Genomic DNA, 57,671 nt, shown 5'->3' with positions numbered 1-57,671 from the left:
GCACCACGAACAGGCCGGCGAGGCCGTCCAGGTAGCGCTTGCCCTGGTCGTCGTAGATGTACGTGCCCTCGCCCCGGACGATGGTGGGGACGGGGGCCTTCTCGTACGACGACATGCGCGTGAAGTGCATCCACAGGTGGTCGTACGCGGACTGGGAGAGGTCCTTGCTCACGGCTATCGGGTCCTCACGGTTATCGGGTTCCCCACATGTAGGTCTGCTTCTTGAGCTTGAGGTAGACGAAGCTCTCGGTGGAGCGCACTCCGGGGACGGCCCGGATGCGTCTGTTGATGACGTCCAGGAGGTGGTCGTCGTCCTCGCAGACGATCTCCACCATCAGGTCGAAGGAGCCCGCGGTCATCACCACGTACTCGCACTCGGACATGGCCGTCAGCGCGTCGGCGACCGACTCCACGTCCCCCTCGACGTTGACGCCGACCATCGCCTGTCTGCGGAAGCCCACGGTGAGCGGGTCCGTGACGGCGACGATCTGCATCACGCCCTGGTCGAGCAGCTTCTGGACGCGCTGGCGCACGGCCGCCTCGGACAGGCCGACGGCCTTGCCGATGGCGGCGTACGGCCGGCGGCCGTCCTCCTGCAGCTGCTCGATGATGGCGAGGGAGACGGCGTCCAGCTGGGGCGAGCTGCCGTTCCTGGACTCGCGGGAGGGCTCGCGGTGCTCCCGCGCGCCCTTCTGGTCTGCGCTTCGACTGGCCACGGGGTCACTGTGCACGAGGTCTCGACACTTCCGCAAGCCTCGATCGATGAAATCCGTTGTTTGGGTAGCCAACTACTGCGGATTCCGTATGAGCGACGGGAGCGGGGGTGTTGAAAACGTGGGTCGGCCGACTAGGGTGGGTGTCTCAAGTAATGGACATCCGAACTGGAGGGCCGGCAGTGAGCACCGAGCTGCGTCGTCTGCGCAACTACATCGGCGGTGAGTTCCGGGACGCCGCCGACGGACGGACCACCGAGGTGGTCAATCCCGCGACGGGCGAGGCGTACGCGACCGCTCCGCTGTCCGGGCAGGCGGACGTGGACGCCGCGATGGCGGCGGCCGCCGAGGCCTTCCCCGGCTGGCGCGACACCACGCCCGCCGAGCGCCAGAAGGCCCTGCTGAAGATCGCGGACGCCTTCGAGGAGCGCGCCGAGGAGCTGATCGCGGCCGAGGTGGAGAACACGGGCAAGCCCGTCGGGCTGACCCGCTCCGAGGAGATCCCGCCGATGGTCGACCAGATCCGCTTCTTCGCGGGTGCCGCGCGGATGCTGGAGGGCCGCTCGGCCGGCGAGTACATGGAGGGCCTGACCTCCATCGTCCGCCGCGAGCCGGTCGGCGTCTGCGCGCAGGTCGCGCCGTGGAACTACCCGATGATGATGGCCGTGTGGAAGTTCGCCCCGGCGATCGCGGCGGGCAACACGGTCGTGCTGAAGCCGTCCGACACCACCCCGGCCTCCACGGTCCTGATCGCGGAGATCCTCGGCGGGATCCTGCCCAAGGGCGTCTTCAACGTCATCTGCGGCGACCGCGAGACCGGCCGCATGATGGTCGAGCACCCGGTCCCGGCCATGGCCTCCATCACCGGCTCGGTGCGCGCCGGCATCCAGGTCGCCGAGTCCGCCTCCAAGGACGTCAAGCGCGTCCACCTGGAGCTGGGCGGCAAGGCCCCGGTCGTGGTCTTCGAGGACACCGACATCGCCAAGGCCGTCGAGGACATCTCGGTCGCGGGCTACTTCAACGCCGGCCAGGACTGCACGGCCGCCACGCGCGTGCTGGTCCACGAGTCCATCCACGACGAGTTCGTCTCCGCGCTCGCGAAGGCCGCCGCCGACACCAAGACGGGGCAGCCGGACGACGAGGACGTGCTGTACGGGCCGCTGAACAACCCCAACCAGCTCAAGCAGGTCGAGGGCTTCATCGAGCGCCTGCCCGCCCACGCGCGCGTGGAGGCCGGCGGCAAGCGGGTCGGCGACCAGGGCTACTTCTACGCGCCGACCGTCGTCTCGGGCCTGAAGCAGGACGACGAGATCATCCAGAACGAGGTCTTCGGGCCGGTCATCACCGTGCAGTCCTTCCGCGACGAGGACCAGGCCGTGGAGTGGGCCAACGGCGTGGAGTACGCGCTCGCCTCCTCGGTGTGGACCAAGGACCACGGCCGCGCCATGCGGATGAGCAAGAAGCTCGACTTCGGCTGCGTGTGGATCAACACGCACATCCCGCTGGTCGCGGAGATGCCGCACGGCGGCTTCAAGAAGTCCGGCTACGGCAAGGACCTGTCGGCGTACGGCTTCGACGACTACACGCGCATCAAGCACGTGATGACGTCGCTGGACGCGTAGTCACTCCGTTCGGTTCCGACGGCCCCGGGCTCTGCTGCCGCCCGGGGCCGTTCGTCTGCCCGCCGAAACTGTTTCTGAACATGTTCAACACGGCGCGTGAGTGCTGCCATGAGCGACGGAGCCGCCCTGCTCCGGTGCGCGAACTGCGCTGGACCGAGGACCTGCTGCACGCGCTGTCCGTGGGCGGCCACCTGCCGGCCTGACGGACTGGATCGAGCGGGTCCGGGCCGGGCTCGACGAGGCCGACGCCGAGTGCCCCTTCCTCCTCTACGGCACGGACTGGCTGGCCTTCGCGCACCAGGTGATCGCGGCCGCCTTCTACGGGCCACCGTCGTCCGGCCTTCGGCGAGACCAGGCGGCCGGGCGTGACCCGTCACGGCCCCGTCCGCGGCACCGGTCCGGACGGGGCACCGGTGCCGCGGCACCTCACGCGGGCGACTGCGGCCGATCCGGCGGCGGTGCCGCAGCGCTCGCGCGCGCGGCGCACAGCATGTCGACGCGGTTGGTCGTGATCGCGTCCACGCCCGCGTCCAGCAGGCGCCGCATGGAGCGACGCGTGTCGGGGGTCCAGGCCGACAGCAGGTAGCCGTCGGCGTGGACCCGGTCGGCGAGCGGGCGGTCCACCAGCGGGAACCGGTAGTTGAGCCAGCGCGGGCGGATCGCCTCCAGCAGCACGGGCCGCGGCGGGACCAGGCTCGTCCAGGTGAGGGCGATCTCGGCTCCCGGGTCCGCCGCGCGCACGGCGAGCATGGTGTCGGCGCCCGCGCAGTAGTAGACGCGGTCCGCCGCCCCGGCCTCCCCGACGGCGTCCATCACCCGGCGCACCGCCCGCACGCCGGGCGAGCCGGGCAGGTCGATCAGCACGCGGTGCCCTTCGGTCGCGGAGAGCGCCTCCGTCAGGGCCGGCACCTCACCGCCGGTCAGGCCGCGCACCTCGGCCCAGGACAGCGCGAGCACCGGACGCTCGTGTCCCCAGAGCCGCTTGAGCGTCGCGTCGTGCAGCAGCACCGGCACGCCGTCCCGGGTGAGCCGTACGTCGACCTCCACCGCGTCCGCGCCCCGGGCCAGCGCGGAGCTGAGCGAGGCCACGGTGTTCTCGCGGACGCGGTAGGGGTCGCCCCGGTGGGCCACGGCGGTCACCGGCCGCCCGGGGCGCTGTGCCAAGGACGTCACCGGGCGAGCCATCCGGCGGTGTACGTGTCGATCTCGCCCTTGATCCGGGCCTTGCCGGCGTCGTCCAGGAAGGACACCTCCACGGCGTTCTTCGCGAGGTCGGCCAGGCCGCGCTCGTCGAGGCCGAGGAGGCCGGCGGCGACCGCGTACTCGTTGTCCAGGTCGGTGCCGAACATCGGCGGGTCGTCGGAGTTGATCGTGATGACGACCCCGGCCCGCGCGAACTCCTTGACCGGGTGCTCGTCGAGGGTGCGGACCGCCCGTGTGGCGATGTTCGAGGTCGGGCACACCTCCAGCGCGATCCGGTGCTCGGCGAGGTGCGCGAGCAGCTTCGGGTCCCGCGCCGAGCTGGTGCCGTGGCCGATGCGCTCGGCCCGCAGGTGCGTCAGCGCGTCCCAGACGGTCTCCGGGCCGGTGGTCTCGCCGGCGTGCGGCACGGAGTGCAGCCCGGCCGCGATCGCGCGGTCGAAGTAGGGCTTGAACTGCGGCCGGGGCACACCCACCTCCGGACCGCCGAGGCCGAAGGAGACCAGGCCCTCCGGGCGCAGCCGGTCGTCGGTGGCGAGCCGGGTCGTCTCCTCGGCGGCCTCCAGGCCCGCCTCGCCGGGGATGTCGAAGCACCAGCGCAGCACGGTGCCGAACTCGGCCTCGGCGGCCTTGCGGGCGTCCTCGATCGCGTCCATGAAGGCCCGCTCGTCGATGCCGCGCCGGGTGGACGAGAACGGCGTGATGGTCAGCTCGGCGTACCGCACCTGCTGCCGGGCCAGCTCCCGGGCCACCTCGTAGGTCAGCAGCCGGACGTCCTCCGGGGTGCGGATCAGGTCGACGACCGACAGGTAGACCTCGATGAAGTGCGCGAAGTCGGTGAAGGTGAAGTAGTCGGCCAGGGCCTCGGGGTCGGTCGGCACCTTCGAGTCGGGGTGCCGGGCGGCCAGCTCGGCAACGATCCGGGGAGAGGCGGAGCCCACGTGGTGCACGTGCAGTTCGGCCTTGGGCAGTCCGGCGATGAAGGCCTGCAGGTCGCGAGGGGCCTGGGGGTCGACGAGATGCTCGGTCAAGGGTTCCTCCCCGGAACGGCGCCGGGCCGGCACGAGGGCGGCGGGCGCGGGTGATCGGCTGATCGATGACTCGGGTCTCATCCTAGGCCGGGTCCGCGAAGTCCCTCCCGCCTCGCGACGCCTGGCACGTGCTCTCGCCGCACCGGACACAGTCCCGAGTAGGCCCCGGGTACGAGGGACTGCGCCCGGCACGCCGAGGGCACCACCGGACGCCGCGGGGCCCGCCCTCCGGGAGGGAGGGACCTTGCGCGGCACGCCGAGGGCACCACCGGACGCCGCGGGGCCCGCCCTCCGGGAGGGAGGGACCTTGCGGACACGGCCCGGGCGGGGGCGCGGCGCCCCGAGGGGCACGGGGCCGGGCAGGCCTTCGGCCGCGCCACCGGGGCGCGGACGATCCCCGCCGCACCCGCCCTGTGGCCCACGCCGGACGGCCCGTAGCATGGCGACACGATCGACCCAGGGGGGATGCACAGATGACGGACCCGACGCAGCCCGGCGGCCACGACCCGTGGGCGCCCCCGGAGCACAAGCCGTCGCTCGACAAGGACCAGCCGCCCACCCAGGGGCCGCCCTCCGTGCACGATCAGGCCACGGTCACCTCGATGCCCGCCGCCGGTTTCACCCCGCCCGCCGGCACCCCCCAGTACGACACCTCCGGCACCGGCGCGGTCCCGCCCCCGCCCGTCGCTCCCGGCGGCTACGGGTACCCCGGCTACCCCCAGTCCGGCTACGGCTGGCCCGGCATGCCCGCGGCGCCGCAGAACGGCATGGGCATCGCCGCGATGGTGCTCGGCATCGTCTCCTGCACGCTCTTCTGCCTGTACGGCGTGGTCTCCCTGGTCACCGGCATCCTCGCCGTCGTCTTCGGCATCAAGGGCCGCAGGCGCGCCGAGGCCGGTGTGGCCACCAACCACGGGCAGGCCCAGGCAGGTCTGATCATGGGCATCATCGGGATCATCCTCGGCATCACCGTGATCGTCCTGATCGCGGTCGGCATCACGGCCGCCATCAACAGCGACGAGTACGACGAGGACCCGTACTACGGCGCCCTGCGCCCCGCCGTCACCGCCCCGGCCCCGCGCTGAAACTTCCGTACTCCCCGGCCGACTTGGCCACTACGATTCCCTGGTCTGACAACGGAGGGGAGCTCGTCCATGTCCAACACCAATCCCACGCCCGGTGGCTTCGGCCCACCGGCCCAGCCTCCGCAGCAGCCGGCCCCCGGCTACGGCTACCCGCAGCAGTCCGGCCCGGGCTACGGCTACCCCCAGGGCGGTCCCGGCTACCCGGCCGCTCCGCCCGTGAGCTACCCGCAGGCCGCCGGCTACGGGATGCCCGCGCAGCCGAGCAACGGCATGGGAACCACGGGCCTGGTGCTGGGCATCATCGGCGTGGTGTGCAGCGTGACCTTCCTGCTGTGGTTCTTCGGCGTGATCCTCGGCATCCTGGCGATCATCTTCGGCGCCATCGGCCGGGGCAAGGCCACCCGCGGTGAGGCCACCAACAAGGGCGCGGCGACCGCCGGCCTGGTCTGCGGCATCATCGCCACCGTGATCCTGCCGCTGCTGGGCTTCCTGCTGTTCGCCTCGATCATGGGCGGGCTCGGCGCGGCTTCCTGAGCCGAGCCGCCACAGTCACCGAGGGGGCCGGTCCCGGACCGGCCCCCTGCTCATGCCCCGGCCGCCCGCAGTCGCTCCCGCGCCGCCATCAGCGCGAAGCCCAGCAGATTCGGCCCCCGCCACCGCTCCGGATCCATCGCCGCCTCGTCGTCCGCGGCCAGCCCGATGCCCCACACCCGGTCCACGGGACTCGCCTCGACCAGCACACGATCGCCCGTGCCCAGCAGGAATCCCTGGAGTGCCGGATGCGCCCCGAACTTGTGGACGCTGCCCTCCACGACGATCCGGAACCGCTCCCGGGCCCAGGTCGCCTCGTCGAACCCGCGCACCAGCCGCCCGGCCTTCTTCGCCCCGGCGGGATGCCCGGCGGCCAGCACGGCACGCTCGGCCGCCGCGTCCTCGAAGAGGCGGGCCTTGGCGGCCATCATCCAGTGCTCCGCCGTCGCGTACTCCACGCCGTCCACCGTGAACGGCGACGGCCACCACTGGCTCAGGCAGCTCGGACCGATCCGGCCGTCCGGCCGCGGACGGTGCCCCCAGAAATGCAGATACCCGACCCTGGCCCCTGCGTGAACGGCCCTGATCAGGGCGTCCCGCGAGTCGACCGCCCCCGTGATCTTCTCCATGCACGGGAGTCTTGCACGCACCACTGACACAGCGTCCCGCCTTTTCCCGGCGGACTCGACACCTGGTCGACAGATTCCGTCGCGTAACCAAAAATCAACAACGGAATCACTTGTTGGAGTCCCATCCCTCTGTCAGGATCGGCACTCAAATCGAGCCTGAGCCACGCCGGCCCCCTCATGGGGACACGGAGGAGAGCGACATGCACAACCCGGGCAACGCCACCCCGGACCGATTCCCGGCCGAGGAGCGCTTCCGCGAGGGCGCGCAGCACATCGCGGGCCGCCCGACCAGGGGCACCTCCGGCCGTACCCACGCGGTCGTGGACCCGGCGTCGGGCGAGGAGGTCCTGCGCTACGAGCTGGCGGGCACGGCCGACGTCGACCGGGCCGTCGCCGCGGCCCGCGAGGCCTTCCCCGGCTGGGCGGGCACCACTCCCGGCGAGCGGTCCGACGCCCTGCACCGCTTCGCCGCGGTCCTGGCCGACCGGGCCGAGGACTTCGCCCGCGCGGAGTCGCTGCAGTGCGGCAAGCCGCTGAAGCTGACCCGCGAGTTCGACGTCCCCGGGACCATCGACAACACCGCCTTCTTCGCCGGCGCCGCACGGCATCTGCAGGGGCAGTCCGCCGGTGAGTACTCCGGCGACCACACCTCCTACGTCCGGCGCGAGCCCATCGGGGTCGTCGGGTCGATCGCGCCCTGGAACTACCCGCTGCAGATGGCCGCCTGGAAGATCCTCCCGGCGATCGCCGCGGGCAACACCATCGTCCTGAAGCCCGCCGAGCTCACCCCGCTGACCTCGCTGCTCTTCGCGCAGGCCGCCACGGACGCCGGGATCCCGGACGGCGTCGTCAACATCGTCACCGGCACCGGCAGGGAGGCCGGAGAGCACCTCGTCGGCCACCCCGACGTGGCCATGACCTCCTTCACCGGCTCCACCGCCGTCGGCAAGCGCGTCGCCGAGGTCGCCACCGCCACGGTCAAGCGCCTCCACCTGGAGCTCGGCGGCAAGGCGCCCTTCGTGGTCTTCGACGACGCCGACCCGGAGGCCGCCGCGCACGGCGCCGTCGCGGGCGCGCTCATCAACACCGGGCAGGACTGCACGGCCGCCACGCGCGCGTACGTGCAGCGGCCGCTGTACGAGGCCTTCGTGGAGCGGACGGCGGCGCTGATGGAGACGGTCCGGCTCGGCGACCCGTTCGCCGCCGGGACCGACCTTGGACCGCTGGTCTCGCACGCCCAGCGCGACCGGGTCGCCGGCTTCGTCGAGCGGGCGCGGGCCTACGCGCGCGTGGTGACCGGCGGGGAGGCGCCCGGGGGCGAGCTCGCCGAGGGCGCCTACTACCGTCCCACCCTGATCGCCGACGCGGCCCGGGACAGCGAGGTCGTCCAGTCGGAGATCTTCGGTCCGGTCCTGGTCGTGCTGCCGTTCGACACCGACGACGAGGGGATCGCCCTCGCCAACGACACCCCGTACGGGCTGGCCGCCTCCGCATGGAGCCGGGACGTGTACCGGGCCAACCGGGCCACGCGCGAGATCAAGGCGGGCTGTGTGTGGGTCAACGACCACATCCCGATCATCAGCGAGATGCCGCACGGCGGCTACAAGTCCTCCGGCTACGGCAAGGACATGTCCGCATACTCGTTCGAGGAGTACACCCAGATCAAGCACGTCATGTTCGACAACACCGCGGTGGCCGCGAAGGACTGGCACCGCACCGTGTTCGGGGACCGATAGCCGTTTGCAGGCCGCCTGACCAACGGCCGTCCACCCTCCGAAAGGGCACCACGCGCATGGAGCAGTACGAGCCCGACCGCCTGTCCCCGGCCCAAGTGGCCGCCCTGCGGCGCAGCCTCACCAACGGCAGGGCCGCCCTCACCCGGCGGTCCCTGCTGCGCGCCTCCACGGGCGGCGCACTCGCCCTCGGCGGTCTCGGGACGCTGAGCGGCTGCGGCATCCCGGCGGCCGGTCAGTCGCAGGGCGGCGTCCCGGCCGAGGACCGCTCGGCCAAGGAGAAGACGGTGAACTTCTCCAACTGGACCGAGTACATGGACGTCGACGACAGCGGCAAGCACCACCCGACGCTGGAGCAGTTCACCCGGCGCACCGGCGTCAAGGTCAAGTACACCGAGGACATCAACGACAACAACGAGTTCTTCGGCAAGGTCAAGCCGCAGCTCGCCGCGGGCCAGGACACCGGCCGCGACCTGATCGTCCTCACCGACTGGCTGGCCGCCCGCCTCATCCGCCTCGGCTGGGTGCAGAAACTCGACCCGTCCAACCTGCCGCACGCCTACGCCAACCTGTCGGCCCAGTTCCGCAACCCCGACTGGGACCCCGGCCGCGCCTACTCGTACGTCTGGCAGGGCATATCGACGGTCATCGCGTACAACAAGAAGGCCCTCGACGGCGTCGAGGTGACGTCGATCTCCGACCTGCTCGACAACCCCAAGCTCAAGGGGCGCGTCGGATTCCTGTCGGAGATGCGCGACAGCGTCGGCATGACGCTGCTCGACATGGGCAAGGACCCGGCGGACTTCACCGCCGATGACTACGACGCCGCCATCGCCCGCCTGCAGAAGGCCGTCGACAAGGGCCAGATCCGCCGCTTCACCGGCAACGACTACACCTCGGACCTGACCAGCGGCGACTTCGCGGCCTGCGTCGCCTGGGCCGGCGACGTCGTCCAGCTCAAGGCGGACAGCCCCGACATCGACTTCCTCATCCCGGACAGCGGCTACATGACGTCCACGGACAACCTGCTCATCCCCAACAAGGCCCGGCACAAGACGAACGCCGAGCGGCTCATCGACTTCTACTACGAGCCGAAGCCCGCCGCCGAACTGGCCGCGTACATCAACTACGTGTGTCCCGTCGACGGTGTGAAGGCCGAACTGGCGAAGATCGACGAGGACGCGGCGAACAACCCGCTGATCATCCCCGACAAGGCCATGGCGGCCAAGTCGCACGCCTTCCGCTCGCTGAGCTCGAAGGAAGAGACCGAGTTCGAAGAGAAGTTCGCGAAGCTGACGGGGGCGTGACCACCATGACGAACACCACGGACCCGGGCGGCGACGTCCGCCTCACGGGCATCAGCAAGTCCTACGGCGCCTTCACCGCCGTCCACCCGCTCGACCTGACCGTCCCGCAGGGCTCCTTCTTCGCCCTCCTCGGCGCCTCCGGCTGCGGCAAGACCACCACCCTGCGCATGATCGCCGGCCTGGAGGAACCGTCCGCCGGCACCGTCTTCCTGGGCGACCAGGACGTGACGGCCCTCCCGCCGTACAAGCGGCCGGTGAACACGGTCTTCCAGTCCTACGCTCTCTTCCCACACCTCGACATCTTCGAGAACGTCGCCTTCGGCCTGCGCCGCCGCGGCCTGAAGTCCGTGACGAAGCAGGTCGAGGAGATGCTGGAGCTGGTCCAGCTCGGCGAGCAGGCGCGCAAGAAGCCGCACCAGCTCTCCGGCGGCCAGCAGCAGCGCGTCGCCGTGGCCCGCGCCCTGATCAACCACCCCAAGGTGCTGCTGCTCGACGAGCCGCTCGGCGCCCTGGACCTCAAGCTGCGCCGCCAGATGCAGCTGGAGCTCAAGCGCATCCAGACCGAGATCGGCATCACCTTCGTCCACGTCACGCACGACCAGGAGGAGGCCATGACCATGGCCGACACGGTCGCCGTGATGAACGCGGGCCGCGTCGAGCAGCTCGGCTCCCCGGCCGACCTGTACGAGAACCCGCGCACCACGTTCGTCGCCAACTTCCTCGGCACCTCGAACTTCATCGAGGCCGAGGTCGACTCCAGAAGCGGCGAGGAGATCGTGCTCAAGGCGGGCGCTGGCAAGCTGGTGCTGCCCGGGGCGCGATGTTCGGCGCCCACGTCCACCGGCGGCAAGGTGCTGGTCGGGGTCCGCCCGGAGAAGATCTCCCTCACCCACGCGGACGACGCCGGCGAGATCCCGGCGGGCCGCAACCGCATCACCGGCCGGATCGCGGACTCCAGCTTCATCGGCGTCTCGACGCAGTACGTCGTCGACAGCCCGGTCTGCCCGGACTTCGAGGTCTACGCCCAGAACATCGACCGCGACCCCCGGCTCGTGCCCGGCGCCGAGGTCGTCCTGCACTGGAACCCGGCCCACACCTTCGGCCTGGACGCCGCCCAGGACGCCGAGGCCGGAGTGGAAGAGGCGGCCTGATGTCGACACTCACCGAGGCGCCACCGCCCCTCGCGCCGGACGCACCCGGGCCGAAGCCCGCCAGGCGCCGGGGCCGCCTGACCCCGTACTGGCTGCTGCTGCCGGGCATCCTCTGGCTGCTGCTCTTCTTCGCGCTGCCGATGATCTACCAGGCCTCCACGTCCGTGCAGACGGGCTCCCTGGAGACGGGCTACAAGGTCACCTGGCACTTCGCCACCTACTGGGACGCCCTGTCCGCGTACTGGCCGCAGTTCGTCCGCTCGGTCCTGTACGCGGGCACGGCGACGGTCCTGTGCCTGCTGCTGGGCTACCCGCTGGCGTATCTGATCGCCTTCCGGGCGGGCCGCTGGCGGAACCTCATCATGATCCTGGTGATCGCGCCCTTCTTCACCAGCTTCCTGATCCGCACCCTGGCCTGGAAGACGATCCTCGCGGACGGCGGCCCGCTCGTCGGCGCGCTGAACTCGCTGCACGTCCTGGACGTGACCAGCTGGCTGGGCCTGACCGCCGGTGACCGGGTGCTGGCCACCCCGCTGGCGGTCATCTGCGGCCTGACGTACAACTTCCTGCCGTTCATGATCCTGCCGCTCTACACCTCGCTGGAGCGCATCGACGGCCGGCTCCACGAGGCCGCCGGCGACCTGTACGCCCGGCCCTGGACGACCTTCCGCAAGGTGACCTTCCCGCTGTCGATGCCGGGCGTCGTCTCCGGCACGCTGCTGACCTTCATCCCGGCGGCCGGTGACTACGTCAACGCCGACCTGCTCGGCTCGACCGACACCCGCATGGTCGGCAACGTCATCCAGACGCAGTTCCTCAGAGTGCTCGACTACCCGACGGCAGCGGCACTGTCCTTCATCCTCATGGCGGCCATCCTCCTCATGGTCACCCTCTACATCCGCAGGTCCGGGACGGAGGATCTGGTCTGAATGCCCATCGTCAACCGGCTCAAGAGACATCTCGTCGTCATCGCGGGACTTCTGACCCTCGCCTATCTGCTGCTGCCGAACATCGTCGTGACGGTGTTCTCCTTCAACAAACCGAAGGGGCGCTTCAACTACGAGTGGCAGCAGTTCTCCCTGGACGCCTGGAAGGACCCGTGCGGGGTCTCCGACCTGTGCGGCTCGCTGTCGGTGAGCCTGCAGATCGCGTTCTGGGCGACCCTCGGCGCCACGCTCCTCGGCACGCTCATCGCCTTCGCCCTGGTCCGCTACCGGTTCCGCGCCCGCGGCGCCGTGAACTCGCTGATCTTCCTGCCGATGGCGATGCCCGAGGTCGTCATGGCCGCCTCGCTGCTCACCCTGTTCCTCAACATGGGCGCCCAGCTCGGCTTCTGGACGATCCTCATCGCGCACATCATGTTCTGCCTGAGTTTCGTGGTCACGGCCGTGAAAGCGCGCGTGATGTCGATGGACCCGAAACTGGAGGAGGCGGCGCGGGACCTGTACGCGGGCCCGTTCCAGACGTTCGTCCGGGTCACCCTGCCGATCGCCGCCCCCGGAATCGCCGCGGGCGCGCTGCTCGCCTTCGCGCTCTCCTTCGACGACTTCATCATCACCAACTTCAACGCCGGCTCGACCGTCACCTTCCCCATGTTCGTCTGGGGCTCGGCGCAGCGCGGAACGCCCGTCCAGATCAATGTCATCGGCACGGCCATGTTCGTCGTCGCCGTCCTGCTCGTCCTGGTTTCCATGGCCGTCGGGAATCGCCGCAACAGACAAAAGGCATAACCGTAGGGAGTTGAAATCATGGCCCCTGGCGCCATGAATCAGTGGACTCGTTCGCTCTCCGACGCCCAGCCGGTCCCGTACTGGCTGGACGACCCCGGCCGGCCCCGCCCCGAACCCGCCCTCACCAGCTCCGAGACCTGCGACCTGCTCGTCGTCGGCGGCGGCTACAGCGGACTGTGGACGGCGCTGATCGCCAAGGAACGCGACCCGCGGCGGGACGTGGTGCTGGTGGAGGGCCGCGAGGTGGGCTGGGCCGCCTCCGGCCGCAACGGCGGTTTCTGCGCCGCCTCCCTCACGCACGGCCTGCCCAACGGCCTCACCCGCTGGCCGGACGAGATCCACACGCTCCAGCAGCTGGGCGCCCGCAACCTCGACGCGATCGAGGCGGCGGTCGCCCGGCACTCCATCGACTGCGACTTCGAACGCACCGGCGAGATCGACGTCGCCACCGAGCCCTACCAGGCGCGGGAACTGCGTGAGTGGCACGAGGAGACGTCCCGCCTGGGCCTCGCCGAGGGCGTCGAGTACCTGGACGCCGACGCGGTACGGGAGCAGGTGGACTCACCCACCTTCCGGGCGGGCCTGTGGGACCGCAGGGGCGTCGCCATGCTGAACCCGGCGAAGCTCGCCTGGGGCCTGAAGCGGGCGTGCGTGGACCTGGGCGTCCGCGTCCACGAGCACACGCCCGCGCTGGACCTGAGGCCTTACGGCGCGGGCATGGCCGTGCGCACCCCCTACGGCCGGGTCCGCGCCCGCCGGGTCGCCCTCGGCACCAACATCTTCCCGAACCTGGTCCGGCGCGTGCGCGCCTACACCGTCCCGGTCTACGACTACGCCCTCATGACCGAGCCGCTCACCGACGAGCAGCTGGCGTCGATCGGCTGGAAGAACCGCCAGGGCCTCGGCGACAGCGCCAACCAGTTCCACTACTTCCGCCTGTCCGCCGACAACCGGATCCTCTGGGGCGGTTACGACGCGATCTACCCCTACGGCGGCCGCGTCCGCGCCGAGTACGACGACCGCCCCGAGACCTACGCCAAGCTCGCCGGGCACTTCTTCACCTGCTTCCCGCAGCTGGAGGGGGTCCGCTTCTCCCACGCCTGGGGCGGCGCCATCGACACCTGCTCCCGCTTCTCGGCGTTCTTCGGCACCGCCCACCAGGGCAAGGTGGCCTACGCGGCCGGCTACACGGGGCTCGGCGTCGGGGCCACCCGGTTCGGTGCCGAGGTGATGCTGGACCTGCTGGCGGGGGAGCGCACCGAGCGGACCGAGCTGGAGATGGTCCGCAGGAAGCCGCTGCCGTTCCCGCCGGAGCCGTTCGCCTGGACGGGCATCGCCCTCACCAAGTGGTCGCTGGCCCGCGCGGACGCGCGGGGCGGCCGCCGCAACCTGTGGCTGCGGACGATGGACCGGCTGGGTCTGGGCTTCGACAGCTGAGCGGGCCGTTCGGTCCGAACGTGCGGGTGTGAGCCGGTTCACTCCAACGAGAGGCCGGAACCCGCGTAATGATCCCGGGGGACCCCCTTCTCCCTAGTGGCGCCCTCGTGGACGCAGCGCGTCCGTGAGAACCACGAGCTTCACGAGAGAGAAGGGGGTCTTCCTCATGACAGGGGCCAAGACGGCGGTCGAGTGGCTCGCATCCGTCGCACCCGATCCCGAGGCCTGTCGCTGGGAGTGGGAGCGCAACCCGCTCGGGGTCGCACTGCTGCCGGCCGGCAGCGCCTGGGACGTGCTGATCCTGCCCGGCGAACTCGGCTACGCCACGCTCGACGTGCTCAGCCGCGTCCTCGACCAGCCGGGCCCCGTCCTCGTCGACTTCGGCGACGCGCGCATGGGGTTCTTCGTGCCGCCCGGCACCGCGGCCCGCTGGCTCGGCACGGGCATCCGCACCGCGGGCCCCGGCACCTGGATCGTCGTGCCGTACCCGGGCCGTTCCTCCCCTGGTGGCGTCCGCTGGCTGGTCCCGCCGGACGGCTCGGGCCTGCTGACGGACCCCGCCCTGCTGGAACTGGCGATGCACGAGGCGGCGGCGGGTCTGGCCACCCGGAACGGTGACTAGGGCCTACCGGCGCCGCCCGGGCGGCGCCGTCCGCGCCAGGAACAGCCACAGCGACGTCAGCAGCACCGCGCTCAGACACCAACTGGCCACCACGTCCAGCGGCCAGTGGTAGCCGCGGCGGACCAGGCCGTAGCTCACGCCGAGCACGAGGACGGCGCAGACGGCGACCAGGACGCGGCGGGCGAGGGCGGTGCGGAGTCCGGGGAGCAGGAGCAGGGTCGCGCCGCCGTAGGCGACGGCGGCCGTGGCGGTGTGACCGGAGGGGTAGTAGCCGGTGCCCGGGGGGACGACCGGCGGGCCCGGGCGGTCGGTGAGTTCCTTCAGCGGGACGACCAGGGCCGGGACCAGCGCCATGAGCAGGGCGGCGGCGACCACCGGCAGCCACCAGCGGCCGGTGCCGCCGCGGTGGCCGCGCACGGCGACGTACCCGAGGGCGACGGCGAGGACCGGGACCGCCACTCCGACGTTGCCCAGGTCCGACAGCAGTTCCGAGAAGCGGTCGGGGTTGACCAGCACCCGGCTGAGCCGCTCGTCGAGCCGCGGCAGCGGGCCGTCGGCGACCACCTGCCAGGTGATCAGGGCGAAGAGCAGGGCGGGGAGGCCGAGCAGCACGACCAGGGGGCCAGGGTGCTCGCGGGACGGGGCGCGTTCCTGGCGCGCGGGGACCGGCATGGGGCCCAGCTTGGCACGAGCGCGGACGTCCCCGAGCGCGGGAGGCCTCGGGCGGCTGAGCGGCAGGAAGAGGAAAGGCGGAAAGAAGGAGGTCGGCCGCCCCGGGAACAGGGGGGGTGGTTTCCGGGGCGGCCGCTGGACCGGAACGTCGCGCGCCCCGGGGGGTTTGGGGCGGGCGACCGTCCGATCGGTGAGGAGATTTAGAGCCTCAGGCTCCGGTTGTGTGCGCGAGGGCACGACCAGGTCGAAGCTGGGGAGGCCCCGGCCTGATGTCACCCACAGTCCCCTGTGGGCGGGGTGTATCTCTCATCTGGGAAGAACCTACGACAGGGGCAGGGCTCAGGACAGGCCGCGGGGCGCCCTGTCATCCACCTCGCACACCTTCTTCACACGCTCTGCCGCTCACCGCCCCGGTCGCGGAACCGGGGCGGCTCACCTGCCCCGACGGGGGCTCAGATGCGCGCGGCGGAGGGTCAGATGCGGGCGAAGCCCTGCTCGATGATGTCGAGGCCCTCGTTCAGCAGGTCCTCGCCGATCACCAGCGGCGGCAGGAAGCGGAGGACGTTGCCGTAGGTGCCACAGGTCAGGACCAGCAGGCCCTCCTGGTGGCAGGCCTTGGCGAGCGCGGCGGTCGCCTCCGGGTTCGGCTCCTTGGTGGCGCGGTCCTTGACCAGTTCGATGGCGATCATCGCGCCGCGGCCGCGGACGTCGCCGATGATGTCGAACTTCTCCTGCATGGCCGAAAGGCGCGCCTTCATCACCGCCTCGATGTTCTTGGCCCTGGCGTTCAGGTCGAGTTCGCGCATGGTCTCGATCGCGCCGAGCGCGCCCGCGCAGGCGACCGGGTTGCCGCCGTACGTACCGCCCAGACCGCCCGCGTGTGCGGCGTCCATGATCTCGGCACGCCCGGTCACGGCCGCGAGCGGCAGACCGCCGGCGATGCCCTTGGCGGTCGTGATCAGGTCCGGGACGATCCCCTCGTCCTCGCACGCGAACCACTGGCCCGTGCGGCAGAAGCCGGACTGGATCTCGTCGGCGACGAAGACGATGCCGTGCGCGGAGGCGAACTCCCGGATCGCCGGCAGGAAGCCCTTGGCCGGCTCGATGAAGCCGCCCTCGCCGAGCACCGGCTCGATGATGATCGCGGCGACGTTCTCGGCGCCGACCTGCTTGCTGATCTGGTCGATCGCCTGGGCGGCGGCCTCGGGACCGGCGTTCTCCGGGCCCGTCGGCCAGCGGTAGCCGTACGCCACGGGCACCCGGTACACCTCGGGCGCGAACGGCCCGAAGCCGTGCTTGTACGGCATGTTCTTCGCCGTGAGCGCCATCGTCAGGTTGGTGCGCCCGTGGTACCCGTGGTCGAACACCACCACGGCCTGCCGCTTGGTGTACGCCCGGGCGATCTTCACGGCGTTCTCGACGGCCTCGGCGCCGGAGTTGAACAGCGCGCTCTTCTTGGCGTGGTCACCCGGGGTGAGCTCGGCGAGCGCCTCGGCGACCTCGACGTAGCCCTCGTACGGCGTGACCATGAAACAGGTGTGGGTGAAATCGGCGAGCTGCGCCGACGCCCGCCGTACGACGGCCTCGGCGGAGGCGCCGACGGACGTCACGGCGATGCCCGAGCCGAAGTCGATCAGGCGGTTGCCGTCGACGTCCTCGATGATCCCGCCGCCCGCGCGCGCGGTGAACACGGGCAGCACGGAGCCCACGCCCTGCGCGACCGCGGCGGTGCGGCGGGCCTGCAGCTCCTGCGACTTCGGGCCGGGAATGGCGGTGACGACACGACGCTCCTGCGGCACTGCGCTCATGCGGGGCTCCTGGGGGTGGTGCGGACGGGCCTGTACAGACACTGTGACTTCTTTTCCCGCAGGCTAGGGCGGGGAAAGGGGGGTGGGCATGCTCCATGTGGGCGTTGTCGGCGCGACGGCTTGTCCGGGGTGGACATGGCGGTCTCGGCCACCCGTGCCCACGACGCGGCCGTGTAAGCGGTGAACTCCCCAGGGGAGGGCGTTAGATTGGCTCGCTGATGGTGGACGGAGCGGCTGGTCAGGGGGCAAGGGCGATGGACAGCGACGGGACGCAGGAGGCCCGGGGCACGCATGCGAACCCCGTGCCGCGTCCGGCGGGGCCGCCGGAGGTGCCAGTGGTGCCCCCCCGGCCGCCCCAGGCACCGGCGCCGCCGCCGCTGCCGGACGGGTCGGCCTTCCTCGCCTGGCTGCGCGCACCCCGGCCGGAGGCCGCGCCGGGCGTGTGGCGCTTCGGGCACCGGCCGCGGCCCGCCGAGGAACTCGACGTCACCCCCACCCGGCAGTTGCTCAGCGGGGCGGTGGTCGCGTTCCTGGTGGGGTGGCTGATCTGGTCGCTGCTGCAGAACGGGTACCTCGGCAACTGGTGGTGGGTGCCGTTCGACCTGATCGTCCCCGATGCCTGGCGCGGCGCCGACAGCGATCTCGGCGAGACCGGCACGTTCATGGTGTACCGGGGGTACGAGCTGCTCGTCGCCCTGGCGATCATGGTCGGGGTGGCGCGCCTCGGCCGCTGGGGCGAGGTCTGGCGCCGCTTCGTCGCCGCGCGCTTCCGCCGGCCCGAGGCCCAGGCCGGCCCCACGGTGCCCCAGGACGACCCGGCCCAGTGGAACGAGCTGCGCGCCGCCGGTGCCGTGGACGCCGCCGAGCGGCTCGCCGCCGACGCCCGCTCCGGCCTCATGCGGGACGTCGACCACGCCCGGATCCAGCGGGCCTGGCAGGGCGTGCGCACCGGACGGCACAGCCTCGCCACCTTCAGCGGCGCGGTGCTGAAGGACGGCGCCGCCGCCTGCCTCCATCCCTCAGGGGAACGCGACCTGCCGGCCAGGCTCGCCCGGCACGACCTGCTCACCGGACAGGTACGGCTGGGCACCGCCGTGGACGACGTCCGCAACCCGTACACCTACCGCGGCGCCGGGCTCGCCCTCGGGCCCGACCTGCTGGGCACCTCGCTCGTCGCCGTCGGCCCCGCCGGTTCCGGGAAGACCGGGGCCGTCGTGCGGCCCGTCGCCGAGTCGCTGTGTCTGCATGCCCTGGCCGGACGGGCCGCCGTCGTGGTGGTCGGGGGGGCCGGGGCCGGGCTCGGGCCCGCCGACGCGTATGACGTCGTCGTGCGGATCGGGAACCAGGACTCCGAGTACGACCTCGACCTGTACGGCGGCACCAGCGACCCGGACGAGGCCGCGGCCGTGCTCGCCGAGGGGCTGGTCGGGGATCTCGCCGATCCGCACCCGGGCAGCGACACCCGCCGCTCCACCACCGTGCTCGCGCAGCTGCTCGGGCCGTTCCGCGCCGTCCACGGGCGTTTCCCCTCCGTACCGGAGCTGCGGCAGCTGCTGGACGGGGCGCCGGGGCCGTTCGCCGCGCTGCGGCAGGGGCTGCAGGAGTCCGGTCGGGAGTCGCTGCTGCGCGAGCTCGACGCCCGGGAGCGGCAGATGGGGCAGCCCGGAGACGTCGGCGGGGTGCTGGCCGACCGGGTCGCGCTGCTCGACCGGCCCGCCTTCGCCGGTTTCTTCGACACCTCGGGCCAGTCGCGGCCCTTCACGCTGAAGGCCCTCGACCATCCCGTGCGCGTCCGCATCGACCTGCCCGAGCGCGGGCACGCCGACGCCTCCCGGATGCTCGCGCGGCTGGTGCTCGCCCAGTTCACGGCCAGTGTCGCCGTACGCGAGGACCGGTCGCTGTTCGCCTGCCTGGTGCTCGACGACGCGACCGGGGTCGTGACGCCCGAGGCCGTGCGCGGCATCCAGCGGCTGCGATCCGGGAACGCCGGTGTCGTGCTGACCCTGCGGACTCTGGACGACGTGGCCCGGCCGCTGCGGGGGCCGCTGCTCGGCGCCACCGGGTGCCGGATGGCGCTGGCGGGCCTCACGCCCTGGGACGGTCAGGACTTCGCCGAGGTGTGGGGCAAGGAGTGGACCGAGGCCCGTGACGTCACCGACCGGCAGATCATCGCCGAGACCCCGGCGGGCAAGGCGCTGCACGCGGTCCGGCGGGTGATCACCGGCAAGGCGCCGACGGCCCGGGCGGTGACCGTCCGGCAGGTCGAGCGCGAGCGCTGGTCCGCCTCGGAACTGGCCCACGGGGTGCCGGCCGGGCACGCGGTGCTGTCGCTGACCACCGTGCAGGGCGAGCACGCGCCACCCCTGCTGGTGAACCTGCGGGGCTGAGACCTCGACGGGCTGTGCACCCGCGCGGTACGCGCGGACCATACGGTGAGGCAGAATCGTCACAGGTCGTTCATACGCGGCGGCCAAAAGGACACCATGCTCACACCGCCCTGACGCAGACCTGAAGGCCTCATGCCCCCGACGCTCGCCTCGCTCGTCCACCACTCCGCGCTGAAGCTGACCGTGCGGGCGGGGGAGGACCGCCTCGACGTACCGGTCCGCTGGGCGCACGTCAGCGAGCTCGCCGACCCCGTGCCCTACATGGAGGGCGGGGAGCTGCTGCTGATCACCGCGCTCAAGCTGGACGCCGAGGACCCGGAAGCCATGCGGCGCTACGTGCGGCGGCTGGCCGGCGCCGGCGTGGTCGGGCTCGGCTTCGCCGTGGGCGTCAACTACGAGGAGATTCCCCAGGCGCTCGTCGACGCGGCCGAGGAGGAGGGCCTGCCGCTGCTGGAGGTGCCCCGCCGGACCCCGTTCCTCGCCATCAGCAAGGCCGTGTCCGCCGCGATCGCCGCCGACCAGTACAAGGCCGTCACCGCGGGGTTCGCCGCCCAGCGCGAGCTGACCCGGCAGGCGCAGACCGGCGGTCCGGAAGGGCTGCTGGCCGCGCTGGCCGCCCAGGTCGACGGCTGGGCGGCGCTGTACGACGCGTCGGGCGCCGTCGTCGCCGCGGCTCCCGAGTGGGCCGGACGGCGGGCCGCGCGGCTCACCGGCGACGTGCAGCGGCTGCGGGACCGCCCCGTGCCGGCCTCGTCGGTGGTCGGCGGGCCGGAGAACGAGGACCGGGTCGAACTGCACACCGTGGGGACCGGCCGGCGGCCCCGCGCCGCGCTCGCCGTCGGCACCGCCGCCACCCTGGGCACCGCCGAGCGGTACGCCGTCCACTCGGCCATCGCCCTGCTGACCCTCACCACGGAGCGCTCCCGCTCCCTCCAGGCGGCCGAGCAGCGGGTCGGCACCGCGGTGCTGCGCATGCTGCTGGCCGGGGAGCCGGACCACGCGCGGGCGGTCGCCGGGGACCTGTACGGGGGCCTGCTGGACGCGCCGTTCCGGATGCTGGTCGCCGAACGGGTGCCGGTGTCCGCCTCGGCGGCGCTGGCCCGTGCCGAGGCCCGCGCCGCCGCCCCGGCCCCCGACCGGCCCTCCGCCGCAGCGCTCGCCGCGGCCGACACGGACGGCGACCGGCTGGCGGCGCTCGCCGACGTCCTGGAGTCCGCGGCGGCCCGGGCCGGCGAGGCCGTGCTCGTCGTGCCGGAGGGGGAGCGGCTGGTGGTGCTGGCCGCGGACGGCGGCGCCGCTGCGGCGGCCTGCGCCGAGTACGCGGCGGCCCTGGAGACGGCCCGGACCACCGTGCGCGAGAAGGTGCCGGGGGGCGAGGAGGACGAGCTGGTCGTGGGCCTGTCGGCACCGGCCGGACCGATCGCCGCGTCGGCCGCGTACAAGCAGGCCGAGCAGGCCCTGTCGGTGGCCAGGCGGCGCGGACGCGTCCTGGTGGAGCACGAGCAGATGGCGGCCGGATCCGTGCTGCCGCTGCTCGCGGACGACGCCGTACGGGCGTTCGCCGACGGCATGCTGCGTCCGCTGTACGAGCACGACGCCACGGGCCGCGGCGACCTGGTCGCCTCCCTGCGCGCCTGGCTGTCCAAGCACGGCCAGTGGGACGCGGCGGCGGCCGACCTCGGCGTCCACCGCCACACCCTGCGCTACCGCATGCGCCGCGTCGAGGAGATCCTCGGCCGCTCCCTGGACGACCCGGACGCCCGGATGGAGCTCTGGCTGGCCCTGAAGGCGACCGGCACCGACTAGCCAAACCGTAGTGTCCCCGGTCGCCACTGCTACGACCCGGACAAGCGCCCTTCGGCCACTGCGCCCCTACGGTTGGTCCCGTACCACTGGATCACCCCCAACGCCGAAGGGCCGGAACGAACATGACCTCCACCCACGCCTTCTGGCTCGCCGGCCGCCAGGCCACCGGCGAGGACACCTTCGACGTCACCTCCCCGTGGGACGGACGGCTCGTGGGCAAGGTGAGCGTGCCGACGGACGCGCAGGTCGAGGAGGCCGTGGCCGCCGCCTACGCCGTGCGCGACGAGTTCGCCGCCACGCCGGCCCACGTGCGCGCCGCCGCCCTCGACCACGTCAGCAGGCGCCTCGCCGAGCGCACCGAGGAGATCGCGCGACTGATCTCCGCCGAGAACGGCAAGCCCATGAAGTGGGCGCGCGGCGAGGTCGGCCGTGCCGTCTCCGTGTTCCGCTTCGCGGCCGAGGAAGCCCGGCGGTTCAACGGCGGCGAGGCCCAGCGCCTCGACACCGACCTCGGCGGCCAGGGCCGGCTCGCCCTCACGCGCCGGTTCCCCAAAGGCGTCGTGCTGGGCATCGCGCCCTTCAACTTCCCGCTGAACCTCTGCGCCCACAAGGTCGCCCCGGCCATCGCCGCCGGCGCCCCGATCATCCTCAAGCCGGCCCCCGCGACCCCGCTGTCCGGCCTGATCATCGGTGACCTGCTGGCCGAGACCGAGCTGCCCGCCGGCTCCTGGAGCATCCTGCCGGTCGCCAACGACAAGATGCCCGCGCTGGTGCAGGACGAGCGCCTGCCCGTGATCTCGTTCACCGGCTCCGAGAAGGTCGGCTACGCGATCATGGACTCGGTGCCGCGCAAGCACTGCACGCTGGAACTGGGCGGCAACGGCGCGGCCGTCGTCCTCGCCGACTGGGCGAGCGACGAGGACCTGGACTGGGCGGCGAACCGCATCGCCACCTTCTCCAACTACCAGGGCGGCCAGTCCTGCATCTCCGTCCAGCGGGTCATCGCCGACGCCTCGGTGTACGACCGGCTGCTGCCGCGCATCGTCGCCGCCGTCGAGGCCCAGGTCACCGGCGACCCGAGCGACGACGCCACCGATGTCGGCCCGCTGGTCAGCGAGGACGCCGCGAAGCGCGTCGAGACGTGGGTGCGGGAGGCCGTGGACGCCGGTGCGCGGCTGCTGACCGGCGGCAAGCGCGACGGCGCCTCCTACGCGCCGACCGTCCTGGCCGAGGTCCCGGCCGACGTGACGATCTCCTGCGAGGAGGTCTTCGGACCGGTCCTCACCGTGCAGAAGGCCGACGGTGAGGCCGAGGCCTTCGCCGCCGTCAACGACTCCAAGTACGGCCTCCAGGCGGGCGTGTTCACGCACGACCTGCAGACCGCCTTCCGCGCCCACCGGGCCCTGGAGGTCGGCGGCGTGGTCGTCGGCGACGTCCCGTCCTACCGCGCCGACCAGATGCCGTACGGCGGCGTCAAGCAGTCCGGGGTGGGCCGTGAGGGTGTGCGGTTCGCGATGGAGGACTACACCTACGAGCGTGTGATGGTCCTGACCGGAATCACTCTCTAGCTTATGGGAACCATTTTCATATAAGCTTTGCGAAGGGGTCCGGCACCGATGCCTTCCGGTGCCGGGCCCCTTCTCTGCGCCGGCCTGCTCCGGACCCTCAGCCGGAGAAGCCGACGTGCGCGAGCCGCAGCGGTCCGCGCAGTCTCAGGTGCAGGTCGTGCACGCCCGCGGCGGCGACAGCGGCGACGAGCGGCACGTAGTCGTACGGGCCCCGGGTGGGCGCGGCGGTCGACAGCTCCGCCAGCACCGGGCCGCCGTCCAGGGACAGCTCGACCGTGCCCTCGCCGGCCACCTCCACCGTCACTTCACAGACGCCGGGCCCGAAGTCGCAGGCACGGTAGACGAGTTCGCCGCCGGAGACGTCCGCCGGCGTCACCGCGTCGCCCGCCACCTTCGTCCGGTCGACGATCTCGACGCCGCGCTGCTCGTCGAAGGAGGCCGCGGCCAGGCCGTCCGTGACGACCGCACGCGGCAGGGCGGGCTCGCCGGCCGGCCTGACCTCCGTCCGCAGCCGGATGTCCTCGCTGGACGCCCCGGCCAGCAACTCGCAGGCGCCCGGCTCCACCCGCCACCGCTCCTGGGCCACGTCCCAGAACGCGAAGGCGGACAGCGGGACGTCGAAGGTCAGCTGTGCCGTCGCGCCCGGGGCGAGCGTGATCCGGCGGTGGTCCAGCAGCTCGCGGCGCGGACGCGGACGGGACGGGCCGACGGCCCGCACATAGAGCTGGGCCACCTCGTCGGCCGTGAGCCGGCCGGTGTTGGTGACCGAGAAGGAGACCCGCACCCCCTCCTCCCCGGCCGCCGCTGTCAGCCCGTCGTAGGAGAACGACGCGTAGGACAGGCCGTGCCCGAAGGGGAACAGGGGCGTGCCCTCGAAGTACAGGTACGTCTGGCGGCTGCCGATGACGTCGTAGTCGAGCAGGTCCGGCAGGTCGGAGTCGCAGGCGTACCAGGTCTGCGGGAGGCGGCCGGCGGGGGAGACGTCGCCGGCCAGGACGCGGGCCAGGGCGGTGCCGGCCGCCTGGCCGCCGTGCGCGGTCCACAGCACGGCCGGCAGCTCCGCCGGGTCGACGGCGTACGGATAGGCGCTGACCAGGGCCAGCACGGTGGCCGGGTTCGCCGCGCGGGCCGCCCGCAGCAGCCGCTCCTGGTGGTCCGGCAGCCGCAGCGTCGTACGGTCCTCGGTCTCCCGGCCGCCCAGGTGCGGGTCGTTGCCCGCGACCACCACGACCACGTCCGCCCGTGCCGCGGCACGCGCCACCGCCTCCTCGCCGCGCTCTGCGACGACCAGCTCGAAGACCTCGGGATCCTCGTCGGCAACCTTCACGCCGTCGGCGGAGACACAGACGTGGCGACCCGTTCCCAGGTGCTTGAGGAGGTGCCCGTCCCCGTGCGGTTCCAGGCTGAACGTCTCCTGCACGACCCAGCCGCCCGGCTGGTCGGCGGCGGCGCGGACGTACCCGTCCTCGGCGACCGAGAGGTAGCGGCCGTCGGGCGCCCGCAGGGTCAGCACGCCCCCGCCCCAGTCGACCAGGGCCAGTTCGGTGCCGGCCGCGTCGGTGGTGAGCGCGGGCAGGTCGGTGCGGCCGGCGAGCAGCGCCGGGTCGAGCGCGCCCTCGGCGCCGCGCACCTCGTCAGCGGCGTCCCCGGCCACCGGCACGTGCAGGAACGCGCCCGACGCGGTCCGCAGCAGGACCCGGTCCACGCCCTCGGCGAACTCCACCCGCTCCGCACCGAACCGCTCGTACAGGCCCTCCAGCGGGGTCGAGCGGTGGATGAGGGTGCCGCTGTACCAGTCGAGCTTGCACTCGTCGGCGAGCAGCCCCACCACGGCGACGCGGGTGCCGGCGGCCAGCGGCAGCAGCCCGTCGTTCTTCAGCAGCACGATCGCCTGCTCGGCGGCCTCCTGCGCCAGCGTGCGGTGCTCCGGGGTGTCGAACGCGGCCGTCGCCTCGTGCGGGTCGTCCCGCGGGTCGAACTCGCCGAGCCGGAAGCGCACCGAGAGCTGCCGGCGCACGGCCGTGTCGAGGTCCGCCTCCGTCAGCAGGCCGCGCTCCAGGGCCCGCCGCAGCCGCCCGGTGATCTGCGAGGAGTCCGTTCCGTGGTCGGTGAAGCTGTCGACGCCCGCGACGAGCGAGGCGGCGGTCGCCTCCTCGTGCGTGTCGAAGTAGTGCTCGGCGTCGACCAGGTTGCTCGGCGCGCCCGCGTCCGAGCAGACCAGCAGCTCCTGGTCGGTCCAGGTGCGCAGGTGCGCGCGCAGGTACGGGGAGACGTGGTTGGGGCGGCCGTTGACCAGGTTGTACGCCGGCATCACCCCGGCCACCGCGCCCGCCTCCACCGTGGCGCGGAAGGCCCGCAGGTCGTACTCGTGCAGCACGCGCGGGCGCACCGAGCTGGACGAGGTGGCGCGGTCCGTCTCGTTGTTGTGGGCGAGCCAGTGCTTCAGCACGGGCGCGGTGCGCCAGTAGACCGGGTGGTCGCCGCGCAGGCCGCGGGTGTAGGCGGTGGCGATGGCCGAGGTCAGCCTCGGGTCCTCCGAGTAGCCCTCCTCGTTGCGGCCCCACAGGGGGTGGCGCAGCAGGTTGACCGTCGGGGCCCACACGTTGAGGCCGACCCGGTCGTCCTTGGCGCGCATCGCGCGGACCTCCCGGGACACGGCGTCGCCGACCCGCCGTACCAGGTCGGGGTTCCAGGTCGCGCCGAGCCCGACGGCCTGCGGGAACACCGTCGCGGGACCCATCCAGGCGACGCCGTGCAGGGCCTCCTGGCCGGTGCGGAACGCGGCGATGCCGAGCCGTTCGACGGCGGGCGCGAACTGGTGCAGGAAGGAGATCTTCTCGTCGAGGGTGAGCCGCCCCAGCAGGTCGTCGACGCGTTCCGCGAAGGGCAGCCGCGGATCACGGAACGGTTCGGTGGGTGGCGTGTGTGCGGTCACGTGGGGATCCCTTGCACTGGATCGGCGGCGCTTTCGAAGCGCTTCGATGCTGATTCGACGACGGGCCGGGTGTCAAGGGAGCGGAGTCATCACTTCAAGCGGTGCACAGGAAAGGTCCCTTATTGAGCCCGGGAGGAAGTTTGGGAACGACCCTTGTGCACCCTGGGGCGTTCACTTAACCTCGCAGCAACATCGAAGCGCTTCGACTGGTGAGACCCGGTGCATCGGTCGAAGTCCCGCTTCAGCTCAGCCAGTTCCACTCGAGACACCGCAGCCGACGGCCTCCGCCGGGTGTCCTGGTGTGCCATGAAGGGTTGACGCAATGACGCCGAACGCCGCCTCCGCCTCCTCGGGACCGAGCCGGAGAAGTTTCCTCGCCTCCACGGCGGTCGCCACCGCAGCGGTGGCGGGTGGGACGCCGCTGCTCGCCGCGTGCGGCGGATCGGACAGCGGATCGCGGGACGGCACCACCTCGGGCAAGGACGCCAGGAAGATCCTGCCCGCCTACGTGGCCAGCAACGTGGTGAAGCCGGACATCCCGTCCAGGAACGGCTCGGCCATCGGCTTCACCGGCAAGCTGGACCTCGCCACCCTCAAGACCTCGGTCGCGAAGAAGCTCGGCAAGGGCGGCAAGGTCACCGTCATGGCGCCGTTCTGGGGTTCGCCGCCGAAGCAGGACAACGCCTACTACACCGCGATGAACGACCTGATCGGCGTCGACGTCGTCTGGCAGAACCAGGACGGCAACACCTACGACCAGAAGCTCGGCGCGGTCCTCGCCTCCAGCGACGTCCCGGACGTGGTGGTCGTCCCCGGGTGGAACATGGGCGGCAAAATACCCAGCGCCATCATCAGCAAGTTCGCCGACCTCGGCCCCTACCTGTCCGGGGACGAGGTCAAGGAGTACCCGAACCTCGCCGCGATCCCGACCGACGCCTGGCGGCGTTCCATCTTCGGCGGCAAGCTGCGCGGCCTGCCCATGCCGGCGCCGTCCGCCCCCTCCATGGTGCCTCTGTACCGGCAGGACGTCTTCGAGAAGGAGGGCTACGAAGTCCCGCGGTCCTGCGACGAGTTCATGGCCCTGGCCAAGGAGATCACCAACGCCAGGGCCAAGCGGTGGGCCTGCCTGGACATGAAGTGGACCGCCTTCCAGGCCTTCGGTGTGCTCTCCGGCAGCGAGAAGCCGCTGGGCTGGAACCTCGTCGACGGCAAGCTCGTCAACCGCATCGAGACCGAGGAGTTCCTCGAGGCCCTGGAGTGGTCCCGCAAGCTCTTCGCCGCCGGGGTCGTCCACCCCGACTCCAAGATGGGCAAGAACGCCCCCGACCCGGGTCCCAAGTTCGCGGCGGGCGAGTTCCTGATCTACCCCAACAACATCTCCCAGTGGTGGGGCCGCACCGCCGAACAGGCCACGCAGAACCCGGAGTTCAAGATCTGGGGCATGGACGTCTGGGGCCACGACGGAGGCGACCCCACCCTGTGGGCCGATCAGCCCGCCGGCATCTTCGCCTTCGTCAACAAGAAGGCCTCCGAGTCGGTCGTCCGCGACGTGCTGGCCGTCGCCAACGTCACCGCGGCGCCGTACGGCACCAAGGAGTACATGATGACCAACTACGGCGTCGAAGGCACCCACTACACCGTCAAGGACGGCGTCCCCGTCAAGACCGACAAGGGCAACATCGAGGTGATGAACGCCTACGTCATGGTCGCGTCTCCCGCCGCGACCCTCGCGCACCCCGACTTCCCCGAGGTCGCCAGGGGCCAGGTCGAGTGGCAGCAGCGGATGGGCGCGTTCGCCAGGAAGTCCTCCTTCTGGGGCATGCAGATCACCGAGCCCGCCCGGTACACCAACCTCACCAACGACGTCGAGCAGCTCGAGGACGACATCGTCCGCGGCCGGAAGAAGATCAGCGACATGCAGCAGTTCGTCTCCGACTGGAAGAGCAAGGGCGGCGACGAACTGCGCGACTGGTACCGGAAGCTCCTCGACGAGAACGGCTCGGCGGCGAGCTGACCCGGCCCTGAGGCAAGGAGAACAGCCGTGTCGCACAGCACGGTGCCTCGGAGCGGTACCGAGGCCGGAACGCTCAAGAAGACCCCGGTGGCGCCCGGTGACGTCACCGGATCCCGGCAGAGGCCGCCCGAGGCCAGGCTGAGCCTCCGGCACAGGTTCCGACGCGATCGCGTCCTGGTCCTCATGACCCTGCCGGCCGTCCTGCTGGTGCTGGTCTTCAACTACCTGCCCATCCTCGGCAACGTCGTCGCCTTCCAGGACTACGACCCCTACATCAGCGACAACGGCGTCATCTCCATCCTGAACAGCCCCTTCGTGGGCCTGGAGAACTTCCAGCGGATCTTCGAGGACTCGGCCTTCTGGAACGCCGTCGAGAACACGCTGGTGCTGTTCTTCGTCCAGCTCGTGCTGTTCTTCCCGATCCCGATCCTGCTCGCGCTGCTCATCAACAGCGTGGTCCGGCCCCGCGTGCGGGCCGTCGCGCAGGCGGTGCTCTACCTGCCGCACTTCTTCTCGTGGGTGCTGGTCATCGCCGTCTTCCAGCAGATGTTCGGCGGCGCGGGGATGCTCTCCCAGCTTCTGCGGCAGAACGGGTACGACGGCATCGACATCATGACCAACCCGGACACCTTCGCCTTCCTGCTCACCGCGCAGAGTGTGTGGAAGGACGCCGGGTGGGGGATCATCGTCTTCCTCGCGGCCCTGGCCTCGGTGTCCCAGGACCACTACGAGGCGGCCGCGATGGACGGCGCCGGACGCTGGCGCCGCATGTGGCACGTCACGCTGCCCGCCCTGCGACCGGTGATCGCGCTCCTGCTGGTGCTGCGCGTCGGCGACGCCCTGACCGTCGGGTTCGAGCAGATCCTGCTGCAACGCGACGCCGTCGGACCGGGAGCGGGGGAGGTCCTCGACACCTTCGTGTGGTGGAACGGCGTGCGCAACCAGGACTTCAGCTACGCGGCCGCCGCCGGTCTCATCAAGGGCGTGGTCAGCATCGGCCTGGTCCTCGCCGCGAACAAGGTGGCCCATCTCATGGGCGAGCAGGGGGTGTACAAGAAGTGACCGCCGTCGTCGAGAAGCCGGCGAACAAGCCGCGCCCGTGGGCCGCCCCGCCCCGCCCCGCGTGGGAGGAGGAGCCCTCCAGGGCCGGCCTCGCGGGCAAGGGCATCGCCCTGTCCTTCGCCTGCCTGGCGATCCTCTTCCCACTGTGGATCGTGGTCGTCACCAGCCTCTCCTCGCGGAAGACCATCGACGAGGCGGGCGGCCTGGTGCTGGTGCCCAAGGGCATCACCTTCATCGCGTACCGGGAACTGCTCGGCGGCGGCCAGGTCACCCGCGCCGCGGTCATCAGCATTCTCGTCACCCTGGTCGGCACGCTGTTCTCCATGGCGGTGTCCGTCCTGTGCGCATACGGCCTGTCCCGCAGCGGTTCCCTCGGCCACCGCTGGATCCTGATGACGTTGCTGGCGACCATGTTCTTCAGCGCCGGCCTCATCCCCACGTATCTGCTCGTGCAGTCCCTCGGCCTGACGGACAGCTACCTCGCGCTGATCCTGCCGAGCGCGGTGAGCGTCTTCAACATCCTGGTGCTGCGCGGCTTCTTCATGGGGATCTCGCAGGAACTCGTCGACAGCGCGCGCATCGACGGTGCCGGGGACTTCCGCATCCTCCGGCAGATCGTCATGCCGCTGTCACGGGCCGTCCTCGCGGTGATCACGCTGTTCTACGCCGTGGGCTACTGGAGTGCCTGGTTCAACGCGTCGCTCTACCTGAACGACCAGGACATGATGCCGTTGCAGAACGTGATGATCCAGCTCGTGCAGAAGCAGGAAGCGCCGGTCGGTCTCGGACAGGCCATCAAGACGGGTCAGTTGTCGGGGCTGGCGGTGCAGATGGCGGTCATGGTGATGGCCCTGTTGCCGGTCGCCGTGCTGTCACCCTTCGTCCAGAGGCACTTCAAGAAGGGGATGCTGACGGGCGCGGTGAAGGGCTGACGGATCGCGCCGTCGGGCTGTCCCTCGTCTTCCGTGTGCGGCCCCTCCAAGGCTGATCGCGCAGTTCCCCGCGCCCCCAGGTCCCCCTGTCCTCCCCCCTTCGTGAAGACGAGGTATGTCATGCATGCGTCCAGCCCGAGCAGAAGAACCGTCCTGGCCGGGACCGCCGCCGTCGCCGCGCTCACCGCCGTTCCCCTCCTGTCCGGCCGCGCGCACGCCGCGGAGGCGGCCGTCCCGGCCGGCCGGGCCTACCGCTGGCGCAACGTCGTCCAGGGTGGCACCGGATTCATCACCGGCGTGCTGTTCCACCCCGCCGTGCGCGGCCTCGCCTACGCCCGTACCGACATCGGCGGCGCCTACCGCTGGGAGGACCGGACCGGCCGGTGGGTGCCGCTGACCGACCACATCGGCTGGGACGACTGGAACCTGCTGGGCGTGGAGGCCATGGCCGTCGACCCGTCCCATCCGGACCGGGTCTACCTCGCCCTCGGCACCTATGCCCAGCCCTGGGCCGGCAACGGGGCCGTGCTGCGCTCCGAGGACCGCGGAGCCACGTGGCGGCGCACCGACCTCACCGTGAAGCTCGGGGCCAACGAGGACGGGCGCGGATGCGGTGAGCGGCTGCTCGTCGACCCGCGCGACAGCGACACCCTCTGGCTCGGCACCCGGCACGACGGACTGCTCAGGTCGACGGACCGGGGCGCCAGTTGGCAGGCCGTGAGCTTCCCGGCCACACCCGGCCCCACCGGCCGGGGCATCACGCTCCTGGTGGCGGCGGGCCGTACCGTCTACGCCGGCTGGGGCGACTCCGACGGCACCTCCGCGAACCTCTACCGCACCGCCGACGGCACCACCTGGGAGGCCGTCCCCGGGCAGCCCACGGGCATCGCCGCCAGGGTGCCGATCCGCGCCGCGTACGACCGGCACACCCGCGAGCTGTACGTGACGTACGCCGACGCGCCCGGACCCAACGGCCAGTCCGACGGCAGTGTGCACAAGCTGCGCACCAGCAGCGGGACATGGACCGAGGTCACACCCGTCAAGCCCGGCGGCACCACGGGCGACGGCGGGACCGACTCCTTCGGCTACGGCGGGGTCGCCGTCGACGCCCGCCGGCCCGGCACGCTCGTCGTCTCCACCAATAACCGCTGGGCCGAGATCGACACCGTGTTCCGCTCCACCGACGGCGGCCGCAGCTGGACCTCCTTGAAGGACACGGCCGTCTTCGACGTCTCCGAGACGCCGTTCCTCAACTGGGGCGGCGACAAGCCCAAGTTCGGCTGGTGGATCCAGGCCCTCGCCCTCGACCCGTACGACTCGCGGCACGTCGTGTACGGCACGGGCGCCACCCTGTACGGGACCCGCGACCTCAAGCACTGGGCGCCGCAGATCCGCGGCCTGGAGGAGGCCTCCGTCCGCCAGCTGCTCTCGCCCCCGGCCGGCGAGGCACACCTGCTCAGCGGGTCCGGCGACATCGGCGTGATGTACCACGAGCGGCTCACGGCGTCGCCCTCACGCGGCATGGCGTCGAACCCGGTGTTCGGCACGTCGACCGGCCTGTCGCTGGCCGCGGCCGAGCCGTCGTACGTGGTCCGGGCGGGCTGGGGCGACCACGGCAACGGGGCCTGGTCGAACGACGGCGGCAGGACCTGGGCCCCCTTCGAGGCGCAGCCCGCCGTCGCCAAGGACGCCCCGGGACCGATCGCCACCAACGCCGACGGCAGCGTGCTGCTGTGGTCCTTCGGCACGGGCAACCCCGGCTACCGCTCGGCCGACAACGGCACCACCTGGTCCGAGGTCGCCTCCTTCCCGAAGGGCGCCGTCCCGGTCGCCGACCCCGTCGACCCGGCCCGCTTCTACGCCTTCGACACCACCACCGGCACGGTGTTCGCCAGCACCGACGGCGGACTGACCTTCACCGCGGGGGCGACCGGCCTGGCCACCGGCGACGCCGAGTTCCAGTTGACGGCCGCCCCGGGCCGTACCGGCGACCTGTGGCTCAGCCTCAAGGGGAACGGGCTGTACCGCTCCACCGACGGCGGCACGACCTTCACCAAGGTCGCCGGCTGCCGGGCCTCGTACACCCTCGGCTTCGGCAAGGCCGCCGAGGGTGCCTCCTACCCGGCGCTCTACATGGTCGGCTCCACCGAGGCGGTCACCGCCGTGTACCGCTCGGACGACGAGGCGAAGACCTGGACACGGATCAACGACGACCGGCACCAGTGGGGCTGGATCGGCGCCGCCGTCACGGGCGACCCGCGCGTGTACGGCCGGGTCTACATCGCCACCAACGGGCGCGGCGTCCAGTACGGGGAGCCCGCCTGATGCCCGGCCTGACCGACGCGACCCGGGGCCGCCTCCTCTACGGCGGCGACTACAACCCGGAGCAGTGGCCCGAGGAGACCTGGCACGAGGACGTCCGGCTGATGAAGGCCGCCGGCGTCAACTCGGTCACCCTCGGCGTCTTCTCCTGGTCGATGCTGGAACCCGAGCCCGGCGCACGGGAGTTCGGCCGGCTGGACACGCTGATGGACCTGATGCACGAGCACGGCATCGGCGTCGTCCTCGCCACCCCGACCTCCTCGCCCCCGCCCTGGATGGGCCGGCTGCACCCCGACACCCTGCCCGTCACCGAGGACGGCCGCACCGAGTGGTGGGGCGGACGGCAGCACTTCTCGCACTCCAGCGCCACCTACCGGCGCTACGCCGCCGCCATCACCGAGGACCTGGCCGCCCGCTACGGCGGCCACCCGGCCCTGACGATGTGGCACATCAACAACGAGTACTGCACCTACGACCACGGCGACGAGGCCGCGGCCGCCTTCCGCCGCTGGCTGCGCGCGAAGTACCGCACGCTCGACGCCCTCAACGAGGCCTGGGGCACCGCCTTCTGGAGCCAGGGCTACGACACCTGGGACGGCATCCTGCCGCCCCGCCTGCCGCACTACCTGCGCAACCCCGGTCAGGTCCTGGGCTTCCGGCGGTTCACCTCCGACATGCTCCTGGAGTGCTACACCGCCGAGCGGGACATCGTCCGCCGCCACACCCCGCACATCCCGGTCACCACCAACTTCATGCCGCTGTGGTCCGGCCAGGACGCGTGGCGCTGGGCCGGGGAGGAGGACGTCGTCTCCGTCGACCTGTACCCCGACCCGCGCGACCCGCTGGGCGCCCAGAGCGGCGCCCTGGTGCAGGACATGACCCGCTCCCAGGCCCGCGGGCCGTGGATGCTCATGGAGCAGGCGGCCGGGCCGGTCAACTGGCGGGGGGTGAACCACCCCAAGCCCCGGGGGATGAACCGGCTGTGGTCGCTCCAGGCCGTGGCCCGGGGCGCCGACGCCGTCTGCTACTTCCAGTGGCGGCAGTCCCGGCAGGGCGCCGAGAAGTTCCACTCCGGCATGGTCAGCCACGCGGGGGAGGAGGGCCGGACGTACCAGGAGGTCAAGGGGCTCGGCGCCGACCTGGCGCGGATCGCCCCCGAGGTGAGCGGCCGGCACCTCACCGCGGACATCGCCGTCCTGCACGACTGGCACTCCTGGTGGGCCGGCGCCCAGGACGGCCGCCCGTCCAGCCGGGTGGAGTACCCCGACGTCCTGCGCGCCTGGCACCGGGCCCTGTGGCAGGCGCACCTCACCACCGACTTCGCCCACCCCGAGCATGATCTGACGCGGTACCCGCTGGTCGTCGTGCCCCAGCTGTACGCGCTCACCGACACCGCGACCGGCAACCTCCTGGCGTACGTGCGGCAGGGCGGCACCCTCGTCTGCGGGTTCCACACCGGCGTCGCCGACGAGGACGACCGGGTCCGCCCCGGCGGCATGGACGCCCGGCTGCGGGAACTGTTCGGCATCCGCACGCTGCACGAGTGGTGGCCGCTGGACGAGGGGGAGACCGTCACCTGCGAGGGCTTCCGGGGCACCCTGTGGTCCGAGGAGCTGGAGGGCGACGGCACCGCCGAGGAGACCCTGCTCTACCAGGGCGGCGAACTCGACGGGCTGCCCGCCGTGCTGCGCAAGGGCCGGGCCTGGTACGTCTCCACGCTCCCGGAGCCCGCCGCGCTGCGCGACCTGCTGGCCCGCATCGCCAGGGGCGCGGGCGTCCGGCCGGTGCTCGACGGACTGCCCGAGCAGGTGGAGGCCGTACGCCGGGGCGAGGTGCTGTTCGTGCTCAACCACGGCCGCGAGCCGGTCACCGTCGAGGTGCCCGGCACCCACCACGACCTGCTGACCGGCACGGACATCACCGACCGGATCACCCTCGGGCGCCACGGGGCGGCGGTGCTGCGGCCATGACCGACTCCGCCCCCGTCCACGGCACCTGGGAGCCGCACCCGGCCGGCCGCTGGGAGGACGCCTTCCTCAGCGGCAACGGCCACCACGGCGCCCTCGTGTTCGGCGACCCGAACGCCGAGCGGGTCGTCGTCACGCACCACTCACTGGTGCGGCCCAACGGCCGGGACGACCGGCCCCCGCAGCTCGCGGCCGGTCTCGCCGCCCTCCAGGACCGCCTCCTGGCCGGTGACACGAGTGCCGCCGAGAGCTTCACGGACGGCCGCCCGCTCCAGTGGGTGCAGCCCTTCCACCCCGCCTTCCAGGTCCGGGTGGTCCGGCCGGCCGGCAACTGCCCCGGCTACCGCCGGGACGTCGACTTCACCACCGGCGTGGTGAGCGCGGCCTGCGACGGCTGGGCCGGGCGGGTCTTCGTCTCCCGCGCCGACGACGTGATCGTCCAGCACGTCACGGGCCCCGCCCTGACCCTCGACATCGACCTGGACCACCGGCTCCCCGGCGCCCCCGTCGGACTGGGCGTCGGCCACGGAGCCGTCCTCACCCCCGACGGCGCCCTGCTCAGCCTGCGCGTCCGCTACCCGGACAGCGACCGGGCCTGCACCGGCGTCACCCGGATCACCGTCACCGGTGGCACCACCACCCTCGTGCCCCCGGGCGTGCACATCGAGGGCGCCCGGTCCGTCCTGATCCTCACCCGGGTGTTCCGGCACACCGGCGAGCTCGACGTGGTCGCCGAGGGCCGTGCCCTGCGCGACCTGCCCGCCGACCCCGCCGAACTCCTGGACCGCCATGCCGCCCTGCACCGCACCGCCTACGCCCGCGTCACCCTCGACCTGCGCGCCGACCCCGCCGAACGCGCCCTGCCGGGCTCCGAACTGCTCAAGCGGCCGCGCGGCGCCGCCCTGCTGGAACGCCTCTTCGCCGCCGGCCGCTACCACCTGCTCAGCGCGAGCGGCCTCTTCCCGCCCCGCCTGACCGGACTGTGGACCGGGGACTGGAACACCGCCTGGTCGGGCGCCTTCACCAACGACGCCAACCTCAACCTCCAGACCGCCTCGGCCGCGGCCGCCGCCCTGCCCGAGGTCACCGAGGCCCACGCGCACCTGATCCACCGTCTGCTGCCCGACTGGCGCGACAACGCCCGGGCCGTCTTCGGCACCCGGGGCGCCGTCGCCCCCGCCCACACCGACGGCGAGTCCGGCCACTCCTGCCACTTCAGCCGCGAGTACCCGCTGCACCTGTGGACGGCCGGGGCCGACTGGCTGCTCAAGCCGCTCGTCGACCACGACGACACCCGGGGCGCCCGCGACCCGCGCACCGCCGCCGCCCTCGCCGACGTCGCCCTCTTCTTCGAGGACTTCCTCACTCGCACCGATGACGACGGCCACCTCGTCGTCGTCCCCTCCTACTCACCCGAGAACCGCCCCGCCAACGCGAGCTGGGGCACGATCAACGCCGCCATGGACCTCTCCGCGGCCCGCCACGCCCTGCGCACGGCCGCCGCCTACCACCCGGGCACCCCGGAAGCCGACCGCTGGAACGCCCTCGCCGACCGGCTCCCGCCGCACCGCGTCAACGCCGACGGAGCCCTGGCCGAATGGGCCTGGCCGGGCCTGGAGGACTCCTACGACCACCGCCACCTCAGCCACCTCTACGGCGTCTGGCCGCTCGACGAGATCACCCCCTACGACACCCCCGGGCTCGCGGCCGCCGCCCACCGCGCCCTGGAACTGCGCGGCGCCGAGAACGACTCCGCGCACGGCCATCTGCACCACGCCCTCGTCGCGGCCCGGCTCCGGGACGGCGACCGCGTCGCCCACGCCCTCGGCCGGGTCCTGGACGGCGACTTCTTCCATTCCTCGCTGATGAGCGCGCACTACCCCGGCCGCGACGTCTACAACGCCGACGCCGCGCACACCCTGCCCGGCGTACTGATCGAGATGCTCGTGCAGTCCACCCCCGACCGGCTGGTGCTGCTCCCCGCGCTCCCGGCGGACCTCCCCGACGGCGCGCTGCGCGGCGTGCGCACCCGGTTCGGCGCCGGGCTGGACCTCACCTGGAGCCGGGACGGCACCGCCACCGCCGTGCTCCGGCCGAGCCGCGACGCCCGCGTCGAACTCATGACTTCCTCCGGCGGCGAGCCCCTCGACCTCGTCGCCGGAGAAGACCGCGTCCTCACGGTGAGAGCGCGGTGATCCCCCCGCAGTTCCCCCCACCCATGGAAGGGACACCATGGCAACACGCACCCTGAGCAGGCTCACCAAGGCCCTGCTGGCCCCGGCCCTCGCGCTCGGCGCCACCGTGGGCCTCGCCTCCGCCCCCGCCTCCGCCGCCGTCTGGAACTCCTGCGACCAGTGGGGCAACACGAGCCTGAACGGCTACACGCTCTACAACAACATCTGGGGATCCGGCGCCGGCAGCCAGTGCGTCTGGGCCAACTCCGGCACCAACTGGGGCGTCTGGGCCGACCACCCCAACACCGGCGGCATCAAGTCCTACCCCAACTCCAAGAAGGTGATCAACAAGACGATCACCTCCCTGTCCTCGCTCAGCAGCACCTACAACGTCACGGTCCCGTCGTCCGGCGCCTACAACACGTCGTACGACATCTGGGACACCGACTACGACTACGAGATCATGCTCTGGGTCAATGACAACGGCGCGGTCGGACCGCTCGGCACCTCCCAGGGCAGCGTCACCCTCGGCGGCCACACCTGGAACGTCTACAAGGGGAACAACGGGGCCAACGAGGTCTTCTCGTTCCTGCGCACGTCCGACTCCAGCTCCGGCAGCGTCAACATCCTGCCGATCCTGAAGTGGATCAAGGACACCAAGAAGTGGATGGGCAACGAGACCATCGGTGACGTGCAGTTCGGCTACGAGATCACCTCGTCGGCCGGCGGCCTGAACTTCACCACCAACAACCTGACCGTCAGCGGCGGCTGACCCCGGCCAGGGGTGGCCGGACGACTCGATCGGCCCGGCCACCCCCCGGCACGGCTACTCCGCCACGGGCAGCCGCGCCCCGTCCCGCAGGAACAGCGGGATCCGGTCCAGCGGGGCGTCGACCGTCACGGCCCGGCCGCCCTCGTACGTCTCACCCGTCCAGGCGTCCGTCCAGACGGCCCCGGCCGGCAGATACGCCGTCCGGGCGGTGGCACCGGCCGTCAGGACCGGGGCGACCAGCAGGTCCGGGCCGAAGAGGTAGCAGTCGTCGACCGACCAGGTGGCCTGGTCCTCCGGGAACTCCAGGAACAGCGGCCGCATCACCGGCAGCCCCTCCTCGTGGGCCGCGCGCATCACCTCCAGCACGTACGGCTTGAGCCGCTCGCGCAGCCGCAGGTACTTCTCCAGGACGGCCCCGGCCTCCTCGCCGTAGGACCACACCTCGTTGGGACCCCCGGTCATCTCCGGGCCCAGCGGCATGCCCGGGTCGCGGAAGCCGTGCAGCCGCATCAGCGGGGACAGCGCGCCGAACTGGAACCAGCGCACCATCACCTCCCGGTACGCCGGGTCGTCCGGGTCGCCGCCGTGGAAGCCGCCGATGTCGGTGTTCCACCACGGGATGCCCGACAGGGCCGTGTTGAGGCCGGCCGCGATCTGCCGGCGCAGGGTCGGGAAGTCGGTGCCGATGTCCCCGGACCACAGGGCGGCGCCGTAGCGCTGACTGCCCGCCCAGGCCGAGCGGTTGAGGGTGACGACCTCGGTCTCGCCGGCCGCCGTCAGGCCCTCGTGGAAGGTGCGGGCGTTCTCGGCCGGGTACATGTTGCCGACCTCCAGGCCCGGTCCCGCCCAGTAGCGCAGGTTCTCCTGGAACCCCGGCTTCAGCTCCGGCTCGCAGGCGTCCAGCCAGAACGCCGTGATGCCGTACGGGTCGAGGTAGTTCTCCTTCACCCTCGACCACACGAACTCCCGTGCCTCGGGGTTGGTCGCGTCGTAGAAGGCCACCTGGACGGTCGAGGCGACCTCCTTGTCCGGCCAGTCGGCGTGCGCCATCGGGCCGTACTGGGTGCCGATGAAGTACCCGCGCTGCTCCATGACCGGGTGGTTCTCGGAGAGGGGCGAGACCGAGGGCCAGACGCTGACCACCAGCGTGATGCCCAGCTCCGCCAGCTCCCGCACCATCGCCGCCGGGTCCGGCCACTCCTCGGGGTCGAACTTCCACTCGCCGAGGTGCGTCCAGTGGAAGAAGTCGCAGACGATCGCCGAGACGGGCAGGCCCCGCCGCCTGTACTCGCGGGCCACCGCCATGAGTTCGTCCTGCGTGCGGTAGCGCAGCTTGCACTGCCAGAAGCCGGCCGCCCACTCCGGCAGCATCGGCGTCCGGCCGGTCACCGCGCTGTAGCGGCGCTGCCCGTCGGCCGGTGCCCCCGCGGTGATCCAGTAGTCGATCTGGCGGGCCGAGTCCGCAACCCACCGGGTGCCGTTGTGGGCGAGTTCGACACGGCCGATCGCCGGGTTGTTCCACAGCAGCGTGTAACCGCGGCTGGAGGTGAGCACCGGGATGCCGACCTCGGCGTTGCGCTGGACCAGGTCCAGCACCAGGCCCTTCTGGTCCAGGCGCCCGTGCTGGTGCTGTCCGAGCCCGTAGAGCCTCTCGCCGTCGTACGCGGCGAAGCGCTGCTCCAGACGGTGGTGGCCGTTGCCGACGGCCGTGTAGAGCCGGGGGCCGGGCCACCAGAAGTGGGCGCGCTCCTCGGCGAGGATCTCGCCGCCGTCCTCGGTGCGCAGGAAGCGGACCAGGCCCTCGGCGTCCACCTCGACGGTGAGCGCGCCCACGGTCAGCCGGCCGCCGGCGTCCTTGATCTTCACCGTGGACGGTGCCGCGGGGGCCTCGTCGAGCAGGGCGCCCGGGAGCCCGTCGAGGATCGGGCCCCCGAGCCGGGCCCGGACCCGGACCGCGTCCGGACCCCACGGCTCGATCCGCACGGTCTCCTGGCGGCCGCTCCACTCCAGCGCGCCGTCCCGCTCACGGAACGTGCCGACGGTGGGGGAGGACTGCGCCAGGCTCACCTGGGGCCGGGTTTCAGCAGGCAGATTCACGCGTGCTCCTGTGCTCCTGGAGGAGTGCGGACAGGGGGTGCCCCGAAAGGAGGCGAGGTGCGCAGACGGCCGGGCGGGAGACGCCCGGGCCGGGGGTGCCTACGGGTGGCTCGGCGCCGGTCCCGTGCTCGCCCGGACCGTCAGCTCGGGCGCGAGCAGCACGACCTCGTCGCTGCCGCGTCCCTCCAGCTTGGCGACCAGGAGTTCCACGGCGTGCCGGCCCATCTCCTGCGCGGGGAGGGCGACCGACGTGAGCCGCACCGAGGCCTGCGTCGCCACCTGGTCGGGGCAGATCGCGACCACCGACACGTCCTCCGGCACGGCCCGGCCCTGCTGCCGCAGCAGGGCGAGCAGCGGCTCGACCGCCGACTCGTTCTGCACGATGAGCCCCGAGGTGCCCGGGCGTTCGTCGAGGATCCGGGCGAGGGTGACCGCCACGGCGTCGTACCCGCCCTCGCAGGGCCGGTGCAGCAGCCGCACGTCCAGCTCCCGCGCGCGGGACCGCAGGCCGTCGAGGGTGCGCTCGGCGAAGCCAGTGTGCCGCTCGTAGACAGCGGGTGCCTCGCCGATGACAGCGATGTCGTGGTGCCCCTGCTTCGCCAGGTGCTCCACGCACAGCGCGCCCGTCGCCCGGAAGTCCAGATCGACACAGGTCAGTCCGGCGGTGTCGGCGGGCAGCCCGATGAGCACTGACGGCTGGTCCGTCGCGCGCAGCAACGGCAGCCGCTCGTCGTCGAGTTCGACGTCCATCAGGATCATCCCGTCGGCGAGGCCGCTGCCCGCGACGCGGCGCACCGCGTCGGGCCCCTCCTCGCCGGTGAGCAGCAGCACGTCGTAGCCGTGCGTGCGCGCGGTGGTGGCCACCGCGATGGCGATCTCCATCATCACGGGCACGTACATGTCCGTGCGCAGGGGGACCATCAGCGCGATGATGTTCGACCTGCTGCTCGCCAGGGCGCGGGCCCCGGCGTTCGGGTGGTACCCGAGTTCGCGGATGCTCCGCTCGACCCGCTGCCGGGTGGTCGAGGAGATCGACCGCTTGCCGCTGAGGACATAGCTCACCGTGCTCGCCGAGACTCCGGCGTGCTGGGCGACCTCGGCGAGGGTGACCATCCGGCTCTCCAACTTTTGTGAAGCGCTTCGACAGCGCGCCGTGCTGATATGAACGGGTGAGGGTGGGTCGACAGTAGCTTCAGCGGACGGCGGGTGTCCATACGCTGTCGAAGCGCTTCGATACCGAATTCCCGGGAGGGGGCCGGCCTCGGGGACACACCCCGATGCAACACCCTCACCGGGCGCCCTTCAAGTGTCCCGCGCGCCCCCCGCCCTTCGGCCGAACGGACGCGCGAGGGCTGGTGGGAGCGTCCGGTTTCGGGTACCAACGATCCAGTAGCACTGGTCGGTAACGAAACGGTCCTCCATCTACCTAGATGCGGCGAGGTGCCCCTCATGTCCGCTTCAACCACCCCCTCTTCCCGTCCCGCCGTCACCGAGCGGGAGGCCCGTGAGGTGGCGGAGGCCGCCCGGGAACAGCACTGGCGCAAGCCCAGCTTCGCCAAGGAGCTGTTCCTCGGCCGCTTCCGGCTCGACCTCATCCACCCCCACCCCGTCCCCGAGGACGAGGCGGCCCAGCGCGGCGAGGAGTTCCTCGCCAAGCTCCGCGACTTCGTCGAGACGAAGGTCGATCCGGCCCTCATCGAGCGTGAGGCCCGCATCCCCGACGAGGTGATCGACGGACTGAAGGAGCTCGGCGCCTTCGGCATGAAGATCGGCACCAAGTACGGCGGTCTCGGCCTCACCCAGGTGTACTACAACAAGGCTCTCGCCCTGGCCGGCTCCGCCAGCCCGGCGATCGGCGTGCTGCTCTCCGCCCACCAGTCGATCGGCGTGCCCCAGCCGCTGAAGCTGTTCGGCACCGAGGAACAGCGCGAGCGCTTCCTGCCGCGCTGCGCCCGCACCGACATCAGCGCCTTCCTGCTCACCGAGCCCGACGTCGGCTCCGACCCGGCCCGCCTGGCCACCACGGCCGTGCCGGAGGGCGACGACTACGTCCTGGACGGCGTGAAGCTGTGGACCACCAACGGCGTGGTCGCCGACCTGCTCGTCGTCATGGCCCGGGTGCCGAAGTCGGAGGGCCACCGCGGCGGCATCACCGCCTTCGTGGTGGAGACGAACTCACCGGGCGTCACCGTCGAGAACCGCAACGCCTTCATGGGCCTGCGCGGCATCGAGAACGGCGTCACCCGCTTCCACCGGGTCCGCGTCCCCGCCGCCAACCGCGTCGGCGAGGAGGGCCAGGGCCTGAAGATCGCCCTGACCACCCTCAACACCGGGCGGCTGTCCCTGCCCGCCTCCTGTGTCGCGGCCGGCAAGTGGTGCCTGAAGATCGCCCGTGAGTGGTCCGCGGCCCGCGAGCAGTGGGGCAAGCCCGTCGCGCACCACGAGGCGGTCGGCTCGAAGATCTCCTTCATCGCGGCCACCACCTTCGCCCTGGAGGCCGTGACCGACCTCGCCTCGCAGATGGCCGACGAAGACCGCAACGACATCCGCATCGAGGGCGCCCTGGCCAAGCTGTACGCCTCCGAGATGGCCTGGACGATGGCCGACGAACTCGTCCAGATCCGCGGCGGCCGGGGCTTCGAGACGGCCGAGTCGCTCAGGGCCCGCGGCGAGCGCGGCGTCCCGGCCGAGCAGCTGCTGCGCGACCTGCGCATCAACCGCATCTTCGAGGGCTCGACCGAGATCATGCACCTGCTGATCGCGCGCGAGGCCGTCGACGCCCACCTCTCCGTCGCCGGCGACCTCATCGACCCGGAGAAGTCCCTCGGCGACAAGGCGAAGGCCGGCGCGAACGCGGGCGTCTTCTACGCCAAGTGGCTCCCCAAACTGGTCGCAGGCCCGGGCCAACTGCCCACCTCTTACACCGAGTTCAAGCGCGAGGTGGACCTCTCCGGGCACCTGCGCTACGTCGAGCGCACCTCCCGCAAGCTGGCCCGCTCCACGTTCTACGCGATGTCCCGCTGGCAGGGCCGCATGGAGTCCAAGCAGGGCTTCCTCGGCCGGATCGTCGACATCGGCGCCGAGTTGTTCGCGATGAGCGCGGCCTGCGTCCGAGCCGAGCACCTGCGCGCCCGGGGCGAGAACGGCCGCGAGGCCTACCAGCTCGCCGACGTCTTCTGCCGCCAGGCCCGCATCCGCGTCGAGGAACTCTTCGCCCGGCTGTGGACCAACACCGACGACCTCGACCGCAAGGTCGTCAAGGGCGTCCTGTCCGGCACCTACGCGTGGCTGGAGCAGGGCATCGTCGACCCGTCCGGCGACGGCCCCTGGATCGCCGACGCGACCCCGGGTCCGTCGCAGACGGCGAACGTCCACCGCCCGATCCGGTGACCCGGGCCCCTGGGGGCGCGAACCACTGCGGCGCGCGCCCTCAGGATGGGGACGCGCTGTCCTCACACACGAGCCTTACGGCAACAATGGAGGGATGAGCGACAGTCCAGCCCCCCTCGCCGACCCGCACCTCGTCTACGACCCCGTGGCGGGCGACGGCCCGAAGGACGTGGTGATCCTCGGGTCCACCGGGTCCGTCGGCACCCAGGCCATCGACCTCGTGCTGCGCAACCCCGACCGGTTCCGGGTCACCGGCCTCTCCGCCAACGGCGGCCGGGTCGCCCTCCTGGCCGAGCAGGCGCACCGGCTCCGCGTGCGCACGGTCGCCGTGGCCCGGGAGGACGTCGTACCGGCCCTGCGCGAGGCGCTCACCGCGCGGTACGGCACCGGGGAGCCGCTCCCCGAGGTCCTCACCGGCCCGGACGCGGCCACCCAGCTCGCGGCCTCCGACTGCCACACCGTCCTGAACGGCATCACCGGCTCCATCGGACTCGCCCCGACCCTCGCCGCCCTGGAGGCGGGCCGCACCCTCGCGCTCGCCAACAAGGAGTCGCTCATCGTCGGCGGCCCGCTGGTCAAGGGCCTCGCCAAGCCCGGGCAGATCATCCCGGTCGACTCCGAGCACGCCGCCCTCTTCCAGGCCCTGGCCTCCGGCACCCGAGCCGACGTGCGCAAACTCGTCGTCACCGCCTCGGGCGGCCCCTTCCGCGGCCGTACGAAGGCCGAGCTGGCGGACGTCACCGTCGAGGACGCCCTCGCCCACCCCACCTGGGCCATGGGCCCGGTCATCACGATCAACTCCGCGACCCTCGTCAACAAGGGCCTGGAGGTCATCGAGGCCCACCTCCTCTACGACATTCCCTTCGACCGCATTGAGGTCGTCGTGCATCCCCAGTCGTATGTCCACTCGATGGTTGAGTTCACGGATGGATCGACACTGGCCCAGGCGACCCCGCCCGACATGCGCGGGCCCATCGCCATCGGCCTGGGCTGGCCCGAGCGCATCCCCGACGCCGCCCCCGCCTTCGACTGGAGCAAGGCCTCGACCTGGGAGTTCTTCCCGCTGGACAACGAGGCCTTCCCCTCGGTGAACCTCGCCCGGCACGTCGGCGAACTCGCGGGCACCGCCCCGGCGGTGTTCAATGCGGCCAACGAGGAGTGCGTGGAGGCGTTCCGCCGGGGCGCACTGCCGTTCAACGGGATCATGGACACCGTCACCCGGGTCGTCGAGGAGCACGGCACCCCGCGGGCGGGAACCTCGCTCACCGTGTCGGACGTCCTCGAAGCGGAGACCTGGGCGCGCACCCGGGCCCGGGAACTGGCGGCACAGACGGCGGAGGCCCGTGCATGACGACCCTGATGTTCATCCTCGGCATAGTCCTCTTCGCGGTCGGCCTGCTGTTCTCGATCGCGTGGCACGAGCTGGGGCACCTGTCCACCGCCAAGCTCTTCGGCATCCGCGTGCCGCAGTACATGGTCGGCTTCGGCCCGACGATCTTCTCGCGCAAGAGGGGCGAGACCGAGTACGGCATCAAGGCCATTCCGTTCGGCGGGTACATCCGCATGATCGGGATGTTCCCGCCCGGCCCGGACGGCCGCCTGGAGTCCCGCTCCACCTCCCCGTGGCGCGGCATGATCGAGGACGCCCGCTCCGCCGCCTACGAGGAGCTCCGGCCGGGCGACGAGAACCGCATGTTCTACACGCGCGCCCCCTGGAAGCGCGTGATCGTGATGTTCGCCGGCCCCTTCATGAATTTGATCCTCGCGGTGGTGCTCTTCCTCACCGTCCTCATGGGCTTCGGCATCACCCAGCAGACCACCTCGGTCAGCTCGGTCTCCCAGTGCGTCATCGCGCAGAGCGAGAACCGCGACAAGTGCGTGGAGGGCGACCCGGCCTCCCCGGCCGCGGCGGCCGGCCTCAAGGCGGGCGACAAGATCGTCTCCTTCGACGGCACCCGCACCGACGACTGGAACGAGCTGTCCGACCTGATCCGCGCCAACCCCGGCAAGGAGGTGCCGATCGTCGTCGAGCGGGACGGCCGGGCCGTCACCCTGCACGCGAAGATCGCCACGAACCAGGTCGCCAAGAAGGACGCCGGCGGTCAGATCGTCGAGGGGCAGTACGTCCAGGCCGGCTTCCTCGGCTTCAGCGCCGCCACCGGCGTGGTCAAACAGGACTTCGGCGACTCCGTGACGTGGATGGGCGACCGGATCGGCGAGGCCGTCGACTCCCTCGCCGCCCTCCCGGGCAAGATCCCGGCCCTGTGGAACGCGGCCTTCGACGGCGCCGAGCGCGAGGCCGACTCACCCATGGGCGTGGTCGGCGCGGCCCGCGTCGGCGGTGAGATCTTCACCCTCGACATCCCGCCCACCCAGCAGCTGGCCATGGCCCTGATGCTGGTCGCCGGCTTCAACCTCTCCCTGTTCCTGTTCAACATGCTGCCGCTGCTGCCGCTCGACGGCGGCCACATCGCGGGCGCCCTGTGGGAGTCGCTGCGCCGCAACCTCGCCCGGCTGCTGCGCCGCCCCGACCCGGGCCCCTTCGACGTGGCGAAGCTCATGCCGGTCGCCTACGTGGTCGCGGGCATCTTCATCTGCTTCACGATCCTCGTCCTGATCGCGGACGTGGTGAACCCGGTGAGAATCTCCTAGTCATACGGAGTTCACGGCGGTCCGGCAGGGTTTCGGCCGGGCCGCCTCCCATCGGGTGGCACCGCGGGTGGGATGTGCCCGCGCCCGTGCCGGTGCCGTAATCTCGAAGCTCGGAGCCCGCTGCTCACGGGACCGGACCTTGATCCACGACTTGGGGTTGCACAGCAGATGACTGCGATTTCTCTCGGCATGCCGTCCGTTCCGACCAAGCTCGCCGAGCGCCGGAAGAGCCGCCAGATCCAGGTCGGGTCCGTGGCGGTCGGCGGAGACGCCCCCGTCTCGGTCCAGTCGATGACCACCACGCGCACGTCCGACATCGGCGCGACCCTCCAGCAGATCGCCGAACTGACCGCCTCCGGCTGCCAGATCGTCCGGGTCGCCTGCCCCACCCAGGACGACGCCGACGCCCTGGCCACCATCGCCCGCAAGTCGCAGATCCCGGTCATCGCCGACATCCACTTCCAGCCGAAGTACGTCTTCGCCGCGATCGAGGCCGGCTGCGCGGCGGTCCGCGTCAACCCCGGCAACATCAAGCAGTTCGACGACAAGGTCAAGGAGATCGCCAAGGCGGCCCGCGACCACGGCACCCCGATCCGCATCGGCGTCAACGCCGGCTCCCTCGACCGGCGCCTGCTGCAGAAGTACGGCAAGGCGACCCCCGAGGCCCTGGTCGAGTCGGCCCTGTGGGAGGCGTCCCTCTTCGAGGAGCACGACTTCCGCGACATCAAGATCTCCGTCAAGCACAACGACCCGGTCATCATGATCGAGGCGTACAAGCAGCTCGCCGAGCAGTGCGACTACCCGCTGCACCTCGGCGTCACGGAGGCCGGCCCCGCCTTCCAGGGCACCATCAAGTCGGCGGTCGCCTTCGGCGCCCTGCTCTCCCAGGGCATCGGCGACACGATCCGGGTGTCGCTGAGCGCGCCCCCCGCCGAGGAGGTCAAGGTCGGCATCCAGATCCTGGAGTCGCTGAACCTGCGCCAGCGCGGCCTGGAGATCGTCTCCTGCCCCTCCTGCGGCCGTGCCCAGGTCGACGTCTACAAGCTGGCCGAAGAGGTCACCGCCGGCCTCACCGGCATGGATGTCCCGCTCCGCGTCGCCGTCATGGGCTGCGTCGTCAACGGCCCCGGTGAGGCCCGCGAGGCCGACCTCGGCGTCGCCTCCGGCAACGGCAAGGGCCAGATCTTCGTCAAGGGCGAGGTCATCAAGACCGTCCCCGAGTCCAAGATCGTGGAGACCCTCATCGAGGAGGCCATGAAGCTGGCCGAGCAGATGGAGAAGGACGGCGTGGCCTCCGGCGAACCGTCGGTGGCGGTCGCGGGCTGAGCCTCTTCATGCCGTCGGCGGGGCTGAGCCTCTTCATGCCGTCGGCGGGGCTGAGCCTCTTCATGCCGTCGGCGGGGCGGGGCCGTGATCGGTACGCGGCTGTGCCGCGTGGGCGCGACAAGCCGCCACGCACCCGATCCGCCGGCAGACCGTCACTCCCGAGCTCCACGGCGCCCCGCCCCAGCACCGCAGCTATAGTGCGGAGACCAGCCGACCCCAGTGTGTGAGGCCCCGCACGTGTTGACGCAGACCACCTCACGGGTCCTCGAACCGAGCGACCTGGACGCCGCGCTCGCCGTCCTCGACCGCGAGCCGGTCACGAACGCCTTCGTGACGTCCCGGGTGCAGATCGCCGGTCTCGACCCGTGGCGGCTCGGCGGGGAGATGTGGGGCTGGTACGAGGACGGCATCCTCACCTCCCTGTGCTACGCGGGTGCCAACCTCGTCCCGATCTGCGCCGGTCCGCGTGCCGTCCGCGCCTTCGCCGACCGCGCCCGCCGCTCCGGCCGCCGCTGCTCCTCCATCGTCGGCCCGTCCGGGCCCACCGGCGACCTGTGGCGCCTCCTGGAGCCCCACTGGGGTCCGGCCCGCGAGGTCCGCCGCCACCAGCCGCTCATGGTCACCGACCGGCTGCCGGACGACGTCACCCCCGACCCGTACGTGCGCCGCGTCCGCAAGGACGAGATGGAAACGATCCTGCCGGCGTGCGTGGCGATGTTCACCGAGGAGGTCGGGGTCTCGCCGCTGGCCGGCGACGGCGGCCTGCTCTACCAGGCCCGGGTCGCCGAACTCGTCGGCTCCGGACGCTCCTTCGCCCGCTTCGACGCGGACGGCAAGGTCGCCTTCAAGGCCGAGATCGGCGCCGCGACGGACCGCGCGTGCCAGATCCAGGGCGTGTGGGTGGCCCCCGAGTACCGGGGGACCGGCCTGGCGGCCCCGGGCATGGCGGCCGTGCTGCGCTACGCCCTGGCGGACGTGGCCCCGGTCGCCAGCCTCTACGTGAACGACTTCAACACGGCGGCCAGGAGGACCTACCAGCGCGTGGGCTTCCAGGAGGTCGGCGCCTTCATGAGCGTTCTGTTCTGAAGCGCCCGGACGACGACCGGAACCCCCCTGTAGGCTCCCCGCCATGGACCTGGTGATCGGCCCCCTCGACCTCTCCGCCCACGTAGACGAGGCCCTGGCAGTCCAAGCCGTCGCCTTCGGCCTCGGCCCGGACGAAGTCGCCGTCCGCCGCCAGATCGTCCTGCGCCACATGACCTATCCCGGCGCCCGCGCCCTCGGCGCTACCACCGGCGGACGCCTCGTCGGCTTCGTCTACGGCATGCCCAACGACCGCACCCACTGGTGGTCCACCGTCGTGGAGCCCTACCTGCGCGCCCAGCACCACGACCACTGGCTCGACGACTCCTTCGTGATCACCGAGCTGCACGTGCACCCCGGCCACCAGAACCGCGGCATCGGCCGCTCCCTGATCACCACGATCACCGACGGAGCCGACGAACCCCGCTCGATCCTCTCCGCGATCGACACCGACAGCCCCGCCCGCGCCCTGTACCGCTCCCTGGGCTACCGGGACCTGGCCCGCCAGGTGCTCTTCCCGAGCGCCCCCAAGCCCTACGCCGTGATGGGCGCCCCCCTCCCGCTGCTGCGCCGTTAACCGATTTCCGCCGCCCAGCACCGCCCGGATAACCTCCTGCCAACACCTTCCCCCACTCTCGGCCCCGCTCGAGCGGGGGACCCCCAGCAGCAGGAGCAGAGAAACCATGGCGAACGCACCGGTCCAGCGCATGTCCCAGTTGTTGGCGAAGACGTTGCGCGACGACCCGGCCGACGCCGAGGTCCTCAGCCACAAGCTCCTCGTCCGCGCCGGCTACGTACGCCGCACCGCCGCCGGCATCTGGAGCTGGCTGCCCCTCGGCAAGAAGGTCCTCTCCAACGTGGAGCGCATCGTGCGCGAGGAGATGGACGCCATCGGCGCCCAGGAGGTATCGCTCCCCGCCCTGCTGCCGCGCGAGCCCTACGAGGCGACCGGCCGCTGGAACGAGTACGGCGCCGAGCTGTTCCGCCTCCAGGACCGCAAGGGCGGCGACTACCTCCTCGGTCCCACCCACGAGGAGATCTTCACCCTGCTGGTGAAGGACCAGGCGTCCTCCTACAAGGACCTGCCCGTGATCCTCTACCAGATCCAGAACAAGTTCCGTGACGAGGCCCGGCCGCGCGCCGGCATCCTGCGCGGCCGCGAGTTCCTGATGAAGGACTCCTACTCCTTCGACACCGAGGACGAGGGCCTCGCCCGGTCCTACGCCCTGCACCGCGAGGCCTACCAGCGCGTCTTCGCCCGCCTCGGCCTGGACTACCGCATCTGCGCCGCGACCGCGGGCGCCATGGGCGGCTCCAAGTCCGAGGAGTTCCTGGCTCCGGCCGAGGCCGGCGAGGACACCTTCGCCGACTGCCCCAACTGCGACTTCGCCGCCAACACCGAGGCGATCACGTACGAGCTGAAGCCCGTCGACGCAGCGGACGTCCCGGCCGCCGAGGACATCCCCACGCCGGACACCCCGACCATCGAGACCCTCGCCGCCTCCCTCGGCGTCCCGGCCTCGGCCACGCTGAAGAACCTCCTCGTGAAGGTCGACGGCGAGATCGTCGCCGTCGGCGTCCCCGGCGACCGCGAGGTCGACATGGACAAGGTCGAGGCGCACTTCGCCCCGGCCACCGTCGAGCTGGTCACCGAGACGGACTTCGCGGCCCGCCCCGACCTGGTCCGCGGCTACGTCGGACCCCAGGGCCTGGACAAGGTCACCTACATCGCCGACCCGCGCGTCGCCCCGGGCACGTCCTGGATCACCGGCGCCAACCAGGCCGGCACGCACACCAAGAACGTCGTCGCGGGCCGCGACTTCGAGGTCGACGCCTACGTGGACGTCGTCGTCGTGCAGGACGGCGACCCCTGCCCCAAGTGCGGCACGGGCCTCGTCCTGGACCGCGCCATCGAGATCGGCCACATCTTCCAGCTGGGCCGCAAGTACGCCGACGCCCTCAAGCTCGACGTCCTCGGCCAGAACGGCAAGCCGGTCCGCGTCACCATGGGCTCCTACGGCATCGGCGTCTCCCGCGCGGTCGCCGCCCTCGCCGAGCAGAGCGCCGACGACAAGGGCCTGTGCTGGCCCAAGGAGGTCGCCCCGGCCGACGTGCACGTGGTCGCCGCCGGCAAGGCCCTGCAGACCGAACTCGCGCTCGACATCTCCCAGAAGCTGGCCGCGGCCGGTGTCCGCGTCCTGGTCGACGACCGCGCGGGCGTCTCCCCGGGCGTGAAGTTCACCGACTCCGAGCTGATCGGGGTCCCGCAGATCCTGGTCGCGGGCCGCCGCGCCGCCGAGGGCGTGGTCGAGCTGAAGGACCGCCGCACCGGCGAGCGCGAGGAACTGACGGTCGAGGAGGCCATCGCCCGCCTCACGGCGTAAAGCCCGCGGCGGTGGCCGGGTGAGCGCTCCGGGAGACCGGGGCGCTCACAGCCAGCCCGCGAACTCCAGCAGCAGCTCCGCGTCCCGGGGCCGCCCCACCCGCGCCGCCCGCACACCCGACTCCACGGCCCGGAACAGCGTCCAGCCGCGCAGCCGCTCCTGGTCCACGTCCAGCGACTCGGCCAGCCGCTTCACCCGGCGCCGGGTCGTCGCCGCGCCGGACGGCTGAGCGATCAGATCCTCCACCCGGTCGCGGACCAGCCGGGCCAGGTCGAACGCGCACTCGCCGACCACCGGGTCGGGCCCCACGGCAAGCCACGGCATCCGCTCCCCGGCGAGCACCTTGCTCTGCCGGAACGTGCCGTGCAGCAACCGGCGTTCGGGCGGGGCGGCCAGCAGTTCCTCGCGCGCCGCGAGCGCCAGGTCCACCAGCGGGGCCACCTCGGGATCCGCCTGCGCCCGCGCCCGCATCGCCTCGGCCTGACGCCCCGTCCGCTCGGCCACCGTCTCGAAGGGGAAACCGGCGGGCGGCTCCACCCACAGCCGCCGCAGCGTCCCCGCCGCCTCCAGCAGCGCCTTCGCCTCCGGCAGGGACCGCACCGACACATCCGGATGCAGCCGCTCCAGCAGCAGCACCCCCTCGGCCGACGAGGACACCTCGCCGTCCGCGGCCGGCCGGGAGCCCAGCGGCGGTTCGAGCAGCTGCACGGCACCCCGCCCGGCCCAGTGCGCCAGCGCGGCCCGCTCCGCCTCCGGCCGGGACCGCCCCGGTACCAGCTTGAGCACGGCCGGCGACCCGTCGGCCCTGCGCACCAGCACGACCAGGCTGCTGCGCCCCCCGGGCACCTGCACCCGCTCCACGGTCAACTCGCGCCGCGCGACGGCCCGCTGTGCCGCCTCGGGCAGCTTCTCCAGCCAGTCGTCACCGTCCGGGGCCGTCTCACCGAGCGCCCTGACCAGGCGCTGCGGCGGTTCGAGAACCATGCGCGAGTCGTTCCCTTCGTGCTCTTGGCGGTGCGTGCCCCGCGCGGGTCACGCCGTCGGCGCCGCCGAGGGCGGGGCCGTGCCCGCCCGCTCGGCGAGCCCAGGGAAGGCTACGCTCTCCCCGCGCCAGCGCACCGCCCGCACCGCCGCCTCCCGCAGCGCCTCGGCGGCCAGGTCCCGCCGCTCGCCGCCCGCGGCCCGCACCAGGTCGGAGTAGACCCCGGCCACCCGGTCCTCCAGCTCGGCGGCGAGCCGCGCGGCAGCCGCCGCGTCCGGCACCGCGAAGGGCAGCGCGTACCCGGCGGCCGCCGCCACCGGCCGGCCGCCCAGGTCCTTCACCTCACGCACCAGCGCGTCCCGGCGGGCCCGGTGCGCGTCGTGCGCCGTCCGCGCCTCGGCGCGCTGCCCGTCGCCGATCCTGCCGCCGACGACCCCGTATCCGTAGACCGCCGCGTGCTCGGCCGCCAGGGCCGCCTGGAGGGCCCGCAGCTCCCGGTCCTTCGCCTCGTTCACTCCTCGCCCTTCGTCAGCAGGTACACGTGCGCCGCCCCGGCCGCCGCCACCGACGCCAGCAGCCGCGCCAGCTCGCCCGGCACCCCGAGCAACTCCTCGGACCGCCGGTCGGCGAGCTCACGCTCCGCGGCGGCGAGCCCGGCCAGGGCCTCCTTGTCGTCGCCCGGCACGGCGGCCGACGGCGAGGCCGCAGCGGACGGGGAGGACGAACCGGACGCCGGGACCGGCGCCGAGGGCGATGCTTTTCGGCCACCCCCGAACGCCTGGACGTGCCGTACCACGTCCTCCCGCAGCGGTCCCAGACGCCCCGCCAGCGCAGGCCGGGCGGCGATCACCGCGTCGTACCGCTCCAGGAGCCCCTCGCTGTCCCGGGCCGCACGCGCGCGTGCCCGGCGCTCGGCGGCGGAGGGGCCGTCGCCCGAGTCCGCGGACCCCTCCGTACCGGCGGTGCAGCCCGCCAGGGCGAGGGCCGCGGGGCCGACCGCGAGCAGACTCCTTCTGCGCGGCCCCGAGCGGGCGCGCGGCGATGAGGGGAACGGCACGTCAGACGTCCTCGGGGCTCGTGGTGGAAAAACCTGCGAGAGGGTGCGGGAGGGAAGCGACCGCAAGGGCTGCACGCCCGTGATCACGGTACCCGGGCCCTCGCCCGGGACCACTCAGCGGCACCGTTCGTGACCCGGTGGACGGCAACACTCCCTGCGACCGGATACCCTTTGACCAGACACGCGACCCATCCCACAACAGCACACGCGGCCGAGGAGTCACCCGGATGAGCACCACCCAGAGCGAGAGGCTGCGGGAACTGCTGGAACCGCTCGTCGCCTCCCAGGGCCTGGATCTCGAAGAGATCGAAGTGGACTCCGTCGGCCGCAAGCGTGTGCTGCGCGTCACCGTCGACTCGGACACCGGTGCGGACCTGGACCAGATCGCCGATGTGAGCCGCGCGCTCTCGGCGAAGCTCGACGAGACGGACGCGATGGGCGAGGGGGAGTACACCCTCGAGGTCGGCACCCCGGGCGCGGAGCGCCTCCTCACGGAACACCGGCACTACGTCCGGGCGACGGACCGGCTGGTGAAGTTCCAGCTGGCCGAGGGCGGCGAGCTGGTCGCCAGGATCCTGAAGGTCGACGACGACGGCGTCGACACCGAGGTGCCCGGGGTCAAGGGCCGCAAGGCCACCGCGCGCAGACTCGCCTTCGACGACATCGTCCGGGCACGCGTCCAGGTCGAGTTCAGCCGCAAGGACAACAAGAAGGAAGAGGAGGCGTAGCCATGGACATCGACATGAGTGCCCTGCGGGGCTTGGTGCGGGAGAAGGAGATCTCCTTCGACCTGCTGGTCGAGGCGATCGAGTCGGCCCTCCTCATCGCCTACCACCGCACCGAGGGAAGCCGCCGCCACGCGCGCGTGGAGCTGAACCGGGAGACCGGCCATGTGACCGTGTGGGCGAAGGAGGACCCCGACGACCTCGAGGAGGGCCAGGAGCCCCGCGAGTTCGACGACACCCCGTCCGGTTTCGGCCGTATCGCCGCCAGCACGGCCAAGCAGGTCATCCTGCAGCGCCTGCGCGACGCCGAGGACGACGCGACGCTCGGCGAGTACGCCGGCCGCGAGGGCGACATCGTCACCGGTGTGGTCCAGCAGGGCCGCGACCCGAAGAACGTGCTGGTGGACATCGGCAAGCTGGAGGCCATCCTGCCCGTGCAGGAGCAGGTGCCGGGCGAGACCTACCCGCACGGCATGCGGCTGCGGTCGTACGTCGTCCGGGTGGCCAAGGGCGTCCGCGGCCCGTCCGTGACGCTGTCGCGCACGCACCCCAATCTGGTGAAGAAGCTGTTCGCCCTGGAGGTGCCGGAGATCGCCGACGGATCCGTGGAGATCGCCGCGATCGCCCGTGAGGCCGGTCACCGCACCAAGATCGCCGTACGGTCCACCCGGTCCGGTCTGAACGCCAAGGGCGCCTGCATCGGCCCCATGGGCGGCCGGGTGCGCAACGTGATGGGCGAACTGAACGGTGAGAAGATCGACATCGTCGACTGGTCGGACGACCCGGCCGAGATGGTGGGGAACGCGCTCTCCCCGGCCCGGGTCTCCAAGGTGGAGATCGTCGACATGTCGACCCGGTCTGCCCGGGTGACCGTGCCCGACTACCAGCTGTCCCTGGCCATCGGCAAGGAGGGCCAGAACGCCCGCCTCGCGGCCCGGCTGACCGGCTGGCGGATCGACATCCGCCCGGACACGGAACCGGCCGCGGAGTAGGCGCGGGCAGATCGGCCGAAGATCGACGCTGGATCCAGGCCACATCCGGGGAATGGATCCAAGCCGTGAGTCGTTCAGATCACGACAGGTTCACGCGCTGCATTCGTTCGAATGCTGCCCCGCAGGGGTGAGGCGCGTAAGGGGAGGTAGACTTAACTGTGTCTGGCCGGACACGCGACCGAGTATGCCCCGAGCGCACCTGCGTGGGGTGCCGGGAGCGAGCGGCCAAGACTGAACTGCTGCGGATCGTGGCGATCGAGGACGCGTGCGTCCCTGATCCACGCGGTACGCTGCCCGGCCGGGGTGCGTACGTACACCCCGCCCAGGTCTGTCTGGACCAGGCGGTACGCCGCCGGGCGTTTCCGAGGGCACTGCGCGTCCCCGGAGCGCTCGACACAAAGGCGTTGCGCCGATACGTCGAGCAGACAACAGTTGCCGATCGGGCAACACCGTAAGAACGTGCCGCACGGAACCCCGTGTGGTCTAGGTACCTCGCGAGTCGAAAGCAGGTCGAGATTGCGATGAGCACTCGATGAGTACGCGATGAGTACGCCCATGAACTAGCGACGGTCCGGACGCAACCCGGACCTCAAAGGAGCGAAGTGGCTAAGGTCCGGGTCTACGAACTCGCCAAGGAGTTCGGTGTCGAGAGCAAGGTCGTCATGGCCAAGCTCCAGGAACTCGGTGAATTCGTCCGTTCGGCGTCTTCGACCATCGAAGCGCCTGTTGTACGCAAGCTGACGGACGCCCTCCAGCAGGGCAACGGAGGCGGCAAGTCCGCCCCCGCACGCAAGGCTGCCCCGGCGAAGCCGGCAGCCCCCTCCCCGGCGCAGGCCGCCCGTCCGGCCGCCCCGCGCCCGCCGGCCCCCAAGCCGGCCGCCGCCGAGAAGCCCGCGGCTCCCGCCGCGCCGGCCACTCCCGGCCCCCGTCCCACCCCGGGCCCGAAGCCCGCGCCGCGGCCCGCCCCGGCGTCCCCGGCTCCGACCACGCCCGAGTTCACGGCCCCGCCGTCGGCTCCCGCCGAGCCCTCCCAGGGTTCCGGCCCGCGCCCGGGCGCCTCGCGTCCGGCCGGCCAGGCGCCGCGTCCGGGTGCTCCCCGTCCGGGTGGCCCCGGCCAGGGCGGCCAGGGCCGTGGTGACCGCGGCGACCGTCCCGGCGCCCCGCGTCCGGGTGGCGGCGCCCCGCGTCCCGGCGCCCGTCCGGCGGGTCCCCGTCCGGGCAACAACCCGTTCACCTCTGGTGGCTCCACCGGCATGGCGCGCCCGCAGGCGCCCCGTCCGGGCGGCGCCCCGCGTCCGGGCGGCCCCGGTGCCCCCGGCGGTGCCCCGCGCCCGCAGGGCCAGGGCCAGGGCGGTCCCCGTCCCCAGGGTGCGGCGGGCGGTCCCCGTCCGCAGGCTCCGGGCGGCGCGCGTCCCACGCCGGGCGGTATGCCCCGTCCGCAGGGCGGCGGTCCGCGTCCCGGCGGCGGTCCCGGCGGCCCGCGTCCGAACCCCGGCATGATGCCGCAGCGTCCGGCTGCCGGCCCGCGTCCCGGTGGCGGTGGCCCCGGCGGCCGCGGTCCCGGTGGCGGCGGTCGTCCGGGTGGCGGCGGCGGTCGTCCCGGTGGCGGCGGCTTCGCCGGTCGTCCGGGTGGCGGCGGTGGCGGTTTCGCCGGTCGTCCCGGCGGTCCCGGTGGCGGCGGTGGCGGTTTCGCCGGTCGTCCCGGTGGTCCCGGTGGCGGCGGTGGCCGTCCCGGATTCGGTGGTCGTCCCGGTGGTCCGGGTGGCCGCGGTGGCACGCAGGGCGCCTTCGGCCGTCCCGGCGGTCCCGCGCGTCGTGGCCGCAAGTCGAAGCGGCAGAGGCGCCAGGAGTACGAGGCCATGCAGGCCCCGTCGGTCGGCGGCGTGATGCTGCCTCGCGGCAACGGCGAGACCGTTCGCCTGTCGCGCGGTGCGTCCCTCACCGACTTCGCGGAGAAGATCAACGCCAACCCGGCGTCGCTCGTCGCGGTCATGATGAACCTCGGCGAGATGGTCACGGCCACGCAGTCCGTCTCCGACGAGACGCTCCAGCTCCTCGCCGACGAGATGAACTACACGGTTCAGATCGTCAGCCCGGAGGAGGAGGACCGCGAGCTGCTCGAGTCCTTCGACATCGAGTTCGGCGAGGACGAGGGCGACGAGGAGGACCTGGTGGTCCGCCCGCCGGTCGTCACCGTCATGGGTCACGTCGACCACGGTAAGACCCGGCTCCTCGACGCCATCCGCAAGACGAACGTCATCGCGGGCGAGGCCGGCGGCATCACCCAGCACATCGGTGCCTACCAGGTCGCGACCGAGGTCAACGACGAAGAGCGCAAGATCACCTTCATCGACACCCCGGGTCACGAGGCGTTCACCGCCATGCGTGCCCGCGGTGCCCGGTCGACCGACATCGCGATCCTGGTCGTCGCGGCCAACGACGGCGTCATGCCGCAGACGGTCGAGGCGCTCAACCACGCCAAGGCGGCCGAGGTCCCGATCGTCGTCGCGGTCAACAAGATCGACGTCGAGGGCGCCGACCCGACCAAGGTGCGCGGTCAGCTCACCGAGTACGGGCTGGTGGCCGAGGAGTACGGCGGCGACACGATGTTCGTCGACATCTCCGCCAAGCAGGGTCTGCACATCGACTCCCTGCTGGAGGCCGTGATCCTCACGGCCGACGCCTCGCTCGACCTGCGGGCCAACCCGCACCAGGACGCGCAGGGCATCGCGATCGAGTCCCGTCTCGACCGCGGCCGCGGTGCCGTGTCGACGGTCCTCGTCCAGCGCGGCACGCTGCGGGTCGGCGACACCATGGTGGTCGGCGACGCGTACGGCCGAGTCCGGGCGATGCACGACGACAACGGCAACCTCGTCACCGAGGCGGGCCCGTCGACGCCGGTCCAGGTCCTGGGCCTGACCAACGTCCCCGGCGCGGGCGACAACTTCCTCGTGGTCGACGAGGACCGTACGGCCCGCCAGATCGCGGAGAAGCGAGCCGCCCGCGAGCGGAACGCCGCGTTCGCCAAGCGCACGCGCCGCGTGTCGCTGGAGGACCTGGACAAGGTGCTGAAGGCCGGCGAGATCCAGCAGCTGAACCTGATCATCAAGGGCGACGCGTCCGGATCGGTCGAGGCTCTGGAGTCCTCCCTGCTCCAGCTGGACGTCGGCGAAGAGGTCGACATCCGCGTCCTGCACCGCGGCGTCGGTGCGGTCACGGAGTCCGACATCGACCTGGCCATGGGCTCCGACGCCATCGTCATCGGCTTCAACGTGCGCGCCGCCGGGCGTGCGCAGCAGATGGCCGAGCGCGAAGGCGTGGACGTCCGGTACTACTCGGTCATCTACCAGGCGATCGAGGAGATCGAGGCGGCCCTCAAGGGCATGCTCAAGCCGGAGTACGAAGAGGTCGAGCTCGGCACGGCGGAGATCCGCGAGGTCTTCAAGTCGTCCAAGCTGGGCAACATCGCGGGTGTTCTCATCCGCTCCGGCGAGGTCAAGCGGAACACCAAGGCCCGCCTCATCCGCGACGGCAAGGTGGTCGCGGAGAACCTCAACATCGAGGGCCTGCGTCGCTTCAAGGACGACGTCACCGAGATCCGCGAAGGGTTCGAGGGCGGTATCAACCTCGGCAACTTCAACGACATCAAGGTCGACGACGTCATCGCGACGTACGAGATGCGCGAGAAGCCGCGGGTGTGACACCCACGGTTCCCCGGGTGGTGCACTGACGGGGCTGCCGGACCGGGGCCCAACCAACTACCGCGGGACGAC

44 protein-coding genes and 1 pseudogene (1 of these 45 running past the window's edge) are annotated in these 57,671 nt (G+C 72.0%); 32 read left to right on the top strand and 13 right to left on the bottom strand.

Translation table 11 applies throughout. The features are described 5' to 3' along the window. Both ABTZ58_RS30450 and ABTZ58_RS30445 read right to left on the bottom strand, forming a co-directional pair. Positions 1-172, bottom strand: the 5' end (the start) of a protein-coding gene (locus ABTZ58_RS30450) for an aspartate aminotransferase family protein (protein ID WP_351363542.1). It extends 1,190 nt beyond the left edge of the window; 172 of the gene's 1,362 nt are visible here — the first part of the coding sequence; its start codon is at positions 170-172; the stop codon falls past the left edge of the window. A 19-nt stretch (positions 173-191) separates the two neighbouring features. Next, the gene (locus tag ABTZ58_RS30445; RefSeq protein ID WP_351363539.1) at positions 192-731 is read right to left on the bottom strand and encodes an Lrp/AsnC family transcriptional regulator; all 540 of its coding nucleotides are present in this window, start codon (positions 729-731) and stop codon (positions 192-194) included. Positions 732-895: 164 nt separating this feature from the next. Here ABTZ58_RS30445 and ABTZ58_RS30440 point away from each other — a divergent pair, with 164 nt between their 5' ends. Further along, the gene (locus tag ABTZ58_RS30440; RefSeq protein WP_309096145.1) at positions 896-2,335 is read left to right on the top strand and encodes a gamma-aminobutyraldehyde dehydrogenase; all 1,440 of its coding nucleotides are present in this window, start codon (positions 896-898) and stop codon (positions 2,333-2,335) included. 80 nt (positions 2,336-2,415) lie between these two features. Continuing rightward, a pseudogene (locus ABTZ58_RS30435) lies at positions 2,416-2,663 on the top strand (hypothetical protein); the annotation flags it as partial. Positions 2,664-2,761: 98 nt separating this feature from the next. Here the strand turns inward: ABTZ58_RS30435 and ABTZ58_RS30430 are convergent. Both ABTZ58_RS30430 and ABTZ58_RS30425 read right to left on the bottom strand, forming a co-directional pair. Further along, positions 2,762-3,520 (bottom strand): glycerophosphodiester phosphodiesterase, encoded by a 759-nt coding sequence (locus ABTZ58_RS30430; protein ID WP_351363536.1) that lies wholly within the window; start codon positions 3,518-3,520, stop codon positions 2,762-2,764. After that, positions 3,505-4,566, bottom strand: coding sequence for an adenosine deaminase (locus ABTZ58_RS30425; protein ID WP_351363533.1), 1,062 nt, complete (start codon positions 4,564-4,566; stop codon positions 3,505-3,507). The genes ABTZ58_RS30430 and ABTZ58_RS30425 overlap by 16 nt, the downstream gene beginning before the upstream one ends. 473 nt (positions 4,567-5,039) lie before the next feature. Here ABTZ58_RS30425 and ABTZ58_RS30420 point away from each other — a divergent pair, with 473 nt between their 5' ends. Then, positions 5,040-5,651, top strand: coding sequence for a DUF4190 domain-containing protein (locus ABTZ58_RS30420; RefSeq protein ID WP_351363531.1), 612 nt, complete (start codon positions 5,040-5,042; stop codon positions 5,649-5,651). Between the two features lie 69 nt (positions 5,652-5,720). Then, positions 5,721-6,185, top strand: coding sequence for a DUF4190 domain-containing protein (locus ABTZ58_RS30415; RefSeq protein ID WP_351363528.1), 465 nt, complete (start codon positions 5,721-5,723; stop codon positions 6,183-6,185). A gap of 50 nt (positions 6,186-6,235) precedes the next feature. Here the strand turns inward: ABTZ58_RS30415 and ybiA are convergent, their stop codons facing one another. Continuing rightward, positions 6,236-6,811, bottom strand: coding sequence for a riboflavin biosynthesis intermediates N-glycosidase (ybiA, locus tag ABTZ58_RS30410; protein WP_351363525.1), 576 nt, complete (start codon positions 6,809-6,811; stop codon positions 6,236-6,238). Positions 6,812-7,011: 200 nt separating this feature from the next. Here ybiA and ABTZ58_RS30405 point away from each other — a divergent pair, with 200 nt between their 5' ends. From ABTZ58_RS30405 to ABTZ58_RS30375, 7 genes are all read left to right on the top strand, one after another. Continuing rightward, positions 7,012-8,547 carry a gamma-aminobutyraldehyde dehydrogenase gene (locus ABTZ58_RS30405; protein WP_351363522.1) on the top strand — a complete coding sequence of 512 codons (1,536 nt, stop codon included), beginning with the start codon at positions 7,012-7,014 and terminating at the stop codon, positions 8,545-8,547. 56 nt (positions 8,548-8,603) lie between these two features. Continuing rightward, positions 8,604-9,851 carry a polyamine ABC transporter substrate-binding protein gene (locus tag ABTZ58_RS30400; protein WP_351363519.1) on the top strand — a complete coding sequence of 416 codons (1,248 nt, stop codon included), beginning with the start codon at positions 8,604-8,606 and terminating at the stop codon, positions 9,849-9,851. 5 nt (positions 9,852-9,856) lie between these two features. After that, positions 9,857-11,002 (top strand): ABC transporter ATP-binding protein, encoded by a 1,146-nt coding sequence (locus tag ABTZ58_RS30395; protein ID WP_351363516.1) that lies wholly within the window; start codon positions 9,857-9,859, stop codon positions 11,000-11,002. After that, entirely contained in the window at positions 11,002-11,931 is a 930-nt protein-coding gene (locus ABTZ58_RS30390) for an ABC transporter permease (RefSeq protein ID WP_351363513.1), read from the top strand. Before ABTZ58_RS30395 ends, ABTZ58_RS30390 begins: the two co-directional genes overlap by 1 nt. Continuing rightward, entirely contained in the window at positions 11,932-12,732 is an 801-nt protein-coding gene (locus ABTZ58_RS30385) for an ABC transporter permease (RefSeq protein ID WP_309096156.1), read from the top strand. Between the two features lie 18 nt (positions 12,733-12,750). Further along, positions 12,751-14,169 (top strand): NAD(P)/FAD-dependent oxidoreductase, encoded by a 1,419-nt coding sequence (locus ABTZ58_RS30380; RefSeq protein ID WP_351363510.1) that lies wholly within the window; start codon positions 12,751-12,753, stop codon positions 14,167-14,169. Between the two features lie 166 nt (positions 14,170-14,335). Then, positions 14,336-14,791 (top strand): hypothetical protein, encoded by a 456-nt coding sequence (locus ABTZ58_RS30375; RefSeq protein ID WP_351363507.1) that lies wholly within the window; start codon positions 14,336-14,338, stop codon positions 14,789-14,791. Positions 14,792-14,794: 3 nt separating this feature from the next. On the opposite strand, the gene ABTZ58_RS30370 is transcribed toward ABTZ58_RS30375, so the two are convergent. Both ABTZ58_RS30370 and gabT read right to left on the bottom strand, forming a co-directional pair. Next, positions 14,795-15,463: a phosphatase PAP2 family protein gene (locus tag ABTZ58_RS30370; RefSeq protein WP_351363504.1), complete on the bottom strand. Its 669-nt coding sequence runs from the start codon at positions 15,461-15,463 to the stop codon at positions 14,795-14,797. A gap of 473 nt (positions 15,464-15,936) precedes the next feature. Beyond that, entirely contained in the window at positions 15,937-17,271 is a 1,335-nt protein-coding gene (gabT, locus tag ABTZ58_RS30360) for a 4-aminobutyrate--2-oxoglutarate transaminase (protein ID WP_351363501.1), read from the bottom strand. A 254-nt stretch (positions 17,272-17,525) separates the two neighbouring features. Here gabT and ABTZ58_RS30355 point away from each other — a divergent pair, with 254 nt between their 5' ends. The 3 genes from ABTZ58_RS30355 to ABTZ58_RS30345 all read left to right on the top strand — a co-directional run bounded on the left by ABTZ58_RS30355 (position 17,526) and on the right by ABTZ58_RS30345 (position 23,032). After that, positions 17,526-19,658 (top strand): ATP-binding protein, encoded by a 2,133-nt coding sequence (locus tag ABTZ58_RS30355; RefSeq protein ID WP_351363498.1) that lies wholly within the window; start codon positions 17,526-17,528, stop codon positions 19,656-19,658. 132 nt (positions 19,659-19,790) lie between these two features. After that, entirely contained in the window at positions 19,791-21,464 is a 1,674-nt protein-coding gene (locus tag ABTZ58_RS30350) for a PucR family transcriptional regulator (RefSeq protein ID WP_351363495.1), read from the top strand. Positions 21,465-21,586: 122 nt separating this feature from the next. Further along, positions 21,587-23,032, top strand: a complete 1,446-nt coding sequence (locus ABTZ58_RS30345) for an aldehyde dehydrogenase family protein (protein ID WP_351363492.1) — start codon at positions 21,587-21,589, stop codon at positions 23,030-23,032. 97 nt (positions 23,033-23,129) lie between these two features. On the opposite strand, the gene ABTZ58_RS30340 is transcribed toward ABTZ58_RS30345, so the two are convergent. Further along, the gene (locus ABTZ58_RS30340) at positions 23,130-25,967 is read right to left on the bottom strand and encodes a glycoside hydrolase family 3 C-terminal domain-containing protein (protein ID WP_351363489.1); all 2,838 of its coding nucleotides are present in this window, start codon (positions 25,965-25,967) and stop codon (positions 23,130-23,132) included. Between the two features lie 322 nt (positions 25,968-26,289). Here ABTZ58_RS30340 and ABTZ58_RS30335 point away from each other — a divergent pair, with 322 nt between their 5' ends. The 7 genes from ABTZ58_RS30335 (at position 26,290) to ABTZ58_RS30305 (ending at position 37,210) form a co-directional block, all read left to right on the top strand. Then, on the top strand, positions 26,290-27,981 hold the full coding sequence (locus ABTZ58_RS30335) for an extracellular solute-binding protein (RefSeq protein ID WP_351363486.1): 1,692 nt from the start codon (positions 26,290-26,292) through the stop codon (positions 27,979-27,981). Positions 27,982-28,008: 27 nt separating this feature from the next. Beyond that, positions 28,009-29,043 (top strand): ABC transporter permease, encoded by a 1,035-nt coding sequence (locus ABTZ58_RS30330; protein WP_351363483.1) that lies wholly within the window; start codon positions 28,009-28,011, stop codon positions 29,041-29,043. Beyond that, positions 29,040-29,975 carry a carbohydrate ABC transporter permease gene (locus ABTZ58_RS30325; protein WP_351363481.1) on the top strand — a complete coding sequence of 312 codons (936 nt, stop codon included), beginning with the start codon at positions 29,040-29,042 and terminating at the stop codon, positions 29,973-29,975. Before ABTZ58_RS30330 ends, ABTZ58_RS30325 begins: the two co-directional genes overlap by 4 nt. 120 nt (positions 29,976-30,095) lie before the next feature. Then, positions 30,096-32,300, top strand: a complete 2,205-nt coding sequence (locus ABTZ58_RS30320) for a 1,4-beta-glucanase (protein WP_351363478.1) — start codon at positions 30,096-30,098, stop codon at positions 32,298-32,300. Then, positions 32,300-34,267, top strand: a complete 1,968-nt coding sequence (locus ABTZ58_RS30315) for a beta-galactosidase (RefSeq protein ID WP_351363475.1) — start codon at positions 32,300-32,302, stop codon at positions 34,265-34,267. The genes ABTZ58_RS30320 and ABTZ58_RS30315 overlap by 1 nt, the downstream gene beginning before the upstream one ends. Then, complete coding sequence (locus ABTZ58_RS30310; RefSeq protein WP_351363472.1) at positions 34,264-36,459, top strand: glycosyl hydrolase family 95 catalytic domain-containing protein; 2,196 nt, start codon at positions 34,264-34,266, stop codon at positions 36,457-36,459. Before ABTZ58_RS30315 ends, ABTZ58_RS30310 begins: the two co-directional genes overlap by 4 nt. A gap of 37 nt (positions 36,460-36,496) precedes the next feature. After that, entirely contained in the window at positions 36,497-37,210 is a 714-nt protein-coding gene (locus ABTZ58_RS30305) for a glycoside hydrolase family 12 protein (protein ID WP_351363469.1), read from the top strand. A 54-nt stretch (positions 37,211-37,264) separates the two neighbouring features. On the opposite strand, the gene ABTZ58_RS30300 is transcribed toward ABTZ58_RS30305, so the two are convergent. Both ABTZ58_RS30300 and ABTZ58_RS30295 read right to left on the bottom strand, forming a co-directional pair. Continuing rightward, positions 37,265-39,307 (bottom strand): glycoside hydrolase family 31 protein, encoded by a 2,043-nt coding sequence (locus ABTZ58_RS30300; RefSeq protein WP_351363466.1) that lies wholly within the window; start codon positions 39,305-39,307, stop codon positions 37,265-37,267. A gap of 99 nt (positions 39,308-39,406) precedes the next feature. Further along, a complete protein-coding gene (locus ABTZ58_RS30295) occupies positions 39,407-40,420 on the bottom strand; it encodes a LacI family DNA-binding transcriptional regulator (protein ID WP_351363463.1) in 1,014 nt (337 codons plus the stop codon). Positions 40,421-40,756: 336 nt separating this feature from the next. Between ABTZ58_RS30295 and ABTZ58_RS30290 the strand changes: the two genes are divergently transcribed. The 7 genes from ABTZ58_RS30290 (at position 40,757) to ABTZ58_RS30260 (ending at position 50,142) form a co-directional block, all read left to right on the top strand. After that, complete coding sequence (locus ABTZ58_RS30290) at positions 40,757-42,697, top strand: acyl-CoA dehydrogenase family protein (RefSeq protein ID WP_351363460.1); 1,941 nt, start codon at positions 40,757-40,759, stop codon at positions 42,695-42,697. A gap of 94 nt (positions 42,698-42,791) precedes the next feature. After that, the gene (gene dxr, locus ABTZ58_RS30285; protein WP_351363457.1) at positions 42,792-44,048 is read left to right on the top strand and encodes a 1-deoxy-D-xylulose-5-phosphate reductoisomerase; all 1,257 of its coding nucleotides are present in this window, start codon (positions 42,792-42,794) and stop codon (positions 44,046-44,048) included. Continuing rightward, positions 44,045-45,349 (top strand): M50 family metallopeptidase, encoded by a 1,305-nt coding sequence (locus ABTZ58_RS30280; RefSeq protein ID WP_502996151.1) that lies wholly within the window; start codon positions 44,045-44,047, stop codon positions 45,347-45,349. The genes dxr and ABTZ58_RS30280 overlap by 4 nt, the downstream gene beginning before the upstream one ends. Before the next feature lie 168 nt (positions 45,350-45,517). After that, entirely contained in the window at positions 45,518-46,675 is a 1,158-nt protein-coding gene (gene ispG / locus ABTZ58_RS30275; protein WP_190053510.1) for a flavodoxin-dependent (E)-4-hydroxy-3-methylbut-2-enyl-diphosphate synthase, read from the top strand. Positions 46,676-46,912: 237 nt separating this feature from the next. Then, positions 46,913-47,761, top strand: a complete 849-nt coding sequence (locus tag ABTZ58_RS30270; RefSeq protein ID WP_351363453.1) for a GNAT family N-acetyltransferase — start codon at positions 46,913-46,915, stop codon at positions 47,759-47,761. A 43-nt stretch (positions 47,762-47,804) separates the two neighbouring features. Then, complete coding sequence (locus tag ABTZ58_RS30265) at positions 47,805-48,335, top strand: GNAT family N-acetyltransferase (RefSeq protein WP_309094356.1); 531 nt, start codon at positions 47,805-47,807, stop codon at positions 48,333-48,335. 106 nt (positions 48,336-48,441) lie between these two features. After that, positions 48,442-50,142 (top strand): proline--tRNA ligase, encoded by a 1,701-nt coding sequence (locus ABTZ58_RS30260; RefSeq protein WP_351363449.1) that lies wholly within the window; start codon positions 48,442-48,444, stop codon positions 50,140-50,142. A 45-nt stretch (positions 50,143-50,187) separates the two neighbouring features. Here the strand turns inward: ABTZ58_RS30260 and ABTZ58_RS30255 are convergent, their stop codons facing one another. Genes ABTZ58_RS30255 through ABTZ58_RS30245 form a run of 3 tightly spaced genes read right to left on the bottom strand, consistent with a single transcriptional unit; the run spans position 50,188 to position 52,181 of the window. Further along, complete coding sequence (locus ABTZ58_RS30255; RefSeq protein ID WP_351363446.1) at positions 50,188-51,126, bottom strand: aminoglycoside phosphotransferase family protein; 939 nt, start codon at positions 51,124-51,126, stop codon at positions 50,188-50,190. Positions 51,127-51,174: 48 nt separating this feature from the next. Next, positions 51,175-51,639, bottom strand: coding sequence for a ferritin-like domain-containing protein (locus ABTZ58_RS30250; protein ID WP_351363443.1), 465 nt, complete (start codon positions 51,637-51,639; stop codon positions 51,175-51,177). Next, positions 51,636-52,181 carry a hypothetical protein gene (locus ABTZ58_RS30245; protein WP_351363440.1) on the bottom strand — a complete coding sequence of 182 codons (546 nt, stop codon included), beginning with the start codon at positions 52,179-52,181 and terminating at the stop codon, positions 51,636-51,638. The genes ABTZ58_RS30250 and ABTZ58_RS30245 overlap by 4 nt, the downstream gene beginning before the upstream one ends. Positions 52,182-52,408: 227 nt before the next feature. On the opposite strand from ABTZ58_RS30245, the gene rimP reads away from it, so the two are divergent. The 4 genes from rimP to infB all read left to right on the top strand — a co-directional run bounded on the left by rimP (position 52,409) and on the right by infB (position 57,599). After that, positions 52,409-52,909 carry a ribosome maturation factor RimP gene (gene rimP / locus ABTZ58_RS30240; protein ID WP_309094361.1) on the top strand — a complete coding sequence of 167 codons (501 nt, stop codon included), beginning with the start codon at positions 52,409-52,411 and terminating at the stop codon, positions 52,907-52,909. A 2-nt stretch (positions 52,910-52,911) separates the two neighbouring features. Beyond that, a complete protein-coding gene (nusA, locus tag ABTZ58_RS30235) occupies positions 52,912-53,898 on the top strand; it encodes a transcription termination factor NusA (protein ID WP_351363436.1) in 987 nt (328 codons plus the stop codon). A 158-nt stretch (positions 53,899-54,056) separates the two neighbouring features. Then, positions 54,057-54,353: a YlxR family protein gene (locus ABTZ58_RS30230; RefSeq protein ID WP_309094363.1), complete on the top strand. Its 297-nt coding sequence runs from the start codon at positions 54,057-54,059 to the stop codon at positions 54,351-54,353. Positions 54,354-54,500: 147 nt separating this feature from the next. After that, positions 54,501-57,599: a translation initiation factor IF-2 gene (gene infB / locus ABTZ58_RS30225; protein WP_309094364.1), complete on the top strand. Its 3,099-nt coding sequence runs from the start codon at positions 54,501-54,503 to the stop codon at positions 57,597-57,599. Positions 57,600-57,671 lie beyond the last annotated feature (72 nt).

The sequence above is a fragment of the Streptomyces sp. NPDC094143 genome (assembly GCF_040303825.1).
Classification (GTDB): domain Bacteria; phylum Actinomycetota; class Actinomycetes; order Streptomycetales; family Streptomycetaceae; genus Streptomyces.
This window is presented reverse-complemented; position numbering and strand designations above follow the sequence as displayed.

What these genes read in the sequence shown, in the direction of transcription:
- ABTZ58_RS30430 (WP_351363536.1), bottom strand. Translation starts at nt 3,520, where the DNA reads ATGGCTCGCCCGGTGACGTCCTTGGCACAGCGCCCCGGGCGGCCGGTG.
- ABTZ58_RS30420 (WP_351363531.1), top strand. Translation starts at nt 5,040, where the DNA reads ATGACGGACCCGACGCAGCCCGGCGGCCACGACCCGTGGGCGCCCCCG.
- ABTZ58_RS30415 (WP_351363528.1), top strand. Translation starts at nt 5,721, where the DNA reads ATGTCCAACACCAATCCCACGCCCGGTGGCTTCGGCCCACCGGCCCAG.
- ybiA (WP_351363525.1), bottom strand. Translation starts at nt 6,811, where the DNA reads ATGGAGAAGATCACGGGGGCGGTCGACTCGCGGGACGCCCTGATCAGG.
- ABTZ58_RS30405 (WP_351363522.1), top strand. Translation starts at nt 7,012, where the DNA reads ATGCACAACCCGGGCAACGCCACCCCGGACCGATTCCCGGCCGAGGAG.
- ABTZ58_RS30400 (WP_351363519.1), top strand. Translation starts at nt 8,604, where the DNA reads ATGGAGCAGTACGAGCCCGACCGCCTGTCCCCGGCCCAAGTGGCCGCC.
- ABTZ58_RS30395 (WP_351363516.1), top strand. Translation starts at nt 9,857, where the DNA reads ATGACGAACACCACGGACCCGGGCGGCGACGTCCGCCTCACGGGCATC.
- ABTZ58_RS30390 (WP_351363513.1), top strand. Translation starts at nt 11,002, where the DNA reads ATGTCGACACTCACCGAGGCGCCACCGCCCCTCGCGCCGGACGCACCC.
- ABTZ58_RS30385 (WP_309096156.1), top strand. Translation starts at nt 11,932, where the DNA reads ATGCCCATCGTCAACCGGCTCAAGAGACATCTCGTCGTCATCGCGGGA.
- ABTZ58_RS30380 (WP_351363510.1), top strand. Translation starts at nt 12,751, where the DNA reads ATGGCCCCTGGCGCCATGAATCAGTGGACTCGTTCGCTCTCCGACGCC.
- ABTZ58_RS30375 (WP_351363507.1), top strand. Translation starts at nt 14,336, where the DNA reads ATGACAGGGGCCAAGACGGCGGTCGAGTGGCTCGCATCCGTCGCACCC.
- ABTZ58_RS30370 (WP_351363504.1), bottom strand. Translation starts at nt 15,463, where the DNA reads ATGCCGGTCCCCGCGCGCCAGGAACGCGCCCCGTCCCGCGAGCACCCT.
- gabT (WP_351363501.1), bottom strand. Translation starts at nt 17,271, where the DNA reads ATGAGCGCAGTGCCGCAGGAGCGTCGTGTCGTCACCGCCATTCCCGGC.
- ABTZ58_RS30355 (WP_351363498.1), top strand. Translation starts at nt 17,526, where the DNA reads ATGGACAGCGACGGGACGCAGGAGGCCCGGGGCACGCATGCGAACCCC.
- ABTZ58_RS30350 (WP_351363495.1), top strand. Translation starts at nt 19,791, where the DNA reads ATGCCCCCGACGCTCGCCTCGCTCGTCCACCACTCCGCGCTGAAGCTG.
- ABTZ58_RS30345 (WP_351363492.1), top strand. Translation starts at nt 21,587, where the DNA reads ATGACCTCCACCCACGCCTTCTGGCTCGCCGGCCGCCAGGCCACCGGC.
- ABTZ58_RS30335 (WP_351363486.1), top strand. Translation starts at nt 26,290, where the DNA reads ATGACGCCGAACGCCGCCTCCGCCTCCTCGGGACCGAGCCGGAGAAGT.
- ABTZ58_RS30320 (WP_351363478.1), top strand. Translation starts at nt 30,096, where the DNA reads ATGCATGCGTCCAGCCCGAGCAGAAGAACCGTCCTGGCCGGGACCGCC.
- ABTZ58_RS30315 (WP_351363475.1), top strand. Translation starts at nt 32,300, where the DNA reads ATGCCCGGCCTGACCGACGCGACCCGGGGCCGCCTCCTCTACGGCGGC.
- ABTZ58_RS30310 (WP_351363472.1), top strand. Translation starts at nt 34,264, where the DNA reads ATGACCGACTCCGCCCCCGTCCACGGCACCTGGGAGCCGCACCCGGCC.
- ABTZ58_RS30305 (WP_351363469.1), top strand. Translation starts at nt 36,497, where the DNA reads ATGGCAACACGCACCCTGAGCAGGCTCACCAAGGCCCTGCTGGCCCCG.
- ABTZ58_RS30295 (WP_351363463.1), bottom strand. Translation starts at nt 40,420, where the DNA reads ATGGTCACCCTCGCCGAGGTCGCCCAGCACGCCGGAGTCTCGGCGAGC.
- ABTZ58_RS30290 (WP_351363460.1), top strand. Translation starts at nt 40,757, where the DNA reads ATGTCCGCTTCAACCACCCCCTCTTCCCGTCCCGCCGTCACCGAGCGG.
- dxr (WP_351363457.1), top strand. Translation starts at nt 42,792, where the DNA reads ATGAGCGACAGTCCAGCCCCCCTCGCCGACCCGCACCTCGTCTACGAC.
- ABTZ58_RS30280 (WP_502996151.1), top strand. Translation starts at nt 44,045, where the DNA reads ATGACGACCCTGATGTTCATCCTCGGCATAGTCCTCTTCGCGGTCGGC.
- ispG (WP_190053510.1), top strand. Translation starts at nt 45,518, where the DNA reads ATGACTGCGATTTCTCTCGGCATGCCGTCCGTTCCGACCAAGCTCGCC.
- ABTZ58_RS30265 (WP_309094356.1), top strand. Translation starts at nt 47,805, where the DNA reads ATGGACCTGGTGATCGGCCCCCTCGACCTCTCCGCCCACGTAGACGAG.
- ABTZ58_RS30260 (WP_351363449.1), top strand. Translation starts at nt 48,442, where the DNA reads ATGGCGAACGCACCGGTCCAGCGCATGTCCCAGTTGTTGGCGAAGACG.
- ABTZ58_RS30255 (WP_351363446.1), bottom strand. Translation starts at nt 51,126, where the DNA reads ATGGTTCTCGAACCGCCGCAGCGCCTGGTCAGGGCGCTCGGTGAGACG.
- rimP (WP_309094361.1), top strand. Translation starts at nt 52,409, where the DNA reads ATGAGCACCACCCAGAGCGAGAGGCTGCGGGAACTGCTGGAACCGCTC.
- nusA (WP_351363436.1), top strand. Translation starts at nt 52,912, where the DNA reads ATGGACATCGACATGAGTGCCCTGCGGGGCTTGGTGCGGGAGAAGGAG.